Genomic DNA, 55,251 nt, shown 5'->3' on the forward strand with positions numbered 1-55,251 from the left:
GGGCGATGGCCCCGGCGCGCAGATAGTCGCCATAGGAGAAACCACCGCACAACACCACGGCGTCGACCTGCTTGAGGTCCTTGTCCTTGTGCCAGAGGGCTACCGGCTCGGCGCCCGCGACCCGGATCGCGCGCTGCGTGTCCCGGTCGTCCAGACTGCCGGGAAAAGTGACGACGCCAATACGAGCGGTCACTTCACGGCCTCCGCGACTTCCTCGACCCGGACGGTGAAGTCCTCGATCACGGTGTTCGCGAGGAAGGACTCCGCAAGATCGTGAATGCGGGCGAGGGCGGCCTCGTCGACCGGCCCGTCAACTTCCAGTTCGAAACGCTTTCCCTGGCGGACGTCCGAGATCCCCTCGAAACCCAGCCGCGGCAGTGCGCGCTGCACCGCCTGGCCCTGGGGGTCGAGGATCTCCGGCTTGAGCATGACGTCGACTACGACGCGTGCCACTGGCACTCCCGGTGTGTGGTGCTGAGCAGGTCCCTTCAGACTACCCGCACAAAATTTCTACGCGCGTCGACTTGTAGGAAACTACGTGACGGTCATCACGATCCAGCATCGACGGGTCCACACACGAAAATTTCCGGGAAAGATTCCGGGTCGTCACCCGAAACCTATTGCGTTCGGACACGCGGAAGGATTTAGTCGGTCTTCACAATGCATTGCACGGCACTGTACAAATGAATTGGCAAGTGCCGCAGGAAGGGACCGATATTCGTGGCGCAGAAGGTCGTGGTCACTCTCTTTGACGACATCGACGGCTCGGAAGCGGCGGAAACGATCGCTTTCGGACTGGACGGCAAGTCGTACGAGATCGACCTGAACGAAGGCAATGCCGACGAACTGCGGAAGGCGCTCGCGCCTTACGTGGAGGCCGGCCGCAAGCGGTCCCGCTCGGGCAAGGCGTACCGGCAGACGGAGGTCGCCCCCGACCCCTCGGCCGTACGGGCCTGGGCCCAGGCCAACAAGATGGAGGTCCCCGCGCGCGGGCGCATCCCCAAGAAGGTCTACGAGGCGTTCACGGCCGCGCAGTGACGGCGCCGTGAGCCCCGCCCGACGGCCGGCCATCCACCCCTCGCGGCAACCGACTTGCGCAGCACCCGGGCTGATCAGTTAGAGTCTGGAGCACGCCGAGGGGCGAGGCCGAAAGGCCCAGCTCACGGAAACATGCGGGTGTAGTTCAGTAGTAGAACATCCCCCTTCCAGGGGGAAGGCGCAGTGTGCGATTCCTGTCACCCGCTCTGCATCACCGTACCGACCACTCCTGTGGATCAGGTAGGCTGGTGCCCGCACCGATCGGTGACCGTGCTTGTTCAGGCGGGCAATCGGGGGCAAATGCGGACGTAGCTCAGCTGGTAGAGCGCAACCTTGCCAAGGTTGAGGTCGCGAGTTCGAACCTCGTCGTCCGCTCGGGAATGAGACCCCGGTCCTGATGGACCGGGGTCTTTTCGTGTTCATCGCGGGTTCGTCTGACATTTGTCATGCCGGGTGATGACAGCGCGCACTGCCGAGGAGCCCGCCGGGGCGGAACGCTGAAGGCATGGAAAACAACGGACGCGAACACGTGATTGAGGTCACTGACCTGCGGCGTGTGTACGGGGGCGGGTTCGAGGCGGTGAGCGGAATCAGCTTTTCCGTACGCCGCGGGGAGATCTTCGCGCTGCTGGGCACCAACGGGGCGGGCAAGACGTCGACCGTCGAACTGCTGGAGGGACTCGCGGCGCCGGCGGGCGGCCGGGTGCGGGTCCTCGGGCACGATCCGTACACCGAGCGGGCGCTCGTCCGGCCCCGCACCGGCGTCATGCTCCAGGAAGGCGGCTTCCCGTCCGAGCTGACCGTCGCGGAGACCACGCGGATGTGGGCGGGATGCGTGAGCGGAGCCCGGCCGCCGGCGGAGGTCCTCGCGCTGGTCGGACTGGAGTCGAAGGCCGACGTCCGGGTCAAGCAGTTGTCCGGCGGGCAGCGGCGCCGCCTGGATCTGGCGCTCGCCCTGCTCGGCCACCCCGAGGTGCTCTTCCTGGACGAGCCGACCACCGGACTGGACGTCGAAGGCCGCCGGGAAACGTGGGAGTTGGTGAGCGCGCTGCGCGACGGCGGCACGACGGTGCTGCTGACCACGCACTACCTGGAGGAGGCCGAGAATCTCGCCGACCGGCTGGCGATCATGCACGAGGGCGGCATCGCCACCACCGGGACCCCGGCCGAGGTGACCGCCGCCGAGCCGTCGCGGATCTCCTTCGAACTGCCCGACGGCTACTTCGTGGGCGATCTGCCGCCGCTCGGGGAACTGGGCGTGACCGGGCACGAGACCGACGGCCGGATCGTCCGGCTCCGCACCCATGAACTGCAACGCGCGGCCACCGGTCTGCTGCTGTGGGCCGAGCGGGCCCGGGTGGAACTGCGCCGCCTGGACGTGCGGTCGGCCTCCCTGGAGGAGGCGTTCCTCGGGATCGCCAAGGAGGCATCGGCGGGGCGGGCCCCGGCAAGGACGACGAAGGAGTACGCGGCATGAGTGCCACCCGTACGACGCCCCGCCCGGCGACCGGCACGAGCGCCGCCGGCACCACGCCGATGAGCCGCATGACGGCACTCGCCCGCGCCGAGCTGACCCTGCTCGGGCGGAGCAGGGGCGCGCTCGTCGCCGCCCTGTTCGTGCCGCTGGTGATGCCGGTCAGCGTACGGTCGGTGGCCCAGGAGATGGACCTCGCGGAGGCGGGGCTGAACGCCGGCACCCTGGTGCTGCCCGCCGCGGTCGGCTTCTCCCTGCTGTTCGCCGTCTACTCGGTGCTCGTCGGCGTCTTCGTCGTCCGGCGTGAGGAACTCGTCCTCAAGCGGCTGCGCACCGGTGAGCTGCGGGACGCCGAGATCCTGGCCGGCTCCGCCACACCCGCCGCCGTCACCGGGCTCGTGCAGTGCCTGCTGCTCGCGGCGGGCTGCACCGTGCTGCTGGACATGTCCGCGCCGTCCGCGCCCCATCTGGCCGTCGTGGGCCTGCTGTTGGGGCTCATACTGTGCGCCGCCCTCGCCGCGGTCACCGCCAGTTTTACCCGGACCGGCGAGAGTGCCCAGGTCACACCCATGCCGCTGCTGGTCGTCTCGATGATGGGCTCCGGCATGTTCGTGCCGCTGGAGCTGCTGCCGGACCGGCTGGCCTCTCTGTGCGAACTGCTGCCGCTGACGCCCGTCGTCACCCTGGTGCGCGGCGGCTGGACCGGCGATCTGCCGGCGTACGAGGCGCTGGGCGCCGTCGCGACGGCGGTGGCCTGGATCGTCATCGCGGTGTTTGCTGTACGGCGGTGGTTCCGCTGGGAACCGCGGCGCTGACCGGAGGGGGAGGGACGGGCTGATGCGCGGGCCGGGCGGGTGGTGGCGGCGGCAGACCACGCCGGAGAAGGTCGAGACGTACACGCGGTGGTCCTTCCAGTCCTTCGCGGTGACCGAGTTCGTCATGGTCGGGCTCTTGGCGGTGGTCCCGCTCGGGGAGTGGCTCGGGGCCGGGCTGCTGCTCATGTCGGCTCTGCACGCCGCGGTCTGCATGGTCACCGTGTCGCGGTCGCTGGACTGGACGCGCGGCAGGCGGCAGCAGCCCGTCCGGCTGCTGTGGACGCTGGCCGCAGTGACCGCCGTGTTCGGCGCCGTCGGGATCGGCATCGCCGACCACGGGCCGGGCGGCGAGAGCGTGGACAACGCCGCGAACGGGGCCGTCGGGGTCATCGGCATCATCGGGATCGGCACCATCGCCCTCGGTGTCCGTGAGCGGCGGCATGTGTTCGCCATCGTCGTCGGCTTCGCGTCGGTCTCCTGGCTCGTGGCGCTCACCAGGGGCGCCTCGCTGGGCGAATCGCTCTTCACGGCGCTGATGGCGCTGCTCGCCGGCGGAATACTCGCCTTCACGGCCGTCGTCTCCGTGTGGCTGCTCGACATCGTCTACGAACTCGACGAGGCACGCGAGACCCGGACACGGCTCGCCGTCGCCGAGGAGCGGCTCCGGTTCGGGCGTGATCTGCACGACGTCATGGGGCGGAACCTCGCCGTGATCGCGCTCAAGAGCGAACTGGCCGTGCAGCTGGCCCAGCGGGGACGGCCGGAGGCCGTGGCGCAGATGGTCGAGGTGCAGCGGCTCGCGCACGAGTCACAGCGCGAGGTGCGGGAGGTCGTCCGCGGTTACCGCGAGGCCGACCTCGGGGCGGAACTCGCCGGGGCGCAAGGGGTGCTGGCCGCGGCCGGCATCGACTGCACGGTGAGCGGGGCGACGGCGGCCGGGCTGCCGGTCGCGGTGCAGTCCGCCCTGGGGTGGGTGGTGCGGGAGGCCGCGACGAACGTCCTGCGGCACGGGGACGCGCGGCGGTGTGCGGTGCGGTTGCGGATGGTGGAGGGGAGCGTGGTGCTGTCGGTGGAGAACGACGGGGTGGAGAGCGCTGGGAAGGAGGGCGAGGGGGTGGCCACAGGGGCCGGGGGGATCGGCTCGTCCGGCTCGGGGATCGCCGGGTTGCGGGAGCGGCTGGCGGAGATCGGCGGGACGTTGGAGGCCGGGCCCGCGGGGCGGGGGCTGTTCCGGCTGACGGCGGAGATTCCGCTGCCGTCGGCAGCCGGCCCCGCTGACCCCGCTGCCCCTGCCGCCCTCTCCGGCCCGGCGTCCGTCGCCACCGCAGGTCCTGTGGGTGAGGTCATACCGTGACCGCGGTAGAGCCCGTGCGGCTGCTGCTCGCCGACGACGAGCACCTCATCCGTGGGGCGCTCGCCGCGCTGCTGTCGCTGGAGGACGACCTCATGGTCGTCGCCGAGGCGGCCACCGGGCCGGAGGCGATGGCGATGGCCCGGGCGCACGAGCCCGACGTCGCCGTACTGGATCTTCAGATGCCCGGCGCCGACGGTGTGAAGGTCGCCACATCCCTGCGCTCCGAACTGCCCGGCTGCAAGGTGCTCATCGTCACCAGCCACGGGCGGCCCGGGCATCTGAAGCGGGCGCTGGAGGCCGGGGTGCGGGGCTTCGTGCCGAAGACCGTGAGCGCGCAGCGGCTCGCGGAGCTCATTCGCACCGTGCACGCCGGCAACCGTTACGTCGACCCGGAGTTGGCCGCCGACGCGATCGCCGCCGGGGACTCGCCGCTGACCGCGCGGGAAGCCGAGGTGCTGGAACTCGCCGCCGACGGAGCGCCCGTGGCGGAGATCGCCGAGCGGGCCGCGCTGTCGCAGGGGACCGTACGGAACTATCTGTCGTCGGCGGTGTCGAAGCTCGGGGCGGAGAACCGGCATGCGGCGGTGCGGCTCGCACGGGAGCGAGGTTGGGTATAGTGGTTCTCGCGCCACGGCGCATGCGAACGTAGCTCAGTTGGTAGAGCGCAACCTTGCCAAGGTTGAGGTCGCGAGTTCGAACCTCGTCGTTCGCTCCAGATGAAGAAGCCCCCGGCTCCGGCCGGGGGCTTCTTCATGTCCTGGGTCGGATCATGTCCTGGGTCGGGCAGAGCCTAGGCCCAGGTCAAGCCCGTGAGGCGCTCGTACGCTTCCACGTACTTGGCGCGGGTGGCGTCCACGACCTGCTGCGGCAGCGCCGGCGGGGCCTGCTCGCTCTTGCGGTCCCAGCCGGACTCCGCCGAGGTCAGCCAGTCGCGGACGAACTGCTTGTCGTACGACGGCTGCGCGCGGCCCGGCTGCCACTGGTCGGCCGGCCAGAAGCGGGAGGAGTCCGCGGTGAGGACCTCGTCCGCGAGGACCAGGTCGTCGCCGTCGAAGCCGAACTCGAACTTCGTGTCCGCCAGGATGATGCCCCGCTCACGGGCGATGTCCCGGCCCCGGGCGTAGACGGCGAGGGTCGCCTGGCGCAGTCGGGCCGCGGTGTCCGCGCCGACCTGGCGGGCGACCTCCTCGTAGGAGACGTTCTCGTCGTGCTCGCCGACGGCGGCCTTGGTGGCCGGGGTGAAGATCGGCGCGGGCAGTTCGCTGCCGTCGACCAGGCCCTCGGGGAGGGCGAGGCCGCAGACCGTGCGGGTCTCGTTGTACTCGACCAGGCCCGAGCCTGTGAGGTACCCGCGGGCCACGCACTCCACGGGGACCATCCGCAGGGACTTGCAGACCAGCGTGCGGCCCGCCCAGTCGGCGGGGGCGCCGGCGGGCAGTTCGGTGCTCAGGACGTGGTTCGGGACCAGGTCGGCGAGCTGGTCGAACCACCACAGGGAGAGCTGCGTGAGGACCCGGCCCTTGTCCGGGATCTCGGTCGGCAGCACCCAGTCGTACGCGGAGATGCGGTCGCTGGCGACCATGACGAGGTCGCCCGCCTCGTTCTGGTACAGCTCGCGCACCTTGCCGGTGTGCAGGTGCACCAGGCCCGGAACCTGGATCGGCTCGGGCTTTTCTACGAATCCGGACACGGTTCCTCCCCGTGGTTCTGTCCAATGTGTCGATTCTCCCGTATGCGGGAGGTGATCACGGACAGCGGGTCAGTCGCGTTTGCAGATGCGGTCCAGGAGGTTTGCGGTGGCGCGCTGGACGCGGGGGTCGACGTGGCCCGGGCGGTCCAGGGCCGGGGTCCAGGCGAACGTTCCGGATGCGAAGACCCAGGCGCCGGACGGGGCGCGGTACAGGGACGTCTCCTGGTGGCGCTGGGCGCCTTCCTTGTCGGTGTACGGGGAGTGCGCGAGCAGCATGCGCTCCTCGTGCTCGGGCAGCGGGGTGCGCGGGAAGTAGCGGTCGGCCTCGCCCGCCACCAGGTCGGCTATCTCGTCGCCCTCGTGCGCGCCGGACGCCTCCCACAGCCAGTGCCCGGCATTGCGCACGATCAGGGGCTGCGGCTCGGGCACGTGCCCCGCGTACTGGATGCCGATGAGCTGCTGTTCCGCCCGGTCGATCTCCCGCCACAGCACCGGCTTTCCCGGGCCCCTGCGTTTGCGGCAGGTCAGCAGGCGGTCGGGGACGCCGGACGGGGAGGGGCCCAGTTCCACCTGCCAGTACATGGAGTTGGCGGAGAGGAAGACGAGCGAGGTGCCGGCGTCGCGGGCGAGCTCCACACTGCGGCGCATGGCGGCCGACCAGTACTCGTCGTGGCCCGGGAAGACCAGGCCGCGGTAGTGGGTGGGGTCGACGCGGCCCGCGTGCAGGTCGCTCGCCGTCGCGTAGGCGATGTCGTAGCCGTAGCGCTCGGCCCAGCGGATGAAGTCGTAGGCGTGGCCGACGTGGAGGGGGAGGCCCGCTCCCGCGTAGGGGCGGTCGAAGGAGACCGTGGTCGCGGCCTCCGACTCGCCGAGCAGCCGGCCCTTCTCGTCCCAGGCGTGGTAGAGGCTGGCGCCGGTGCGGCCGTCCTCCGGGTAGAGGTTGTACGCCTGCCAGGTGATGTCGGGCAGGACGAGGAGCAGGTCGGCGGGCTGGTCGTGGCGGACCGTGAACGGGACGTGGGAGCGGTAGCCGCCGGCGGTGGTGAGGACGGCGACATACGCGCCGATGTTCCAGTACGACGGGACCTGGAGCCGCCAGGAGAGCCACCAGTGGTGGCAGGAGACCGTACGGTCCGCGGTGAGCGGCGCGGGCTGGACGATGCCGGACAGCCGCGGGCTCGTCGTGATCTTGGCGGCGCCGTCACCGCCGTAGTGGCCGATGCGGTAGATGTCGACGCCGAACTCCTGGGGCGGGTCGACGGTGATGTGGAAGTCCATGGCCTCGCCGGGCGCGACCGCGCCGGTGGAGGTGAAGCCCTTGATCTGGCGGTTGACGTCGTCGGCCGCACGGGGGCCGTTGGAGCGGGTGGCCTTGCTCGGGGCGTGGGGCGCGTCCTGGTCCACGTACCAGGGGACGACCTGGCCGGTGTCGTCGAAGTACGTCACCGTGCCGCGCAGCCACGGAACGGGGCCCTGTCCGAAGGGATCCGTCACGGCGTGCGCCAGCGCTCCCGACTCCCAGCGGCGGATCTGCTCCGAAGCCATGGCTGCTTCCCCTCCCCTTCGCCCCCGTGGTGGTGCCTGCTGGTGTGATGCGTGCGGTCTGCGTGATGCGTGCGGTCTGTGCGGTGAGTGCGTGCTGAGTGCGCCTCTGTGATGCCGTCGCGCTTATGTGCTTGTCGTATGTCGTCAGCCCATGCCATGCGCTCGAACGGTCCAAGCACATCACATAACGCGCGCACTTCGTCACTGTTCGTTTCGAATTGGCCAGAAGTGGAAGCAGGTGCTCCGGCGGTCAGACGAGCCGGACCGGCTTCTCCGGGCGTATCCCCAGCTCGGCCAGCCAGGCGCGCAAGGGCGTGGGGTCGCCCTCCTCGATCAGGGTGAGGATTTTGGGCGCGAGATCGGCGGTGCGCTCGCCGTTGTGGAGGAGCGTGGGGCCGTCCAGCCAGTCCAGGCCGGGCGTCGCTCCGGCGGTGTCCATCGCGGCACAGCAGATCATCGCCGTGAGGTGGTCGGCGAGCAGTTCACGGGCCGTGCGCGGGGGCTGGAGGGGGAAGAGGGGGAGGGCTCGGTCGTCCCAGAGGGCGAGGGGGTCCGGGGTGGCCGGGATGGCTGGGGAGCCGGCGGCTGGTGAGGCCGTGGTCGAGGAGGTGGCGCTCGCGGCGGCGGTCGACTGGCGGGGCGTGGCGGCGGCCTCTTCACGGGCCAGTTCGGCGCTGAGGCGGGCGGCCAGGTTCGCGCTGCGGGGGGTGGTTCCGGAGAGGTCTTCTTCGTCTTCGTCGTCGGGGTGAGGGGATGGACCCGGGGGTCTGGTGGGGAAGGGTGCTTCACCGGCCGGGTCCGGGCCTCTGTGGGTGAGGGAGGCTTCACCGGACGGGTCGGTGCCTCCATGGGCCCGGGGGGACGCTTCACCGGACGGGCCGGTGCCTCCCTGGGCCAGGGACGCTTCGCCGGTCGAGGCCGTCAGGTGGTCCAGGACACGGGCCAGGGTCGGACTGCTGGTGGCGGGGGCGGCGGGGCCGGTGGCGGGGCGGACGCCCATCGCGTCCAGGACGCGGTGGAGCCGGGCCGCGTCGATGCGCCATCTGCGGTCCACGACCTCCTCCGGATACTCGCTCCAGTCCACCGGCGACCAGTCGGGCCCGGGGCCGGCCGGGCCGCCGTGGAAGAGGCGGGCGGCGAGGAGGGAGGCGGACTCGTCGACCGCGCCCGGCTCCTCGAGCAGATCGCAGGCGGGCCGCTCCCCGAGTCGGGAGGCAAAGCCCTCGGCCAGGCGGTCGCGCCGGGACAGCTCCGTGAGCGCCGCCACCACGCCGGCGTCCAGCCGGGACGGCCAGCGGCCCATCCGCCAGGCGGGCAGCGCGACCCGGGTCAGCAGCCGGTCCCAGCCCGCGTACGCCAGGCCCACCTGCTCCTGGGCGACGATCCGCAGCCCGTAATCCACAGCCTGTGCACGCTCCGCGGCCGCGGCCGCCACGCCCCGCTCCAGCTCGGCGGCGTGAAGACGGCAACCGCGCAGCAGCAGCCGGGCCACCCAGCCGACGCCGGCCAGCACGGCCCGCGAGATCGGGTCGCGGCGGGGCGCCGAGGTCACGGCCACCGCGGCGTCGAGGCCCCGGACGAAGCGCCGGGCCGCGGCTATGTCCGGGTGGGCGGAGGGGCCCGTACCGGCGACGACGGGGGCGAGGACCGCGCGCAGCTCGCCGACCCGCATCCACCACAGGAAGGGGGAGCCGATGACGAGGACCGGCGCGACCGGGTGCCGGCGGTGCACGTGCTTCCCCGCGCCCGCTATGTCGTCGTGCTCCTCGGCCGGAGGCGGTCCGTGGGCCGGGTGGGTGCGGTCCTCCAGCCAGCTGTCGCAGTCCGGCGTGAGCGCTATCGCGGAGGGGGCGGGGACCTCGAGGCGGTCGGCCAGGTCGCGCACCATCCGGTACAGGTCGGGAGCCGCTTCCTCGGCGATCGGGACGGTCGGGCTCATGGCCGGACGGGCCCGGGCGACGACCAGGGCGATCCCGGCGGCGGCGAGCAGCACGAGGACGGCGACCGGTGTCAGGACCCAGCGGGCGGCGTCCCAGCCGGGCCCGGCGAGACGGCCGGAGAACGCCCCCGCGAGCAGGATCACGGCGACGGCCGCGGGCAGCAGGGCGACGGCCAGCGCGCGGCTGCGGATGCGCAGCACGATCAGTGCCCGTGCCCGCGCGACCTGCGCGCCTGCCTCCACACCCATTCCGGTCACGACCGACCTCACCCCCTCCCCGTTGACCTGACGCTTTCCTTGCTCACTCCCCCACTGTGGCACCCGCCACTGACATCGCAATGCCGGTGGGCCAAGTGCCGGAACGCTTGCGCCGCACCATAGTTGGGGCTCAGCCCCCCGTCAGCCGGATAGGGCATCGGTCACTCGATGGAATGGCTTTGGGGAGAGGTGGATGACGGAAAGCGAGGGTCAGGCCCGCACCTGTCGAAAACTTCAGGCCCCGGATCCTGAGACGGATTCGGGGCCTGTGGGGTTCATCGGCGGCGGGGTGGTTTCCCCCGGCTCTGAGCGGGTCCGGCTACGCGCCTGCCGCCTTCGCGGCGATGTCCGTGCGGTGCTGGGAGCCGTCGAGGCGGATGCGGCCGACGGCCGTGTAGGCGCGGTCGCGGGCCTCGGCGAGGTCCTTGCCGGTGGCCGTGACGGACAGGACGCGGCCGCCCGCGCTGACGATGGCGTCCCCGTCGGTCCTGGTGCCGGCGTGCAGGACGTACGCGTGCGGGGCGTCCTGGGCGGCGACCTCGTCGAGGCCGGTGATCGGGTCGCCGGTGCGCGGGGTGCCGGGGTAGTTGTGCGAGGCGACGACCACGGTCACGGCCGCCTCGTCGCTCCAGCGCAGCGGCTCCAGGTGGGCGAGGTTGCCGGTGGCGGCGGCCATCAGGAGGCCGGCCAGCGGCGTCTTCAGACGGGCCAGGACGACCTGGGTCTCCGGGTCGCCGAAGCGGGCGTTGAACTCGATCACGCGGACACCGCGGGAGGTGATCGCGAGACCGGCGTAGAGCAGGCCGGAGAACGGCGTGCCGCGGCGCTGCATCTCGTCCACGGTCGGCTGCAGGACCGTCTGCAGCACCTCGTCGACCAGCTTCGGGTCGGCCCACGGCAGCGGGGAGTACGCCCCCATGCCGCCCGTGTTCGGCCCCTCGTCGCCGTCCAGGGCGCGCTTGAAGTCCTGGGCGGGCTGGAGCGGCACGACCGTCTCGCCGTCGGTGACGGCGAACAGGGAGACCTCGGGGCCGTCGAGGTACTCCTCGATGACCACGCGCTCGCAGGCGGCGGCGTGGGCCCGGGCCGCTTCCAGGTCGTCGGTGACGACGACGCCCTTGCCGGCGGCGAGGCCGTCGTCCTTGACGACGTACGGAGCGCCGAAGGCGTCGAGGGCGGTGTCGACCTCGTCCGCCGTGGTGCAGACGTATGAGCGCGCCGTGGGCACCTCGGCCGCCGCCATGACGTCCTTCGCGAAGGCCTTGGAGCCCTCGAGCTGCGCGGCCGGGCCGGACGGGCCGAAGACCGGGATGCCCGCCTCGCGCACGGCGTCGGCGACACCGGCGACCAGCGGCGCCTCCGGTCCGACGACCACGAGCTCCGCGCCGAGCCGGGTGGCCAGCGCGGTGACGGCGGCGCCGTCCAGGGCGTCGACCGGGTGCAGCTCGGCGACCTCGGCGATGCCGGCGTTGCCGGGGGCGCAATGCAGCGCGGTGACGTCGGGGTCGAGGGACAGCGAGTGACACAGGGCGTGTTCGCGGGCGCCGGTGCCGATGACGAGGACCTTCACGGGGGTCAGCCTAACGGGAAGTGCCGGGTTTTCTTTGTGCGGGCTTCCGAAGGGGGGGTGTGGGCTTGGAGGTTTCTCCGAAGCGGGGGTGTCACTGACCGGTTGCCGAGGGCTCAGCCGGGCGGCTGGGGCTTGTTCGGTCGGGCCAGGACTCGTCCGGGTGGCTGGGGCTTGTTCGGACGGCCAAGGACTCGTCCGGGTGGCTAGGGCTCGTCCGGACGGCCAGGACTCGTCCGTGCGGCTGAGGCTCGTCCCGGTGATTACGGCTCGTTCGTGAACTCGTCCACCACCGTTGCCCCCAGCTCCCGGACGATCAGGTCCTGCCCGGAGAGGGCCGACTCGTCGAGGTCGGGGTCGTCGTCCTCGGGGATGTCGTCCTCGACGGACACCGACCGCGGCCTCGGGGCGGAGGGCTGGGGAGCGGGGGCGGACGCTGCGGGGGCAGAGCTGGGTGCGGGTGTGCTCGACTGCTGGGCGGGGGTGGACGGGGCGGTCGACTGGGCCGGGGCGGGGCGCTGAGCGGTCGCCGTACCGCCGCTGCCGCCGCTGCCGCCTCCGGCGTTGTAGCCGCCACCACCGGAGCTGTGGCTGCCGCCGCCGTAGCCACTGGCGCTGCCGCCGGTACCGCCGCCGTGGCCGCCGTTGCCTCCTCCGAAGCCGGAGGGGCCGCCGCCCGGAGCGGGGGGCGCGGAGCCGCCTGAGGGGTCGACGATCGCCTCGATCTTCCACTGGACGTTGAACTGCTCGCCCAGCGCCTGCCGCAGCACGTCCTCGCTGCCGCTGCTCAGGAAGTTGTCCCGCGCACCCGCGTTGACGAAGCCGAGCTGGAGGGTCGTGCCGTCGAAGCCGGTCACCTGGGCGTTCTGGCTGAGCAGGATCCAGGTGAAGCGCCGGCGGTTCTTGACGGCCTCCAGGATGTTCGGCCAGAGCATGCGGGGGTCGAGACCACCCTGGGGGGCGGCGGCGGAGGCGGGAGCGGCAGGAGCCGGGGCCGAGGGGGCCGGTGAAGGTGCCGGTGGGGTGCTGGCGGTGGGGGTGCCCGGGGCGGGTGGGTTCGCCGCCGGGGCATTACCTGCCGCGGTGCCGGAGGCGCCCGGTGCGGCCGTGGGCCAGCCGCCGGGGCGACGGCCGCCGCTGCCGGCGGAGGCGGCGGTGGGCCAGGCGCCGGGGGCCGGGGCCGCCGGGGCAGCGGGGGTGGGTGCGGGCGTCGTGGGCGCTGGGGGTGCCTGGGCCGGCTCGGCAGGCTGGGGCGGTCGGGCGTGCCCGCTGGTGGCGGGGCCGGAGGCGGCCGGGGCCTGTTCGGCGGGGGCACCGGGGGGCCCACCAGGGGACCCCGGGGCACCGGAAGCGTCGGGGACGTGCCCGGCCGCAGCCGAGGTTTCACCACCGCCGCTGCCACTGCCGCTGCCGCCGGTGCCGCCGCTGGTCCCGCTCCCGGGTGCTCCGGAAGCCCGTACGGCCGCGCGGGCCGCGGCCGGGCCGCCACCGGGCGAAACCGGAGCAGCGGCCGCTGCCGCCGCTCCACCATGCCCCTCGGGCCCGGGCACGTAGCCCATGGCGGGCATGCCGGCGGGTGCCGCGGAGAAGTTCACGCCGCGCTCGATACGGTCCAGGCGGGCCATGACGGACCGCTCGTCACCGTAGGCGGCGGGGAGCAGTACGCGGGCGCAGATCAGCTCCAGCTGGAGACGGGGCGAGTTGGCGCCGCGCATCTCGGTCAGTCCCTCGTTGACGAGGTCGGCGGCCCGGCTCAGCTCAGCGGCGCCGAAGGTGCCTGCCTGGGCCTGCATGCGCTCGACGACATCGGCGGGGGCGTCGATGAGCCCCTTCTCCGCCGCGTCCGGAACGGCGGCGAGGATCACCAGGTCACGCAGCCGCTCCAGCAGGTCGGCGACGAAACGACGGGGGTCGTTGCCCCCCTCGATGACGCGGTCGACGACCTCGAAGGCCGCGGCTCCGTCGCCGGTGGCGAAGGACTCGACGACGGAGTCGAGGAGGGAGCCCTCGGTGTACCCGAGCAGGGCGGTGGCCATGGCATACGTCACACCGTCCGCCGCGGCACCAGCGAGCAGCTGGTCCATGACGGACATCGAGTCACGCACGGAACCGGCGCCGGCCCGCACGACGAGCGGGAGCACACCGTCGTCGACCGGGATGGCCTCCTTCTGGCACACCTCGCCGAGGTACTCCCGCAGGGTCCCGGGCGGGACGAGCCGGAAGGGATAGTGATGGGTCCGCGACCGGATCGTCCCGATGACCTTCTCGGGCTCGGTGGTCGCGAAGATGAACTTGAGATGCTCCGGCGGCTCCTCGACGACCTTCAGCAGCGCGTTGAAGCCGGCCGACGTGACCATGTGGGCCTCGTCGATGATGTAGATCTTGTAGCGGCTGCGCGCGGGTCCGAAGAAGGCCTTTTCGCGCAGGTCACGGGCGTCGTCCACGCCACCGTGCGACGCGGCGTCGATCTCGATGACGTCGATGGAACCGGGGCCGTTGCGCGCGAGGTCCTGACAGGACTGGCACTCACCGCACGGGGTGGGCGTCGGCCCCTGCTCGCAGTTCAGACACCGCGCCAGGATCCGCGCACTGGTCGTCTTGCCACAGCCGCGCGGCCCGCTGAACAGGTACGCGTGGTTGACCCGGTTGTTGCGCAGCGCCTGCTGCAACGGGTCGGTGACGTGCTGCTGCCCGATGACCTCGGCGAAGGTCTCCGGGCGATAGCGGCGGTACAGAGCGAGAGACGACACGCATACGAGGTTATAGGCGCCCACTGACAACGAGCCCCGCCCCGGGAACGCAAACGCCCCCCACGCACCCGCCAGAGCCGACCTACCCTTGCTGCCTTCCGGCCCTGGGGGAGTTCAGTCAGATAGCGCCGCGTGGGGAGCTGCGCCAAGGCTACCTGATGTCAGGGGCAGGGAACGAGTTCGCGAGCACTCCTCTCGGTCATGTAATGTTTCCGGCGGAGGATTCGCCTAGAGGCCTAGGGCGCACGCTTGGAAAGCGTGTTGGGGGCAACCCCTCACGAGTTCGAATCTCGTATCCTCCGCCAGTGCCTCACCGGGCACGATGTCGAAGGGCCCCACCGCTCGCGGTGGGGCCCTTCGACGTTGTCCGGCTCGGGCGGTCGGCCTTGGATCAAGGTGTCGTGCTCGGGATCACGCAGTTCTTCGGTTGGGGTGTGCCCGTCGGCCAGCCGAGGCCGACGAACTTCAGGGTGCCCTCGCCTTTTCGGCCCGGGTCGAGTTCGACGATGGCGGCCGGTTTGTCGTAGGCGTTGCCGCCTGTGGTGAGGCAGATCAGGCCGCTGGTGGCCTGGACTCGGTGGCGGGACTGGAGGAGGGACCACTGGCGGCCCACGTCCTCACGGGTGGGGGCGGTGGTCTCGGGCGCGCCTCGTTGGGCCTGGTGGAGGGCCTTGCCGATGGTGATGAGGCCGTCGTGGACGAGCATCGTGCGGGAGTCGTCCAGGTTCGGGGTGGAGCCCAGTGTGATGCCCTCGCGCCGGGTGGCGGTGATCTGGTTCCTGAGGGTGTCCAGGGCCGCCTTCGGTTCGGTGAGGTATTGGGGGAGGTCCTGGGTGGGCGGCTGCTTCCCATGGGTTGCCGTGTAGGTCCTCGTCCACTTCGTCAGTTCCGTCGTCCAGGCGTCCGGATGTGCGGGGGCCGCGTACTGCACCGTCACCTTCGCCCTGCCGTCGTCGCCGCGGAGCTGGGCCCAGTCCTTCTGCGTCATCGCCTGGCGCAGTGAGGCCGCGTCGGAGCCGCTGACGATGGTGTAGTGGCGGTTCTCGCAGCCCACCTGGGCGAGCTTGAGGGCGAAGATGCGCAGGTGGAGGGTGCGGCCCGCGAAGTAGATCGTGTCGGCCTCGGAGTCGCAGATGTTGTTGGCCGTCTGGGTGAACTGGTTGCCGGTCGAGCCCGCCTCGTCGATCGACGGGGACTCGAAGGACATCGCGGCGGGGCCGGCCGGGCCCTTCTCCTTGATCCTGCTGAACGCCCTGGCCAGCGACTCGTTGTAGCCGTCGGGGCGTTTGTCGTAGACCAGGACCGTCCTGAGGTTCCGGCGGCCCCTCTCGCCGTTGAAGTTGGCCAGGGCCTGGGCCGCGTCGTTGTTGGTGGGGAGGATGCGGGCCAGGCCGGGGAAGCGCAGTTCGGCCATGCCGTCGGCCCGGTCCTCGTTCGCGATTCTGTCGCCGCTGATTCTGGCCGCCAGGACCGGGATCCGGTTCTCCGTCAGGCGTTTCACCGCCGCCTCCGTCGCGGCGAGGCTCAGGTTGAAGCCGGTGACCGCGCGCAGCCGGTCCTCGGGGGAGGCGGCCATGCGCAGGAGGGTGTCCACGACCATCGCCTGACGGCCGTAGGCCTCGCCGGGGTTGGCCAGCACCAGGCGGATCCTGGGTGGTTCGCCCTCGCCCTCGTTGGCCTGCCGCTGTCCCAGGTACGCGCCCTGGAGGTCGCTGCGCATCTGCCGGCGCAGGGCCCCGCGGTCCGACTGGAGCGGCAGCATCATCGCCACCGTGACATGCGGCTGGTTCGCGATCCTCTGGTTCTCGCGTGCGATGGCGCGGGCCACGTCGGCGATCTCCGGGGTGCCGAAGTCGTAGCCGTCGCCGTTGACGCCGACGCACTCGTCCCCGATCCGCTCGACGCCGTCGGCGCAGGTGTCCGGCCTGCCGAGGAAGGAGGTGGTGAGGGCCACGCCTGCCACGATCGCCCCTACGAGAAGCACCGCGTAGAGGATCTTCCGCCATCTGGGCATGCCGTCATCTCCTTCGCCGGAGCTGTTCGGTGCAGGTGCAGCGCAGCAGGGGCTGCTCGTTCTCCGCCAGGCCGCTCCAGTCCGTCGCCGTCCTGCTGAGCCGGCCCGCGCCCTCGAAGTCCATGATCGAGAGCAGGTCCAGCAGCTTGGCCAGCGTGCGGGCCGTCTCCTTGCCGGTCGGCCTCGTCCGCTCCTCGCACAGCCACACCGCGTGCAGCAGCTGGTCGACGGTCCGGCGCAGCGGCGGGCCGTCCGCCGCCACCAGGCCCTGAGCGCGCTCCCGCCGGGCGTCCGCCCCGCCCGGATAGGGGGCTTGGGCGATCTCCAGCAGGTCCGCGCACCAGGCGCCGGGGCGGCCGGGGAGTGTGGCGGCGAGGTGGCTGACGACGTCGTCCGTGCCGCCGGACACCAGGTGGTGGTTCATCCGGTGGGCGGTGAGCGAGCGGAAGGCCCGGTCGCCCCCGTAGGCCCCGTTGCCTCCGTAGCCCCCGTTGCCCGCGTTGCCCCCGTTGCCTCCGTTGCCTCCGCCGCCCCCGTTGCCTCCGTCGCCCTGGGCGTCCGGCGCCTCCCCCGCCGCGCGTTCCGCGTAGTGGTCGCGCAGCAGATGGTGGTCGGCGTACCAGGCGGCGCCGCCGGGGCGCAGTCCGTAGAGCCGGTGCACCAGCAGCTGGCGGAGGCCGAAGTCGCCGATGAAGTGGCGTTCGCAGGCGGGCCATCCGGTGTCGGTGAGGAGCTGGGACACGTGATGGGCGGTCAGGTGGTGGACGTGGCCCGACTGGTGGTGGCGGAGCAGGACGTCCGCGCACTCCGTGTCGTGGGCCACCGACAGGTGGGAGAGGAGGTCCAGCCACTGGGCCCGGTGCTCGGTGGGGAGCCGTACGGGTAACTGGTCCAGGATCAGTTCGCGGAGCAGGACGTCCGCGACCGGGCGTTCGGGGGGGTCGTCGCCGGGGAGCCGTAGCGGGGCGTCCAGGATGTCGCGGTCGTTGGCGTCCACCGGCATGCGGAAGGCCGCGGCTGCGGCGGAGAGGCGGATCACCGTGTGCGGCCGGCCGCCGCTCAGCCGGGCCACGGCGGCGTCGATACGGCGGCGGTTCGTGCCGCCCTCCGGTTCGGCGCGCTGCTGTCTTCGCACGGTCTCCCGGCGGAGCTGGTCGCCGGTGAGCAGGGGCATCCGCAGCAGGACCACGCCGTCGGCCAGGGGTGCCCGGTCCGCGGCCTCGTCCGTGCGCCGGGACCAGAGGGGCGGGGCGCCGTCGGCCGGCCGGTACTCCGCCGGGGGCGCCACCTCCTCGGGCGGCAGACCGCCGTGCAGGAAGGCGCCGCCGTCCGGGCGGCGTGCCGTGCCCACGATCACCACACGGTCGCGCTGCCCGGCCCGGCGGTCGGTGAGTACGGCGCGCAGCAGCCGCTCGCCGAGGGGCGACTCGGCGTGGTCCAGCAGCATCGCCGGGCGGCCCACCCGGCGGAGCCAGCCGGAGGGCGAGGCGTACGCCGCCTCCAGGTCCTCGCGCAGGGCCCGGAACAGGAAGCTCTCCGCCACCTCCCGTGCCTCGCCGCCGGCGCGGAAGTCGGCGGCGAGGATGCGCAGCCCGATCCTGGGCTGGCCGGCCGCGCCGGGATAGGCGCCGTAGAGCCGCTCCAGTTCCGCCCTGCCCCGGGGGGCCAGTCGCTGGAAGAGGGCGTCCAGCAGGGCGTTGCTCACGGCCGCCGAGTACGGGTCGAGTGCCTGCCCGTACAGGGTCATCAGCAGGTTCCGGATGGCGCCGCGCAGCACGCCCCGCCAGAAGTCGCCGGTGACCAGGCCGCGCAGGCGCTGCTTCTGGGCCAGGCCCTCGTAGCGTTCGGCCTCGGTCGCGACCGCCTCGGGCGTGCCCTCCGTGACGCCGGTCGCGATCATGGCCAGGCCGGGAAAGAGCCGTGGGAAGGCGAACGAGCCGCCCGTGCCCTGCCAGGTGCCCAGCCGGCGGGCGACCTCGACCAAAGCCTCGGTCGTGGCCGAGCGGGCGCCGGGCTCCGGGTCCGCGCGGTCCGCGTACACCGGTGAGGCGCAGTCCAGGTGGATCACCGGCACCTTGGCGGCGAAGCGGTCCCGTACGGCCCGCAGCAGACGGCCCTTGCCCATGCCCGGGCCGCCGGTGAGCAGGACGACGGGCAGGTCGGGGCCGTACAGCGGATCCCGGCCGGCCCCCGACGGCGTCCGTCCGAGCAGCCCCGCGAAGAAGCCCTCCTCGCCGAGGAGTTTCTCGAACCCCAGTTCTTCACACACGGACCCCCCATGGAGTGCCTGCCCGCCCGGGGGCGGGTGACCCGTGACCGATGTGCCGGAAACCATTCAGTGGAACACGGAACCTCTGGCCGGACAACGGGGGCAGCACGGAAGGGAGTTACCGAGTTACCGGTGATCGAGCGGATGGACCGGGTCGGGGCTCACCCCTCCGGCGGGCGCTCGTCGGTGCGGTCCGACGTGGGCCAGACGTAGGGCAGGTCGTCGGGAACCCCGGGGAACAGCTCCGCGTACGTGGTCGCGTCCTTGCGGACCAGGGCCGAGCGGTGGCTGCGGTGGAAGGTGTCGTCGCCCAGCCAGGGGGGCAGTTCGCCCTCGTCGGCCAAGAGGGGCTGGTCCCGTACCGGCGCGTGGGGGCGGGTCGCCGCGAGGTCGGCGACGAGGGTGGCCGCGCAGGTGTCCTGATGGCCCCGTTCACGCCAGACGCGGCAGATCTCCAGCCCGTAGCGGACCAGCGCCTCCTCGTAGCCGGCCCACATCCGCACGGCCGGATGCCTGCGCCACGCGTAGTCCGGTACGACCAGGCCGCGCAGCACCTGCAGCGCCTCGACCCGCTGTTTGCCGAGCCGGCGGCGGTCCAGGACCAGGGCGGACTCCCGGAAGCCGGGGTAGGGCAGGAAGGTCTGCACTCCGTCCTCACACTCCGTCCTCGCACTCGGTCCTCGCACTCCGTCCTCGCACTGCGTCCTCACAGGGGAGGCAGGGTCTGTTCCGCCCAGATGGTCTTGCCCGTGGCGCTCTGGCGGGTGCCCCAGCGCTCGGTCAGCTGGGCGACGAGGAGCAGGCCGCGGCCGCCCTCGTCGTAGGAGCGGGCACGTCGCAGATGGGGAGCGGTGTTGCCGCCGTCGGAGACCTCGCAGATGAGGGTCGTGTCGTGGATCAGACGGAGCTGGATCGGCGGCTCGGCGTGGCGGATGGCGTTGGTGACGAGTTCGCTGACGACCAGCTCGGTGACGAAGACGGCGTCGGACAGCCCCCACCTCGCCAGCTGCGCCACCACGTCCTTGCGGGTCTGGGCGACCGCGGACGGGTCGGCCCGCACCGCCCAGGTGGCGACATGGTCCGCGTCGAGCGCGCGGGTGCGGGCGATGAGCAGAGCCACGTCGTCGGCCGGGCGCCGCGTCAGCAGGTCGGAGAGCACCGTGTCGCACAGGGCGTCCAGCGAGGCCGCCGGGCGGGCGAGGGCCTCCCGCAGCCGCTGGACCCCGGCGTCGATGTCGCGGTCCCGGTCCTCGATCAGGCCGTTGGTGTAGAGGGCGAGCAGGCTGCCCTCGGGGATGTCGATCTCAGTGGCCTCGTAGGGCAGGCCGCCCACGCCGAGCGGGGGCGCGGCCGGGAGGCCGACGAGCTCGACAGCGCCGCCGGGGCTCACCACGGCCGGTACGGGGTGCCCGGCCCCGGCGAGGCAGCAGCTCCGGGACACGGGGTCGTAGACGGCGTACAGGCAGGTCGCGCCGACGTCGCCGGACCCCGCAGGTTCCGCCGCACCGCGCTCACCCTCCTCCTCCCTGTTCAGCCGGGCGACGAGGTCGTCGAGGTGGGTCAGGAGCTCGTCGCACGGCAGGTCGATGTCCGCGAGGGTGCGTACGGCCGTGCGCAGCCGCCCCATGGCCGCCGAGGCGTGCAGGCCGTGGCCGACGACGTCGCCGACGACCAGCGCCACCCGCGCACCGGAGAGGGGGATGACGTCGAACCAGTCCCCGCCGACCCCGGCACGCCCGCCCGCCGGGAGATAGCGGGACGCGACCTCGACCGCGGCCTGCCGGGGCAGCCGCTGGGGCAGGAGGCTGCGCTGGAGGGTGACCGCGGTGGCACGCTCCCGGGTGTAGCGGCGGGCGTTGTCGATGCTCACGGCCGCCCTGGCCGCCAGCTCCCCGGCCAAGACCAGGTCGTCGTGGTGGAAGGTCTCGACGCTGCGGTAGCGGATGAAGAAGGCGACGCCCAGGGTGGTGCCACGTGCGGCGAGGGGCACGGTCATCACCGAGTGGATGCCGAACGCCCGGGCCCGGGCGGCGCGGGCGGGGTCGCGGGCGAGCCACGCGGCGAACTCCGGGTCGGTCACCTCGTGCAGCGTGGGCCGTCCGGTGCGCAGGCTCTCGAAGGGCGTCGAGCCCGTAGGATAGGTATCCACCTGGCCGGCCGCCACGGCCGACTCCGGTGCCCCCGGAGTCACGGACCGCAGCGCCACCCGTCGCAGCCGCAGCGGCTCGTCCGCCGGAACGGCGTGCGCGGGCGGTTCGGCCACGTCGTCCAGCGCCTCCAGCAGATCGACGCTGACGAAATCGGCCAGGGCGGGGACGGTCACGTCCGCCAGCTCCTGGGCCGTGCGCGTCACATCCAGTGTGCTGCCGATGCGCCGGCCGGCCTCGGCGATCAGCTGGAGCCGCTTGCGGGCCCAGAACTGCTCCGTCATGTCGTGCGCGGAGAGGCAGACGCCCTGGATGGTGCCGTCGTGGTCCCGCAGCGCGGACAGGAAGACCGACCAGGCGTGTGCGTGGTCCTCCCCCGGGGCGCGCAGATAGTTCTCCTGGTACTCCGGCTCGCCGGTCCGCAGCACCCGGGCCATGCTGCGTTCCGCCCGCTCGCCGGCGTCGTCGTCGATGATCTCGGACACGCGCAGCCCGAGCATCTCCTCCTCGGTGAGCGCCGTGGAGCGTTCCATGTCCGCGTTGGCCCGCCGCAGCCTCAGCCGGGTGTCGTAGATCGCCAGGGCGCAGCACGGGGACTGGGCGAAGCTCCAGCTCACGAGGGATTCGTCGAGGCCGGACCGCGGCTGTTGACCGGTCAGGGCGGAGACGAGGAGCCAGGCTCGGGGGCCGGTGCCGGGCTCCCTGTGGTGGGCGAGGATCCTGACCGTCAGCTTGCGCCCGTCGCGGTGCCGGAGCGCGACGTCGCCGTTCCAGCGGGGCAGTCCGGCGAGGGCCGGCATACCGCCCCGCACGGGGATCGGCTCGGCCAGCAGATCCGCGGCCCGGCGGCCGGTCATCTCTCCGGACGCGTACCCGAGGAGTTGCTCGGCGCCCGCGTTCCAGCCGGTCACCGTGCCGTGTTCGTCGAGGGTGATACGGGCGGTGAGGGCCTCGCCGACGAGTGCTTCGAGGGCTCCGGGTGCTTCTCCGAGCGACCGGCCGGCCCGGCCGACGCTGACGGGCTGCTCCATGATCGGTCATCTCACTCTCGGGGTGAATGAGCCGTAACCCCGGACAAGCGCAATTATCACCTGGTTACCCAGATTGCGGCCGGTATCACCGTGCCACCACCGGCTGGGAACGGAGCGAGCCTGCCGGAGCCCGGCCCGGGTAACCGGTCCCCCATGGCTCGGATCCTCGTGGGCACGTGTTCCTGGACCGACCGGGCGCTGGTCGGCAGCGGCTGGTACCCGGTGGGGCGGCGGGACGCCGAGGGACGGTTACGGCACTACGCCGAGCGGTTCCCGGTCGTCGAGGTCGACGCCTCGTACTACGCGCTGCCGGGCGAGCGGAACAGCCGGCTGTGGGCCGAGCGCACACCGGACGGGTTCGTGTTCGACGTGAAGGCGTTCTCGCTGCTGACCGGGCATCCCACCAGGGAGGCGGCGATGCCGGGCGGGCTGCCGGCCGATCACCGGGACCCGGAGGTGCTCGACGAGGTGTGGACCCGGTTCGCGGCCGGGATCGAGCCACTGCGGCGGGCCGGGCGGCTCGGGAGCGTGCTGTTCCAGTTCCCGCCGTGGTTCCGGCCCGGGGAACGGGCGGAGGCGTTCCTCCGGGAGTGCGCCGAGCGGACGCGGGGGTGGCCCCTCGCGGTCGAGTTCCGGCATCCCGCGTGGTGGGAGACGGACCGGGCCGAGGACACGTGCGCGCTGCTCGCCCGGTACGGCATGGCCGCGGTCGCCGTCGACATGACGCAGACGCTCCCCTCCTCGATCCCGCCGGTGACGGCCGTGACCTCACCGCGCTTGTCCGTCGTACGGTTCCACGGCCGCAGCACCGCCTGGGGGACCGGTAGCAAGGAGGACCGGTTCCGGTACGGGTACGCCGAGGAGGAACTCGCCGAGTGGCTGCCCCGTGTGCGCCGGCTGGCGGAGCGGGCCGAGCAGGTCCACGTCCTGTTCAACAACTGCTGCGGCGACGCCGCCGTACGCGCCGCCGAGTGCATGACGCGGCTCCTCGACGGCGAGGCCGGGGCGGGCCCCGGAGCGAACCCCGGTGCGGACCCCGGTGCGGACCCCGGTGCGGCCCGGGTGCCTAGGACGCGATCCGCACCCGCTTCGACACCGTCACCTGGTCCACGTCCGACACCCGCACGGTCGTCTTCATCGTCCAGGTCCCGGGGAGGGGCAGGTTGACGGAGTTGGTGCTCCAGTAGCCGACGTCGGTGAGTTCGGCGTCGATCGGGCCGACCTTCTTGGAGGGCAGGGTGAAGGTGATGCGGACCTCGGGGACGGTGATCGGGCCCCCGTCGGAGCCGTGGACCACGGCCTGGACGCCGTTCTCGCCGACCCGCCCGGGGTCCAGGGTGACCTGAACCTTGCCGCGACCGATCAGGGAGTCCAGGCCCGTGTCGTAGGGCACCGTGACCAGGGTCGTGGGCGGCAGCGCGCCCGCCGGGGCCTGCTGCGCGGCCTCGGCCTGCGCGCGGCCCGGCAGCGTGGTGGTGAGCAGGGTCGTGATCAGCAGCACCACCGCGGCGACGGCGACCTCGATGAGGACGGAGCGGCGCAGGCCGCGCCGCAGCACGTCACCGTCCCCCGACTCGCCCGACTCACCCGCCTCGCCCGACTCGGGGGCCGGTGCCTCCGGTCGCTCCGGCTCCCCGGCGTCGGGCGTCCCGGGCTCTGCGGTGGCTTCCGGCGGCGGGCCGCCGACCGGCTGCGCGACCCGTTCGCGTACGGCCACCACCGTCCGGGTGGTCGCCGGGGCCGCGAGGCGTGCCGTCCAGCGGCGCGAGTACCCGGCCGCCATCACCAGCACGGTCACCGCGACCAGTTTCGCCAGCAGCAGCCGGCCGTACGGCGTGCCGGACAGCGCGGAGACGGAGCCGAGGCCGCGCCAGGACTGGTACACGCCGGTCACGACCAGGACCGTCACCGAGGCGAAGGCGATCCGGGAGAAGCGGGGCACGACCTCCGTCAGGTCCTCGCCGGACGAGCGGCGCAGGGTCAGGAGCAGTGCCACGAGCCCGCCCAGCCAGACCCCGGTCGCCAGCAGGTGCAGCACGGACGACGTCATCGCCAGCGGCACCTGGATCCCGGCGGAGGCGTGCTCGGCCGCCGCCCAGGTCAGAGCCAGTCCGACGGCCAGGGTCGTGCCCGCCGCCAGCGCCACGGGATCCCGGCGGTCACGGCGATCACGGCGCCTGGACAGCCACACCAGGAAGACGGCGGTCAGCAGCAGAACGGCCAGCCTGGCGAGCAGGGCCAGGCCCGGGCGGCTCGTCAGGGTGCGGCCGAGGGCGGAGGCGTCGAAGGCCGCCGCCGGGCCCGCGCCGGCCTCGTACGGGGCGCGCAGCAGGAGCAGGACGACCGTCGAGCCCAGCAGCGTCCACCCGGCCGTCGCCAGCGGCCTGCGCAACGGGGACCTGTTCGCGGGACGGCACAGCAGCGCGAACGCCGCCGCGCCGACGAGCAGCGCGGCGGCGAGGTAGGCGAGGTAGCGGGCGGCGTCGTAGAGGCCGCCGGTCAGCGGATCCTCGTCCGGGCCGGTGTCGATCTGCGTGGTCGTGGCGGACGGTTTGCCGATGGAGAAGGAGAAGGCGCCGGAGACCGGGTGGCTGTCGGCGGACACCACCCGCCAGGCCACCGTGTAGGTGCCCTGGGGGAGCTTCCCGGGCAGACCGACCCGGGCCGTGTCGGAGCGGCCGTCCGCGTGCGTGGCCTCGCCGGTGTGCACGCGGCGCTGGTCGGGGCCGAAGACCCGGAAGGAGTCGTCGAGCAGGCCTACGGATTCGGTGAAGGTCAGGGTGACGCCACGGGGGCCCTGTTTGACGACGGATCCTTCATCAGGGGTGGTGGAGCGGAGTGCTGCGTGGGCCGAGGCGGGGGCTCCGCTGAGGAAGAGCAGGACCAGCACGGTGCCGAGCAGCACCAGGGCTTGGATTCGCCGGGGGTGTCCGACATCGCGCTCCTCGTTCCGCCGTGGGTCCACGTGGTTCTCCGGGGTCGGGCTGTACGGCTTCCGGATACGTACGGATGAGAAGGGTGTAGCGCTCATCGGATGTGTGGCCGTGTTGTGTGGCGAGTGCGGGTGCGTTGTGGCTGGTCGCGCCCACGCGGCGGAGCCGCACATCGATACGGCCCCTCGCCCCTAACTACGGGACAGCCCAGGGATTCTGTGCGCCTCTGCCGGATAGCGCGCCGTCAGCTCCGCCTCGTCCCCGTGTTCATAGCCCTCGAACGTGAAGCCGGGCGCCATCGTGCAGCCGAACAGAGTCCACTCTCCGCGAGTCCTCCCGCCCATCCACGTACCTGCCGGGACCGTGAACTGGACGTGCTGGCCGCCGAGGACGTCCGGGCCCAGCACCACCGTCCGGGTGCTCCCGTCCGGGGCGAGCAGGAGGAGCTCCAGGGGATCGCCGAGGTAGTAGTGCCAGACCTCGTCGGTCGGGAGGCGGTGGAGGGCGGAGAAGGCGTCCGTCGTCAGGAGCGCCACGATCGCCGTGCCCTCGGGTCTGCCGTCGGGGCGTTCGGGACCGGCCCAGGTCTGCCGGAACAGGCCGCCCTCGCGCGGGATCGGCTCCAGTCCGTAATGGGCGATGAGCTCGTCGGGAGTCACCCGGGGAAGAGTACTTCCCGGTCGAGGAAGGCGAGCTGCGCCTTCTTCTCCGGCAGGTACACGCCGGGGAGGTCGATCTCCGGCAGGACGACCACCGGCCCGGCCGTGAAGCCCAGCTTGAGGAAGCGGGTGACGGCCTTCTCGTTGCGGACGTCCGGGTCGACCACGACCCGCCGTCGGTCCAGACCCGGCAGGACGTAGGCGGCGATGGACGCCACCAGCCGGGACGTCCAGCCGGAGCGCGCGCCGCCCGGGCCTGCGGGGGCGAGCAGCAGGTGGACGCCGATGTCACCGGGCCGGACGTCGTAGCACTCGCTGACCCGGTCGGCCTCGGGCTCGTAGGTCTGCAGGAGGGCGACCGGCTCGCCGTCCCGGACGACGAGGAAGGCGTGGTGGGTGGTGAGGGTGTTCAGGTGGGCGTAGGTCTCGGCCACCTGCCGTTCGGTGAGGTCGTTCATGCCCCAGAAGGCGGCCCGGTCCTCCCGCACCCAGCGGTGGATCACGGCGGCGTCGGCCTCCGGGTCCAGCGGCAGGACGCGGACGGTACCGAAGCCGTCGGCCGTCTGCTCGTGGACGGCCGTGCGGGAGGCGTACGGGTCAGACATCGGCTTCCTTCTTCAGCAGGGTCCAGTCCGTGACGACCGGGACGAGGTCTCCGGCGAGCCACAGGGGGAGCTGATCGCGGTGGTGGCGCGAGCCGGGGATGCCCGAGGCGCCGAGCGGGACCACCCAGCGGCTGTCGTCGCGGCGGGCCAGGTCCCAGACGTAACGGGCCGCCGGGCCGCGGGCGGCGCGGTCGGTGAGGCCGGGGACGCCCGAGGTGCACAGCACGCAGTCGTGGTCGCCGGACAGCTCCGGTTCGTCGTACGGCGTCTCCGGGTGCAGCGGTCGCCAGGGGGCGAGGCGGTGGGTGTCGCCCCAGACGCCGGCCGGGGGCCGCCCGGCCACGTCCTCGACCGCCGCGCGGACGGCCGCTCGGCGGTCGATTCCGTACAGGTCCTCGGCCCGCAGCAGGTGTTCGAGGGCGAAGCCGACACGCGGGAGGAGGGCCAGCCAGGGCTGGAACACCTCCGGGTAGGCCGGTGGTACGGCGAGCGCGGCGAAGGCCGGGTGCGCCGCCAGGTGCCGTACGACCGCTCCGCGCACCGCCGCGTAGCGGGCCGCGTCGGCGCTGCCGGCGTCCATACGGCGGTCCCAGGAGAGGAGCCGGTCCCGGAGGGCGGCTGCCTTGGGGGTGAGGCCGTCGAGGGCGCGGAGGTGCTCCAGGAGGGGGCCTGCCGAGGCGAGATGGGTGTCCATGTGGATCGCGGGCATGTCGGCGGCGGACCAGCGCTCCTTGCGGGAGAGCAGCTCGGCGATGCGGCCGGCCCGGTGCGGCGGGGCGAACTCGACGCCGAGGGGTGCGGCCGGGCCGCGCTGGTTGGCCATGACGGCGACGCCGTCGGTGAGCCCGGCCCGGGGCGTCTCGTGCCGGCCCCGCCACTCGTGGCCGGGCTCCCAGGCGGGCACCACGCGCACGCGGTTGGACTCGGCACGCAGCGGCACCCACCCGGCCACGCGGTGCAGCACACCGCCCTCGGTGTCGGCGGCCTGGACGACGTTGACCGGCTCGGCCCACCGGTCGAAGGCCCGGTCCACGTCGGCGACCCGGCGGGCCCGCAGCAGCGGCAGCAGGGCCCCGAAGCCGAGGTCTCCGGTGACGCGGGGCGGGTAGCGCAGGCTGATCGCCACGGGCGGGCCGACGGGGTCGGCGGGATCGGCGGGATCGGCGGAGGCGGTGGGGTCGGCGGAGACGACGGGATCGGCGGAGACGACGGGGTCGGCAGAGGCGGCGGGATCGGCGGAGACGGCGGGGTCGGCAGAGGCGGCGGGACCGGCGGAGACGACGGGATCGGCAGAGGCGACGGGGTCGGCGGAGACGGCGGGATCGGCGGAGACGACGGGATCGGCGGGATCGCCGTCGATCCCGTCGGGCCCCCCGATGATCACCGGGCCCCGGTCGGTCTCGATCACCTCGACCTCGACCGGCTCCTCGCCCGCCACCTCGACCATCTCCGTGTGCCGGGCCGCCCGATGCCAGACCCCGTCCGGGCCGAGGGCCTCCACTCCGGCCCCGGTGCGCCGCAGCCGCTCCCGGTAGAGGTCCTGGTAGTCGGCCATGGCGTTGGTGATCGCCCAGGCGACGGAGCCGGTGTGCCCGAAGTGGGCGATGCCGGGGACCCCGGGGACGGCCAGGCCCACCACGTCGAACTCGGGGCAGGACAGATGGATCTGCTGGTAAACGCCCGGGTCCTCGATCCAGCGGTGGGGGTCGCCGGCGATGACCGCCTGCCCGGTGACGGTCCGCTCCCCGCTCACCAGCCAGCCGTTGGAGCCGGAGGTGCCGGGGCCGTCGGTGGCGAACAGGCCGATGGCATCGGCGTCCAGGTGGTTCAGGGCCTGCTCGCGCCAGAGCTTGGCCGGGAACCCGGCGAAGAGGATGTGGGTGGCGAGCCAGACGCCGAGAGGGGTCCAGGGGTGCCAGGACCCGGGAATCAGGCCGGTGCGGGAGAACTCGGGGGCCTCATGGCCGGTCTCCGCCAGCCCCGCGTTCACCCCGTCCGTATACGCACGGACCCACTCCGCCGTCTCGGGGTCCTGTTTCTCCAGTTCCGCGAAGCAGCGTCTGGCCGTGTCGTCGAGTCTGGCCCGTCTGGCGAACCGGTCCCAGGCCAGGGCGCTCTCGCCGAGGAAGGACGCCGAGGTGCCCTGGGCCCGGTGCCGCTCGACCTCGAGCTGCCAGGACCGGTCGCGGGCGGTGACGCGGCCCTGCGCGTGGGCGAGTTCGGCCGCGCTGCCGGCGCGCAGATGCGGAATGCCCCAGGCGTCACGGTAGATCTCGGTGGCCACGCTGCGCTCCTTCTACTCTTTAGGTTAGGCTTGCCTAAGTCGATCGTGGCGGAATAGTACGTGAAGGGTGAACAAGCGATGGGGCAGGGGCGGGGTTGGGAAGGCGCGGTCCTCAAGCTGCTGCGCGCGAAGGATTTCGTGTTCAGCGTGACCGGCGCGCAGGACGTCACCCCGGACTACCGGCGGCTCTCCTTCACCGACGGCGGCCTGCTGGCGGCGACCGGCGTCCATCCGACCATGTGGGTCCGGCTGTGGTTCGACAACGCGGGCAGGCCCCACCAGCGGGCCTACACCCTGGTCGACCCCGACCCGGAGGCCGGCACCTTCAGCCTGGAGTTCGCCCTGCACGAGGGGTGCGCCAGCGACTGGGCCAGGAAGGCCGAGCCGGGCGACACCATCGAGGCGACCGTCCAGGGCACCGGCTTCGAGCACCCGAGCCCCGCGCCCTCGCACGTCTTCGCCGTCGGCGACCCCGCCTCGCTGCCGGCCATCAACTCCCTCCTGGACGCCCTGGGTTCCGCCCCGGCCACCGTCTGGTTCGAGGGCGGCGACGACGACCTGCCCTTCCGCACCGACCCGGCCCGGCACGAGCTGCGCAAGGTGCCCCGCCAGGACTCCGGCGCCCAGCTGGTCGACCAGGTGAAGGCGGACCTGCCCGGACTCCTCCAGGGCGCCTGCGACCCGTACGTCTGGATCGCCTGCGACACGGCGACGACCAGGGCCCTGGCGGCGTACGTACGCAAGGAACTGGGCCTGCCCAAGCAGCGGGTGCACGCGCTGGGGTACTGGCGGGCGTCCTAGAGGGCCGCGGGAGGGCGGCCGGGCCCGGGCCGGGGGATGATCGGGGCATGGACGTCACCCTTCACCTCGCCCAGGACCCCGAGGCCGACGCGCTGCTCGGCCGCAGTCCGCTCGCCGCACTGGTCGGGATGCTGCTGGACCAGCAAGTCCCGATGGAGTGGGCGTTCAAGGGTCCGGCGACGATCGCCCAGCGGCTCGGCACGGACGACCTGGACGCGCACGAGATCGCCGCGCACGAACCCGAGGCCTTCGCCGCGCTCCTCTCGCAGAAGCCGGCCGTGCACCGCTACCCGGGCTCCATGGCCAAGCGGATCCAGCAGCTGTGCCAGTACCTCGTCGAGCACTACGACGGTGACGCCGAGGCCGTCTGGAAGGACGTCGGCACCGGCAAGGAGCTGCTGAAGCGGCTGGCCGGACTGCCGGGCTTCGGCAAGCAGAAGGCCCAGATCTTCCTCGCCCTGCTCGGCAAGCAGCTCGGCGTGCGGCCGGACGGATGGCGGGAGGCCGCGGGCGCTTACGGCGAGCCGCGGTCCTTCCGTTCCGTCGCCGACATCACCGGGCCCGAATCGCTGGTCAAGGTACGGGCGCACAAGCAGGAGATGAAGGCGGCGGCCAAGGCGGCGAAGGCCGCCGGCCAGTAGCGCCCACAGGCGTCAGCCACGTGGCCCGCCCCGGGTGGCGGGCCCTTCCGGCCCGGTCCAAGCATGGATCATGACGGTCCCCCGCGGTACCCGCCGGACCTCATGGCCGCGGGTGCTCGTCCTGCTGCTCGCCCTGCTCGTGCCGGGCGCCCACGCCGAGGCGCACACGGGGCCGACGGCCGCTCTCCCCGGGGAGAGCACGGTGGTCGAGTGCGACGTCCTCGACACCGCCCTGCGCCCGTCGGCCCGGGCCGCCCGGCGCACCGCCGTCCCGCTGCGCCCCGCCCCGCTCCCGGCCACCGGGCCCGAGTACACCGCACCGCGCCCCCTGCCCGTACCGCCGGGCCCGCCGCCCGACCCTCGCCCTCTGCGCTCCGAGGTCCTGCGCTGCTGACCGGACCGGACACCGGTCCCTCAGCCCCGCACGGAACAGGAACGACGAGGAACGACGAGGAACAGCCATGCTCCAAGACCCGTACGCGGTCCTGCGCGCCCTGCTGCGCGCGGAGGCCGCCCGCAGCGCCCCCAAGCCCCCTTCCCAGCCGGACACGCGGAAGCCGCAGCAGCCCTCGAAGGAACGAGGACGCGGCTGAACCACCCGCGGCCTCGGAGGCGGCGGAGGTAGCAGAGGCGGAGGCGGCGGGGGCGGCGGAGGTAGCGGAGGCGGAGGCAACGGGGGCGGGGGCGGCGGGGGCGGGGGCGGCGGCAGGGGCGGCGCAGAGAAAAGAACTACCGCCTCCGCCGCCCCGAACGCCGAGCCGTCCCGAACAGCGACCGCGTGATCTCCCGCCCGATCTGCGTCCCCACGGACCGGGCCAGGGACTTGAACACCCCGCTGCCGACCACCTGCTCCACGGCGGACGGCCGCCCCTCCTCCACGGGGGCGGTGGCCTCCCGCATCTCGTCCGGCCCCTTCGCCCCTCGGCCGCTCCGCCCGCCCGTCAGCCGCTCGTACGCCGACTCCCGGTCCACGGCCCGGGCGTACCGCTCGTACAGCGGCGATTCCCGCACCGCCCGGTCCAAGGCCTCCTGCCCGGCCGGGCCCATCAGGGACTCGGGTGCGCGCAGCCGGGTCGCGGCGACGGGCGTCGGGGCGCCCTTCTCGCTCAGCACCGTCACCACCGCCTCGCCCGTCCCCAGGCCGGTCAGCACCTCTTCGAGGTCGTAGGGCGACTTCGGGAAGGTCTTCACCGTGGCGTTCAGGGACTTCTGGTCGTCGGGAGTGAAGGCGCGCAACGCGTGCTGGACGCGGTTGCCGAGCTGGGCGAGGACATCGGCGGGCACGTCCTTCGGGGTCTGCGTCACGAAGAAGACGCCGACCCCTTTCGAGCGAATCAGGCGCACGGTCTGCGTGATCGACTCCAGGAACGCCTCGGAGGCGTCGTCGAAGAGCAGATGCGCCTCGTCGAGGAAGAAGACCAGCCGGGGCTTGTCGACGTCGCCGAGCTCGGGCAGATCGTGGAAGAGGTCGGCGAGCAGCCACATCAGGAAGGTCGAGAACAGCTGCGGCCGGTCCTGTACGGCGCTCAGCTCCAGGACGGAGACGGTGCCGCGTCCGTCCTCACCCGTCCGCAGCAACTCGGCCGTGTCGAACTCCGGCTCACCGAAGAAACCGGAGGCGCCCTGCGCCTCGAAGGCCGTCAGGGACCGCAGGATCACCCCGGCCGTGGCGGCCGGCAGACCGCCGATCGCCTTCAGCTCCCGGCGGCCCTCGTCCGAGGTCAGGAACGTCACGACGGCCCGGAGGTCCTTGAGGTCGACCAGCTCCAGGCCCTTGCTGTCGGCGTAGTGGAAGACCAGGGCGAGGGACTCCTCCTGAGTCCGGTTCAGCCGCAGCACCTTGGACAGCAGCAGCGGTCCGAAGCCGGTGACCGTGGCCCGGACGGGGATGCCGCGCCCGATGCCGCCCAGGGCGTAGTGCTCGGCCGGGAACCCCGTCGCCGTCCAGCGCTGGTGGACATCCTTGGCCCGGCCCTCGACCCGGGCGTCCGAGCGGCCCGGCGCCGCGATCCCCGACAGGTCACCCTTGATGTCCGCGAGGAAGACGGGCACACCCTGGGCGGACAGCTGCTCGGCGATGAGCTGGAGCGTCTTGGTCTTGCCGGTGCCGGTGGCGCCGGCGACCAGGCCGTGGCGGTTGAGCATCGCCAGCGGCACCCGGATCTGCGCGTCCGGCAGACACGTCCCGTCCCACAGCAGGGCGCCCAGCTGCAGGGCGGGTCCGGAGAAGGCGTAGCCGGAGGCGATCCTCAGGGCCTCCTGGGGGAGGGCGGCGGCGCGCTCCGACACTTCCGGAGCCGGGGCCGACGGCATGGTCTCGCGGTCCGGCATATTCACGCCCCGTTCCCGTTTCGTACCGCCTTGTGGGGTTTTTTTCAGCGTCGCACTACGGCGCCATGGCTGCGCCCGGAACGTCTGGCCCGGTAGGCTTTCCGTGTGATCTTCAAGCGCATCGGAAACGGCCGGCCGTACCCCGACCACGGCCGGGAAAGCACCCGGCAGTGGGCGGACGTCGCGCCGCGCCCGGTCCGCCTCGATCAGCTCGTGACGACCAAGGGGCAGCTGGACCTGGAGACCCTCCTCGCCGAGGACTCGACGTTCTACGGCGACCTCTTCGCGCACGTCGTGAAGTGGCAGGGCGATCTGTACCTGGAGGACGGCCTGCACCGCGCGGTGCGGGCGGCGCTCCAGCAGCGCCAGGTGCTGCACGCGCGCGTACTCGAGCTGGACTGAGCCCCGCCGGCAGCGGGTTGGCCCTTCCGGGTTCGTTAGATCCGTCTGGCCGATGTCGAATGATCATCTAGTAGGCATCGTCGCCCAGGCGCACTACGCTGCGCTCATGAGCATGCTGACTCCCCCCGGCATGGGCGGCAAGTACCGCATCACGGGCAACAAGCACCCCCGGATGCGCGGGCCCCGGCGGCGCGGCCGGCTTGTCGTCGTGGTCGTCGCCTCCGTCGCCGTGCTCGGCGTGGGCGGCTGGGGCACTCTGCAGCTCATCGATGTCTTCACCGGCGGCGGCGGAAAGGCTTCGGCAGCCGGCAACGGCACGGACTGCGCCCCCAGGACCAAGGCGAGTCCCTCGCCCGCCGCCAAGGCGCTGCCCGAGCCGCGCACGATCACGGTCAACGTCTTCAACGCCACCACCCGCAGCGGCCTGGCGAAGAAGACCGCCGACGAGCTGAAGAAGCGCGGCTTCAAGATCGGCGACGTGGGCAACGCGACCAAGCAGTACGACAAGAAGGTCAAGGGCACCGGTGTGCTGCTCGGGCCCGCCGCCGCGCTCGACACCTCACTGCCCGTGCTCGGCACGCAGCTGCCGGACGCCGAACGGCGTACCGAGGCGGTGCGCAAGGGTGCCGCCGTCGACCTCGTCATCGGCGACGGCTTCAAGGCGCTGGCGAAGAAGCCGGACGCCGACCGGGCCCTGACCGAGCTGGCCAGGCCCGAGCCGGCGGCGACGCCGAAGAAGGGCTGCTGAGGACCCTCAGGGGGTTTCCTACTCCGCCGCGCCGTACATCCGGTCGCCCGCGTCGCCGAGGCCCGGAACGATGTAGCCGTGCTCGTTCAGGCGCTCGTCGACCGAGGCGGTCACGACCGTCACCGGGGTGCCGGCCAGCTCGCGCTCCATGATCTCGACGCCCTCGGGGGCGGCCAGCAGCACCACGGCGGTCACGTCGTCGGCGCCGCGCTTGATCAGCTCCTGGATCGCCGCGACCAGCGTGCCGCCGGTGGCGAGCATCGGGTCCAGCACGTACACCTGACGTCCCGACAGGTCCTCCGGCATCCGCGTCGCGTACGTGGAGGCCTCGAGCGTCTCCTCGTTGCGGATCATGCCGAGGAAGCCCACCTCGGCGGTCGGCAGCAGCCGGACCATGCCGTCCAGCATGCCGAGCCCGGCCCGCAGGATCGGCACCACCAGGGGTCGCGGGTGGGAGAGCTTGACGCCCGTGGTCGTGGCCACCGGCGTCCGGATGTCCACCTGCTCGGTGCGCACGTCGCGCGTGGCCTCGTAGGCGAGCAGGGTGACCAGCTCGTCGGCGAGACGGCGGAAGGTCGCGGAGTCGGTGCGCTGGTCGCGCAGCGTGGTGAGCTTGTGGGCGACCAGTGGGTGGTCGACGACGTGGAGACGCATGTCCACAACAGTAGCCGGGCCGGGTGACACCGGTCGCACGGCAAGCCCGTGGGCGGGCTGTCACCCGTTTCTCCGGCGTCAATCGCCCGTCCGGGGGAAGGCGGGAAGGACGAACTGGGGGTGATGAGCCAGATGCCCGACCGGGATTTCCGAGAAGATCTGTCGCCGCGCGCATGGCCCGGGGCGGACCCGGCGGCCGACCGGACGGACGAGCCGGACGTGTCGTCCGCCGAGCGCCGCCGACGCCGCGCCCGCTTCCTGCGCGACCTCGCCGAGGCCCGCGAACTGCGCGACCGAGTCCAGCCCCGCCGCGCCAAGACAGCCCGCCTGCGACACGCCATGCGCATGCGCACGTTCCGCTGGTGAAACCGCCCGGCGCCGACCGAGGCGACCGCACGGGCGCGCCGACGGGACCCACGCCCGTCGATCGGTAATGTCCGCACGCATCGGTTACGCCAGCACGCTGTCCGACCATGGCCCCCGGCCGGGTCCACCAGTGACACCCGGCCGGGGTTACCGGTGCGCCCCGGGCTCATCCGTCGGCAGGGCTCCACCGGTAGGGCTCACACACGTTCCGCCGGTGGGACTCAGACGCTTCCACCGGGTGGAACCGCGCGCGTCCGACCGTGGGACCCGCGGCGTGTTCCGCCCGTAGGAAACGGGTGAGGAAACCGCCGGAGAAGATCACGAACCGCGCGGGCGTTGTCGCGGTGACCGTGGGTGGAGTGGGGGAAAGCCGCGTACGATCCGCAGGTGGCGGCAACGAGCGTGTGGTCAAAACTGCCGGACACAGGGTGCCGAAGACGTCCCCTGAACGCCTTGTTTCTGCCACGATTCCGAGTGGGTGGGGCTCGGACGAGCACTCCCCGCCCTCAACCTCCGCCGGGGGGACCCCCAACCGGCACGCCTCTGACCAGTGGGAGAGTCACGGTGTACTTCGCCGCACTGCTCGCGCGCACCGAAGACGGGTGGAAAGCGAGCGACACAGAGCTCGACGATGTGGAAACCCTGTCGGATCTGGCCGACCTGGCCCGTGAATCCTCCCCCGACGAGGACACGGTGCTCGTGCTGATCGAGCAGGAGGACGCCTGGTTCGGCGTCGTCCGCGTGGACGGCGAGGACGACCCTCGTATCTACGTCTCGGACGCCGCTGCCGCTGCCCGCAGCAGCTACGGCGAGATCCTGCTCACCGACGAGCTGCTCGGCCGCGCCCCGGACGACGGGGACGACCTGGACGCCCTCGACCTCGACGGCACGGAGGACGGTGAACCCGACGGGGACGAGGAGTCCGACGACGGTGACGCGGCCACCGGGTCGGCGGACGCCGTGCCGCACGGGCCGGTCGGAGACCCCCAGATCCTCGACGACCTCGGCGTCAGCGAGAAGGAGCTGCGCCTGATGTCGACCGAGGCCGTCACCGAGATCGCCGAGTCCCTGGGCGCCTCGGAGACGCTGGAGACCGTCCGCTGACCAGTCCTCCCGCCGGTCAAGGACCGCCGGATCCCGTACGGGACCCCTGGCGGCCCGCGATGCGACTCGCCCTGGACGAGGCCGCCGAGGCCGTCCGGGGCGGGGACGTCCCCGTCGGCGCCGTCGTACTGGCCCCGGACGGCACGACCGTGCTCGCGGCCGGGCACAACGAACGCGAGGCCGGCGGTGATCCGACCGCCCACGCGGAGATCCTCGCCATCCGCCGGGCCGCCGCCGAGCTCGGCCAATGGCGGCTCGCCGGCTGCACCCTCGTGGTGACGCTGGAGCCCTGCACGATGTGCGCGGGCGCCATCCAGCAGTCCCGCGTCGACCGTCTCGTCTACGGCGCCCGCGACGAGAAGGCCGGCGCGGCCGGCTCCCTCTGGGACCTGGTCCGCGACCGGCGGCTCAACCACCGGCCCGAAGTGATCGAGGGCGTGCTCGCCGGGGAGTGCTCACGGCTGCTCACCGAGTTCTTCCGGACCCGTTGAATACCGATTTCAAAGCACGCCGCACCTTGCTGTAAGGTCTCCCTCGGTAGCGTGTCCGAGCGGCCGAAGGAGCTCGCCTCGAAAGCGAGTGTGGCGCAAGTCACCGAGGGTTCAAATCCCTCCGCTACCGCTTGAGAAGGGCCCCGTCGCCAGACGGGGCCCTTCGTGCGATCTGCCCCTTCGTGTGTTCGCCCCTTCGTGCGATCATGTGCGCTGCATGGGACACCAGGGACAGGGGAGGCCGCGATGGCGGTGAACGCGAAGAAGGTCGCCGTCTACGTCGTCGTGGTCTTCGCGCTGTACGTGATCGTCACGGACCCGGCCAAGGCCGCCGACTACGTCCAGATAGGCTTCCAGGGCATATCGGACGCCGCGAGGGCCCTGGGCGACTTCGCCACCTGGGTCGCCAACGGAGGAAAGTGATGATCCGCCACCTGGTCCTCTTCAAGCTGCACGAGGGCGTCGAGCGCGACGACCCGCGCGTCGTGAAGGGCGTCGAGGCCTTCCGCGCACTGGAGGGCACGGTCCCCGAGATCCGCTTCTGGGAGCTCGGCTGGAACGTCAGCGACCGCCCCATCGCCCATGACTTCGCCATCAACTCGGCCTTCGACGACGCGGACGCGCTGCGCCGGTACGTGGAGCACCCCGACCACCAGGCGGGGGTCGCGCTGTGGCGCGAGTTCGCCACGTGGGTGATCGCCGACTACGAGTTCTGAGGCCCGCGGCTGCCAGCATTTCGACCGCACTTCGCGCCCCTCGTCGTTCCGACGGGGGGCTTCTCCGTGGCGCGAGGCGGTTCGAGAGGTATTTCATCCCTCAACACGTAGTTATGGGGTGCTTGCACACAGTGGACATGTCTTGTGATGCTATGACCGCTTTTGATGGAAGAGTTGACTGATGGGTTGACGGATGACGAGGTGGAGTTGACCGTGCTGGCCAGTACTGCGCCTCAGGCACCCTCCTCGGAAGCCTCCCCCGAAGCGACTCCCCAGCGGAGCCGTGGCGCGGACACCCGCGCCCTCACGCAGGTCCTCTTCGCCCAGCTCAAGGAACTCCAGCCGGGCACACCGGAGCACGACCGGGTGCGGGGGGCGCTCATCGAGGCCAACCTCCCGCTCGTGCGCTACGCGGCCGCCCGTTTCCGCTCCCGCAACGAGCCGATGGAGGACGTCGTCCAGGTCGGCACCATCGGGCTCATCAACGCCATCGACCGCTTCGACCCGGACCGGGGTGTGCAGTTCCCGACGTTCGCGATGCCGACGGTCGTCGGCGAGATCAAGCGGTACTTCCGCGACAACGTCCGTACGGTCCATGTGCCGCGCCGGCTGCACGAGCTGTGGGTGCAGGTCAACAGCGCGACCGAGGACCTGACGACCTCCTTCGGGCGTACGCCGACGACCTCGGAGATCGCCGAGCGGCTGCGCATCACCGAGGACGAGGTGCTGTCCTGCATCGAGGCCGGGCGGTCGTACCACGCGACCTCGCTGGAGGCCGCGCAGGAGGGCGACGGGCTGCCGGGGCTGCTGGACCGGCTCGGCTACGAGGATCCCGCGCTGGACGGCGTGGAGCACCGGGATCTCGTACGGCATCTGCTCGTACAGCTGCCCGAAAGAGAGCAGCGAATTCTGCTGCTGCGGTACTACAGCAATCTCACGCAGTCTCAGATCAGTGCGGAGCTCGGAGTTTCGCAGATGCATGTCTCGCGGCTACTCGCGCGTAGCTTCCAGCGGTTGCGGTCTGCGAACCGGATCGACGCATAACCGCAAACAGGAGCGAGAGGTCACCTGGGCGAGGGAATCGCTGATCAGGGCGTTCCCGGCGGTTGCGGGCCGACAGGCCGTCAGACCCCTTGTTTGCAGGGCGGATTCGCGTCTCAGATGTCGACATGTCACTACAGCGTGTTGCCGACATGTGACATTCTGCGGGAAGCGCGTTTGCCGGGGCTTCGGCGCCGGTATTCAGGTGAAGGCTGCGTTCCTCAGACGGGAGCGTTCGCCGCGACCGTCCCGCGACCCAAAGGGGGTGGCATGTCCGCAGAACAGGGCAGCTCGAAGGTGCTCACGCTCGCGGAGAGCGAGACAGCTCCCCATGCTCTCGACTCACTCGGCCCCATCGATGATGCTCCGGCACTGGTGGCCGAGCCCGTCCCGGCCCTGCCGGCCGCGGGCGCCATCGACACCCGCACCCTGTCCCGCTCCCTGTTCCTGCGGCTGGCCGCGCTCGACGAGGACAGCCCCGAGCGTGCGTATGTCCGTGACACGCTGATCGAGCTCAATCTGCCGCTGGTGCGGTACGCCGCGGCACGGTTCCGGTCGCGGAACGAGCCGATGGAGGACATCGTCCAGGTCGGCACGATCGGGCTGATCAAGGCGATCGACCGGTTCGACTGCGAACGCGGGGTGGAGTTCCCGACGTTCGCGATGCCGACGGTCGTGGGCGAGATCAAGCGGTTCTTCCGCGACACGTCGTGGTCGGTGCGGGTGCCGCGGCGGCTGCAGGAGTTGCGGCTGGCGCTGACCAAGGCGAGTGACGAGCTCTCCCAGAAGCTCGACCGCTCCCCGACGGTCACCGAACTCGCGGCCGTGCTGGGCGTGTCGGAGGAGGACGTGGTCGACGGCCTCGCCGTGGGCAACGCGTACACGGCGTCCTCGCTGGACTCGCCGGCTCCCGAGGACGACGGTGGCGAGGGCAGCCTGGCGGACCGGCTGGGGTACGAGGACACCGCGCTGGAGGGCGTGGAGTACCGGGAGTCCCTGAAGCCGCTGCTGGCCAAGCTGCCGCCTCGTGAGCGGCGGATCATCATGCTGCGGTTCTTCGCGAACATGACCCAGTCGCAGATCGGCGAGGAGGTCGGCATCTCGCAGATGCACGTCTCCCGGCTGCTGACGCGGACGCTGGCGCAGCTGCGGGAAGGGTTGATCTCGGACTGACCGCGGGTTCGGGTTCCGTGGCACGGCCGTCGCGATGCCTGCGGCGGCCTGTGGCCCTTTGGTGGGGGTGCGCGTAGCGCCTACTCGCCGGGGGTGGGTCGGGGCCGCGCCGGGGGGTGTCCGTCCTCGGAACGTCGCGATGGGGTGCCACGCCGACTGACTGTTCGTTGACGCGACAACCGCTGCGGGCGGACACCCCCCGACACGTCCCCTTGCGTCGTCCGGCGGGTGCGGGCGCGTCCTCGCTCCCGCCTCCGGCTGCCGCTTGCTGCCGCCGTCCCCGCTGCGGGCATGCGTGCCTCCCCCAGTGCCTTAAGGGCCTGGGAGGTGCCCCCCAGGGCGGCACGGGTGGGCCCGGCGGCACCCCGCTCCGCCGGGCTGCGCACCCACCCGGCCTCAGCAGAGACGCCGGGCGGCCGGAGAAACCGGCCGTGCTTGTTACGCCAGCGCCAGCCAAGCCACCGCCGCGACGATCGCTACGGCGACGACGACGCCGAGGATGAGGCCGATGCGCGGTCCGCCGCCGGCGCCCGTCGCCGCGGCCTGCCGCCCCTGCGGCGCCTCGTCGACGAACGCGCGGAACATCTGGGTGTTGCCGGCAGGGTCGTGATTGCCCTGGGGGGCCTGGTTGTTAGCCATGGCCCGAGACCCTAGCGAAAACGCCGGGGCTCCCCAAGTGGGGGTGGGCCTTCCGTTTGCCCCCGGACGACCGGTACCGCCACCCTCGCCACCAGCACATTTACTGACGCAATACTTGCCTTTGCCAAGTTTTGATGCCGCATTCACCTCCTTTATTTGCCTTCAGCAACCAACAGCTCCTATGGTTGCCCTAAGCAACGAAAGCGGGAGGTGTCATGGCCGAGAGGGCGCAGTACGAAGAGCTGGTCCGCCAGTTCAGTGCCTTCGGCGCCGTGAAGCGGGAGCTCGGCCGGATCATGCCGGCCGAGTGCCCTGGCGGGTCGGCGGCCGTGCTGACCCTGCTGGGCCGCCATGGCGACATGCGCATGAGCAAGCTCGCCGAGCTGCTCGCGGTGGACATGTCGGTCACCAGCCGCCATGTCGCGCACGTCGTGGACCGGGGCTGGATCGAACGCTCCCCCGACCCCGCGGACAAGCGCTCACGCATCCTGCGCCTCACGCCCGCGGGCGACGCACAGCTCGACGAGCTGTCCCGGCGGACCACCGAGGTGCTCGAGGAGCGCCTGAGCGACTGGTCCGACGAGGACGTCCGTCGGCTCACGCAGCTGATGGCACGGCTGCGGGAGAGCTTCGACTGCCGGCCCGCGTCCCGGGCGGCACCACCCGTTGTCGAACAGACCACCCGTACACCCGCAAGCACGTAAGAAAAGGAAGCCCATGGCAACGACCACACCAGCCGGTGTGCGGGCTCATGCCAAGCACGGGGGAGGCTCGCACAGCTCCTCCGGCGACGGCGCTCCGATGACGCACCGGCAGATCATGGAGGCCCTCACCGGCCTCCTGCTCGGCATGTTCGTCGGGATCCTGTCGTCGACGATCGTCTCCAACGCCCTGCCCAGGATCATCGGCGACCTCGGTGGCGGCCAGAGTGCCTACACCTGGGTCGTGACCGCGTCCCTGCTGACGATGACCGCGTCCACGCCCCTGTGGGGCAAGCTCGCCGACCTGTTCTCCAAGAAGCTGCTGATCCAGGTCGCCCTGGTCATCTTCGTGCTGGGTTCGGCGGCGGCGGGCATGTCGCAGAACCCCGGCATGCTCATCGCGTTCCGCGCGGTCCAGGGCATCGGCATGGGCGGTCTGTCCGCACTGGCCCAGATCATCATGGCGGCGATGATCTCGCCGCGTGAGCGCGGCCGCTACAACGGCTACCTGGGCGCCACGTTCGCCACCGCCATGGTCGGCGGTCCGCTGGTCGGCGGTGTCATCACCGACACCGACTGGCTCGGCTGGCGCTGGTGCTTCTACGTCGGCGTGCCCTTCGCCGTGATCGCCCTGATCGTGCTGCAGAAGACCCTGCACCTGCCCGTGGTGAAGCGGAAGGTCAAGGTCGACTGGGCCGGAGCCTTCTTCATCACCGCGGCCGTCTGCCTGCTGCTGGTCTGGGTGACCTTCGCCGGTGACAAGTACGACTGGCTGTCCTGGCAGACGTACGCGATGGTCGGCGGTTCGGTTGTGCTGCTGGCGGTGTTCGTGCTCGTCGAGGCGAAGGCCAGTGAGCCGATCATCCCGCTGCGGCTGTTCCGCAACCGCACCATCACGCTGGCCTCCCTGGCCTCCCTGTTCGTCGGTGTCGCGATGTTCTCGGGGACCGTGTTCTTCAGCCAGTACTTCCAGCTGGCGCGGGACAAGTCGCCGACGATGTCCGGGGTCATGACCATTCCGATGATCGCCGGCCTGTTCGTCTCCTCCACCGTCTCCGGGCAGGTCATCACCCGTACCGGGCGCTGGAAGGCGTGGCTGGTCGCCGGTGGTGTGCTGGTGACCGCGGGCCTCGGCCTGCTGAGCACCATCCGGTACGACACCGAGTACTGGCACATCGCGGCCTTCATGGCGCTGATGGGCCTCGGCATCGGCATGATGATGCAGAACCTGGTGCTCTGCACGCAGAACCAGGTGGAGCCGGGCGACCTGGGCGCCGCCAGCTCCACGGTGACCTTCTTCCGGTCCCTGGGCGGTGCCGTGGGCGTCTCGGCGCTGGGCGCGGTCCTGGGCAACAAGATCACCGACTATGTGAAGGACGGCCTCGCCGACCTCGGACCCAAGGGCGCGGCCCTCGGTCACGCCGGCACGGGCGGGGGCGGCATCCCCGACCTCGACGCGATGCCCGCTCCGCTGCGCACCGTCGTGGAGAGCGCCTACGGCCACGGTGTCGCGGACGTGTTCCTCTACTCGGCCCCGCTGGCGCTGCTCGCCCTGCTGGTGTCGCTGTTCATCAAGGAGGTCCCGTTGAAGACGAAGGGTGGGCTGGCGCAGGCCGCCGAGCCGGAGACGGCTGCGGAGGTTCCCGCCGCGGCGGCCGTCGAGACTCCCGCCTCGGAGAAGGCCGTGCCGAGCTGGGCCGTGGCGGAGAGCGAGGCCGTCGACGGCACCGGGGCCGAGGGCACGCAGCGGCTCGCCGCCGTCGCCACGGCGGTCCGTCCGGAGGAGGTCTCCGGCGGCGGCCACGGCGTCCCCGTGAAGGGGTTCGTCCGCGGCGCCGAGTCCGCGCCGGTGCCGCGGGCCGCCGTCACGCTGATCTCGCTGGCCGGGCGTCAGCTGGGCCGGTCCGTGGCACAGGCCGACGGCTCGTACGCGGTGGACGCCCCGGGCTCCGGGTCGTACGTGCTGATCGCCTCCGCCGACGGCTACCAGCCACAGGCGTCCACGGTCGTGGTGAACGGCGAGCCGGTCGCCTACGACATCCTGCTCAGCGGCACCAGCGGGCTGACCGGTCTGGTGCGGGCCGCCGAGAACGGGCTGCCGGTGAAGGACGCGATGGTCATCGTGACCGATGTGCGTGGCGATCTGCTGGCCAACGGGACCACCGGCGAGCAGGGCGAGTTCACCTTCGCCGAGCTGGTGCCGGGGGCGGTGACCGTCGCGGTGAACGCCGCAGGCTACCGGCCGCGTGCCCTGCCCGTGGAGGTGGGCGGCACCGGGGTCACCCGGGTCGAGATAGACCTGGACTCGGGCGCCCGCGTCCAGGGTGTCGTCCGCGCCCCGCACGGTCCGCTGGCCGACGCCCGGGTGACGCTGGTCGACCAGGCGGGCAACGTCGTCGGCTCGGCCACGACCGGCACGGACGGGGCGTACGCCTTCACCGACCTGGACGGCGGCGAGTACACCGTGATCGCCACGGGCTATCCGCCGGTGGCCACCGCCCTGACGGTGGCCGGGCGCGGCGACGACGCCCACGACATCGAACTCGCCCACCCCGGCGAGTAGCAACGACCCCGGCCCGTGACAGGTGGGCGCGCTCTGAGCGGAGGTGCGCCCCCTGTCGTGGGCCGGTTTCTTTCTGAGGAGTAGCTGAGATGGGACTGACCGCGAGGATCCGTACCCGGGACGGTTGGGCCGTGTCGCACGCGGTCGTCACGGTGGCGGACATGAGGGGTGCGCAGGTGCTGCGTGCCGAGGCCGACGCGGAGGGCGCCGTGCGGGACGCGACGCCGCTGGAGGCGGGGGCGTACACCGTCATCGTCACGGCTGTGGGCTACGCGCCCGCGGCCTCCAGTGTGATCGTCACGGCGAGCGGGCGGGCCGAGGTCGGCACGGTGACGCTGGCGCGGCAGGGCGGCACCGAACTGCCGCCGCCCGGCCCGTGGACCGTTGACCCGGCGCACTCCAGCGTGGCCGCCGTGGCACAGCACCTGGGCATCTCCAGCGTGCACGGCCGGTTCACGGAGTTCTCCGGCTCGATCGAGATCGCCCCGGACGATGTCACCAAGTCCCGTGTGGAGGCGGTGATCCGGGCCGCGTCCGTCGACACCGGCAACAGCATGCGCGACGGGCACCTGAAGTCGCCGGACTTCCTCGACGTCGAGCGGTTCCCCGAGATCACCTACCGGTCGACCGGGCTGACGGCGGCCGGGTCCGACCGGTGGACCGTGCATGGGGAGCTGGGCATGCACGGTGTCGTGCGGCCCGTGGATCTCGATCTGGCCTACCTCGGCACGGGTCCGGACCCATGGGGCGGTACCCGGGCCGCGTTCCGCGCCACGACCGAACTGCACCGCGAGGACTTCGCGATGAACTACAACCAGGTCCTGCAGGCCGGCATCGCCGCCATCGGTACGACGCTCAAGGTGGAGCTGGACATCCAGGCCGTGCAGGGCGAGTCACTTCCGGCGGTCTGAGGCCGGGCCCGCCGGCCGGGACACTCTGGCCACCAACTGGTCGCACAGATCGCGGAGTTTGACGTTCCGGTCCTGTGAGATCCGGCGCAGCCGCTCCAGCGCGACACGCGCCTCGATCCGCTCCCGGGCCATGAGGATGCCGATCGCCTGGTCGATGACGCTGCGGGAGAGCAGCGCGGTGCGCACATCGGCCGCGGACTGGCGCCCGCGTTCGATCCGCAGCGCCACGTCGATCGCGTCCCCGGCCCGTTCCGCGAACGCACGGGCCGCCTCCCGGCCCGCCGCCAGCGCCCCGGGACGCTCGCCGTAGAAGTTGAGCGCCGCGCCCGTCTCGCCCTCGAGGTCGATGGGCACGGCCAGCACACACCCGACGCCCACGGACAGCGCGAACCGCGTGTAGGCCGGCCAGCGGGACTCCGTCGACAGATCGGGGGCGTACTGCTCGGCGCCGGTCTCGGCGGCCTCGACGCAGGGTCCCGAACCGTTCTCGTACTGGCGCAGATCCAGGCCGCTGGGCAGGCCGTCACTGCCGGCCAGGGTGAGCAGCCGCCCGGCACGGCGCACCGTGATACTGCACGCGGTGGCGCCGGGCACCTCTCGCATCGCACGGTCGGTCAGATCGTGCAGCAGGGTGTCGAGACCACTGCTGCGCACCATCGCCTGGTCCAGCGTGTCGGACGTCTCGGAAGTCATGACCGTACGGGTATCCCGTCGCCGCCCGCGCACGCCCCCGACGTGACCGGCTCGCCTCAGGTGGTGTTGTGGGTGCTGACGATGCGGCGGGCGAGTTCGCGCAGTTTCACGTTCTCCCGCTGGGAGGCCCGCACCAGGCTCTCGAAGGCCGCGGCCGCGTCGATGCCCTGACGTTCCATGAGGATGCCGGTGGCCTGGCCGATCAGGTCCCGGGTGTGCATGGCCTCGGTGAGCTGCTCGCGCTCGGTCGCCGAGGCCAGGGCGATGCTGACGTGCGCGGTGAACAGCTGGCCGATGCGCGTCGCGTCCTCGTCGAAGACGCCCGGCTTGCGCGCGTAGGCCGTGAGCACGGTCAGCCGGCGGCGGTCGGCGCGCAGCCGCAGCGACAGCGCCGAGCGCAGCCCCAGGGCCGACAGCACGTCCCAGCCGTCGTCCGTCTCGCTGTCCCCTATCCGCGCCACCGGGGTGTTCCACAACCGCTCCCAGTGCCCGTGCGGTTCGCGGCCGGTGTGCCGGGCCTCGGCGGAGCGCACGACCTCGTCGGTCCAGGCGAGCGTGCGGAGCTGGCTGCCGCGCTCGAGCACGGAGACGCCGGCGTGCTCGGCCCCGGGCATGAGGTGCACGGCCAGCCGTACGGCCGTGCGCAGGGTGTTGTGGGGAGTGAGCGTCTCGTGCAGCTGCTGAGACGCCACCGTCAGGGCATCGGCCAGCTCGAAGCCAACCGGAAAACGGGGCAAATCAGGAAAGTCGGACGCAGCCACCACGAACCTCTTCGGCATGCACGGCCATGGCCGTGCGCAGGAGAGCTCCGCAGCACATTCCCGACTGCGAGCACAGGACGGACAGCACTCTAGCTGCTCGGTTGCGTCCAGGTGACGTCCGGCCGACGGCCACGACAGGCGCTTCCGCACCCGTACCCCGGCGTGGTGGAATGGGCCCACGGGTCAGGAAGCGGCCTTACCGGAATCCGGACGAACGTCTGCCAGGTGAGTGCTGTGACTTTCATCCCGAATCCCACCGAACCGCGGGACCTGCCCGGCCGTGTCTGCCTCACCATGCCCGCGGAGATCGACTTCTGCAACGCCGCCGAGCTGCTGCCGCTCATCATGTCCGCGGCGCGGGACCGTGGTGACCGGCTGGAACTGCTCGTCCTCGACCTCTCCTGCACGTCCTTCATGGACTCCCAGGGCGTCCGCCTCATCAACGACATCCGCCACCGGCTGCGCCCCGGGGCCCGGGTGCGCCTGGTCGCCCGGCCCGACGGCGTCACGAGCAGCGTCCTGGAGCTGACCGGGCTGCGCCGCGACGTCCCCGTGTACGACAACCTCGCGGAGGCGATGGCGTCGTAGGCTGCCGCCCATGGCACCGAACATCGCGACGAACACCCGTGTCTCCCTCGACGAGTTGCTCGACTTCGTACGCCCACGGCACCACGCGATCCTGCTGACCCGCCGGGCCGATGAGGGCCCCCAGGGCTCGCCGCTGACCTGCGGCGTCGACGACTCCGGCCGGATCGTGGTCTCCACGTACCCGGAGCGGGCCAAGACCCGCAACGCCAAGCGGGACCCGCGCGTGAGCCTGATCGTCCTGAGCGACGACTGGAACGGCCCGTGGGTGCAGATCGACGGCACCGCCGAGGTCGTCGACACCCCCGACTCCATCGAACCGCTCGTGGAGTACTACCGGAACATCGCCGGTGAGCACCCCGACTGGGACGAGTACCGCGCGGCCATGGCCAAGCAGGGCAAGTCGATCATCCGGATCACACCGGAGCGCTGGGGGCCGGTGGCCACCGGCGGGTTCCCGGCGCGGCTGGTGGAAGGAGACTGAAGGGGATCAGGCGTTCGCTTCGCGGGCGACCATCGCCTCGATGCCCGCGATCAGCAGCTCCAGCGCGTACTCGAAGTCGCGTTCCAGCATCTCGGCGACCGTGTCGCCGCCGCGTGCCGCCATGATCTCCTGTGACTCCCGGACGACGTCGGCGGCCTGCGGGGCGGCGGTCACCGTGCTCAGGGCCTGCTGGAAGTACTCGTCCACGCTCATGCCGCCGGCCGCGGCCCGGGTCGCGAGATGGCCCTCCAGCGTGCCGTAGCCGTAGACGAACTGGAAGACGGCCGAGATCGTGCTCGTCAGGCGTTTCGCGGGCAGCCCGGTCCTGCGGACGACGCGCTGGACCGTCCCCGAGAAGGCCAGGTTGTTGGGGCCGATGTTGAGGTACGTGCCGACCAGCGGTGACACCCAGGGGTGACGCACCAGCAGGCCGCGGTACTCCCGGGCGAGGGCGCGCACCTGGTCGCGCCAGTCCTCGTCGGCTTCCACGTCGGGCAGCCGCATCTCGCCCATGACCTGGTCCAGGGCGAGTTCGAGGAGGTCGTCCTTGGTGTCGACGTACCAGTAGACGGACATCGCGGTGACGTTCAGCTCACCGGCCAGCCGCCGCATCGAGAACTTGGCCAGCCCCTCGGCGTCCAGCAGCCGGGCCGTGACCTCGGTGATCCGGTCCCGGTCCAGCCCCGACGGCTGCCCGCCACCGCGCCGCCGGTGCGCCTTGCCGTCCAGCCACACACTGCTCCGGGCGGCTTTGTCGGCTGCTTTCGCCATGGCGCACCTTTCCTGACTTTCCAACGCCGATCATGCTAGGCGCCCCGTCTTTGCTTGGGGGCGCGGGCCGTGTCGATATACGGCTCCGCCGCGTGGGCGCGACCAGCCACAAAGAACCCGCACCCGCAAGACGACGGCACACCCCGAGCTCCTACGCGGACTCTGCCCGCTCGGCCCGCCGCAGCAACGCCGCCGCGACCAAACCACCCAACAGAACAGCAACCGCCCCCACCAACTGACTGCTCTCCAGGCCGGAGGCGAACGCGTCGGAGATCCGCGCCTTCTCCTCCGCCGAGTCCGCCGCCGCCAGCGCCGCGGGCAACGACGCCGCGGAGACGGCGACCAGGGACGCGAACCGCGAGTTGAGCACGGCGCCGAGGACCGCCACACCGAGGCCGTTGCCGAACTCCGCGAGCGTCCCGTTGATCCCCGCTCCCACACCCGCCTTCTCGGGCGGAATCGCACTCATGATCGCGTTGGCCATGGCCGGCATGGACAGCGCCACACCCGCACCCATGACGACCAGACCGAGCAGCATCCCGCCGTACCCGTGCCCGCCGAACAGCGCGATCGCGGCCAGCCCCGCGGACACCAGGGTCATACCGAGCGCGATGGCCGCCGGCGTACCGGCCTTGAGCACCAGCTTCGCCCCGAGCCCGGTGAAGTTGAGCGCGACGACGGTCAGCGCCAGCGGCGCCGTCCGCAGCCCGGCGTCCAGCGGCTCGTAGCCGAGGACGAACTGGAGGTGCTGCGTGAGCAGGAACAGCGACCCCGTCATGCCGAACGCCACGAGGATCGTGCCCGCGACCGCGCCCACGAACTTCTGGTTGCGGAAGAAGTGCATGTCGAGCATGGGGTTGTCGATGCGCAGCTCCCACATCACGAACAGACCGAGTACGGCCAGGCCGAGCAGCGCGGAGACCAGCACCTGGCCGGACGTCCAGCCGTGCTCGGGCCCGGTGATGATCGCGTACACGCACGCCGTCATGCCGATGGTCGACAGCACAGCGCCGACCAGGTCGGGCCGGTCGCCCGCCGTGTGCTTGGACTCGGGGACGAGCGCGGCGACCGCGACCAGGCCGAGCACGGCGACCGGGATGTTGATCAGGAAGATGGCGCCCCACCAGAAGTGGTTCAGCATCACTCCGCCGATCAGCGGCCCGGCCGCGAAACCGAGCGAACTGACCGTCGACCACAGCGCGATGGCCTTCACCCGCTCCTCGTCGTCGAATATCTGCACGACGACGGCGAGGATCGTGGTCATCAGCAGCGCGCCGCCGACGCCCATGCCCGCACGGGCCGCGATCAGCTGTCCCGGGCTCTGGGAGAGGCCGGCCGCCAGCGAGCCCACGCCGAATATCGCCAGGCCCGACATCAGCAACAGCTTGCGGCCGTAGCGGTCGGCGGCGTTGCCCGCGGTGAGCAGCAGGCCGGACTGGACCAGCGCGTAGGCGTTCATCATCCACTGGACGTCGGCGGTCGTCGCGTTCATCTCGCGGGTGAGCGAGGGGATCGCCACGTTCAGGATGGTGTTGTCGAGCAGCACGGTGAGCTGCGCGAGGCAGATGACACCGAGGATCAGCCAGCGTTGGGGGTGGCCGCCGGAAGCCGTCTGTGGTGGGGCGTGTTCCTGTGGGGACGTCGTCATGCTGTACACCGTAGAACAGCTCCCATACGGCGTACAACAGAGATAGGGCGAAGGGCGGTGGCACTCGGCCACCGCCCTGCGCCGTACCCGGCCGTCCCCAGGGGACCGTCAGCCGCTCGCCTTCTGGGTGAGGTCGTAGAAGGTGGCCGAGCCGGCCGTGACCTTCTTGAAGGTGGACTCGATCCAGGAGGTGATCTGGGAGGACGTACCGTCGCTGCTGCCGCCCATGCCGCCGCCGCTGCCCGAGCTGATGAAGTAGTGGATCTTTCCTTCCGCCACGTACTGCTTGAACTGGGCCAGGGTCGGGGACGGGTCCGTGCCGTTGAAGCCGCCGATGGCCATCACCGGGTCGCCGGTGGACAGCTGGTAACTCGCGGCGTTCTGGGCGCCTATGGCCGCCGCGACCCAGGTGTAGTCACCCGCGTTCTTCCCCAGCAGCTCCTTGGCCTCGGTGCTGACGCTGGCGCCGTTGAGCAGGCCGCCCATGCCGCCACCGCCCATGCCGCCCATGCGGCCGTCGCCGTTCTGCTGGTTCTGCCGGCCTTGCTGGTTTGGCTGGTTCTGCTGGTTCTGGCCGCCGCCCGGGAAGCCGCCGCCCGGGAAGCCGTTCCCGTTCTGCTGGTTCTGGCCGCCCTGCTGGTTGTTCTGGCCGGGCATGCCGCCCCCGCCCGGGCCGCCGCCCATGCCGCCGCCACCGCCGGGGCCTCCCCGGCCGCCCGCGACCGCCGGGCCCGCCGTGACGATCGAGCCGGAGTGCCCCTCGTTCAGTGTGGTGAGGGTGTACGCCGCCGGACCGGCCAGCGCGGCGACGAGGCCGAGCCCCGCGGCTCCCAGGGCCAGTCGACGGCCCAGCCGCCCGGCGAAGATCAGCCCGAGCGCCGAGGTCAGACCACCGACCAGGACGAGCCACTTCAGCCACGGCAGATAGTCGGAGGAGCGGTTGAGCAGGACGTATCCCCAGGCCGCTGTGGCCGTCATCGCGGCCGCCAGGGTCAGCGACGCCCACGCCTTGTCGCGCTTCTCCCAGAGCAGCGCCGCGCCCATGCCGATCAGCGGGGCGATGTAGGGGGCGAGGGCCACCGTGTAGTACTCGTGGAAGATGCCCTGCATATAGCTGAAGACCACCATGGTGATCAGCAGCGAGCCGCCCCAGACCAGGAACGCACCGCGCGTCGCCGAGGTCCTGCGGGCCTTGCGGGTGGCGACCAGGGCGGCGACCAGCAGGATCAGCGCGGCCGGGATCAGCCAGGAGATCTGGCCGCCGATGGAGGAGCTGAACATCCGGTCCCAGCCGGTCTCGCCCCAGGCGCCGCCGCCGTTGCCGCCCCCGCCGCCGCCACCGACGCTGCCGGTCTCGTCGCCGTTGAGGCGGCCCAGGCCGTTGTAGCCGAAGGTCAGTTCCAGGAAGCTGTTGTTCTGCGAGCCGCCGATGTACGGGCGGGACGACGCGGGCCACAGCTCGACGATCGCGACCCACCAGCCGCCGGAGACGACGATCGCGACGAGGGCCGCCGCGAGCTGGCCGATCCGCTTCCGCACCGTCACCGGGGCGCAGACGCCATAGACCAGCGCCAGTGCCGGGAGGACCAGGAAGGCCTGGAGGGTCTTGGCGAGGAAGGCGAAGCCGATCGCGGCACCGGCCCACAGCAGCCACTTGGTACGGCCGTCCTCCAGCGCCCGGATCACCAGGTAGCAGGCGGCGGCCATCAGCAGCGCGAGCATCGCGTCCGGGTTGTTGAAGCGGAACATCAGCGCCGCGACGGGGGTGAGCGCGAGCACCGCGCCCGCGATCAGACCGGCCCCGGGGCTGAACCGGCGGCGCACCGCCGCGTACACGACGGCGACCGTGCCGACGCCCATGAGGACCTCGGGGACCAGGATCGCCCAGGAGCTGAGGCCGAAGAGCCGCACCGACAGGGCCATCGGCCACAGCGCGGCCGGGGGCTTGTCGACGGTGATGGCATTGGCCGCGTCCAGCGAGCCGAAGAAGAACGCCTTCCAGGACTGGCTGCCGGCCTGGACAGCCGCCGAGTAGAAGGAGTTGGCGTAGCCGGAGGCGCTCAGGTTGTAGAGGTAGAGCGCGGCGGTCACCAGGAGCAGGCCGAGGAAGGCCGGGCGGGCCCAGCGGGGGTCCTCGGGGCGGCCGTGCCAGAGCCGCTGCGCGAAGGGCCGCCTGGGGTCGCCGGTGGCCGGTGCGGTGGGTTCGGGTGCCGGGGGGCGGGTCCAGGTGCCGGGACTCGTGTCTCTGCCGGCGGTCTGCTGGTCGTAGTGGATCGTCATCGGGAGTTCCTCGGGTCGGTGTCGTTCGGGTGCACCGGCTGGAGCTGGATGGTGGCGTCCCTCCCCCACTGGGCGGTGCCGTGCGGGTACCGGGGGGTGCGCTGGGGGAGCGGGCCGTAGTCGCTGTACCGCACGGTCGTGCAGGTCGGCGCGGACGGGGTGGGCGAGGCGACCACCGGCTGGTCGCCGTCGCGCCGGTCCGGGAACACCCACGCCCGGAAGAGCAGGAAGCGCAGCACGGTCGCCGCGAGGTTGGCGGCGATGAGCACCGCCAGTTCCGTGGAGTGCGCGGGCTCGGACGTCGCGGCGTTGAGCGCGGCGAGCGAGCCGCTGGTCAGGGCGAGTCCGATACCGAAGACGACCAGGCCCTGGGCCTGGTGCCGCACGGCCCCGCCCCGCCCGCGCACCCCGAAGGTGAGCCGCCGGTTGGCCGCCGTGTTGGCGACCGCCGAGACCAGCAGGGCGAGCGCGTTGGCGACCTGGGAGCCGGTGAAGAGGCGGAAGCCGCTGTAGAGGAGCAGGTAGAAAAGGGTGGACAGGGCGCCGACCACGCAGAATCCGACGAGCTGGCGGGCCAGGCCCTTGGGTACGTCCTTGATCTCGCGGTCGCGCGGGTCGTCGCCGAACGGCCGGGCGATCCGGTCCAGCGGCAGCGAGCCGGTGGCCAGGGCCCTGCCGATCCGCCACACGCCCTTGAGGTCGTCGGTCGCGGTCTTGACGATGTGCACGGTCGAGTCGGGGTCGTCGACCCAGTCGACCGGCACCTCGTGGATACGGAGCCCGGCGCGCTCGGCGAGCACCAGCATCTCGGTGTCGAAGAACCAGCCGGTGTCCTCGACGAGCGGCAGCAGCACCTGCGCCACGTCCCGGCGGATCGCCTTGAACCCGCACTGGGCGTCCGAGAAGCGGGCCTGGAGCGAGCCGCGCAGGATGAGGTTGTAGGCCCGGCTGATGAACTCCCGCTTGGGGCCGCGCACCACACGCGAGCTACGGGCGAGCCGGGAGCCGATCGCGAGGTCCGAGTGGCCGGAGATCAGCGGCGCCACCAGCGGGAGCAGGGCGTTGAGGTCGGTGGACAGATCCACGTCCATATAGGCGAGGACGGGGGCGTCGGAGGCCGACCAGACGGCCCGCAGCGCCCGGCCGCGGCCCTTCTGCTCCAGCCGGGAGAGGGTGACCTCGGGAATCTCCGCCGCCAGCCGCGCCGCCACCTGCGGGGTGGTGTCCGTGGAGGCGTTGTCCGCGATCGTGATGCGGAACGCGTACGGGAACGTCCTCACGAGGTGCTCGTGGAGTCTGCGGACGCACGGCTGGAGGTCCTTCTCCTCGTTGTAGACGGGGATCACTACGTCCAGGACAGGCGTACCGGCTGGCGCGGCCGGGAGGTGCTCCCGCGCCGGCAGGGTGCCGGGAGAAGAATCGGTTCGCATGGAACCGACTTTCGTCAGGCGCCCTGTTGTACCGATGTGGTGACGCTGTGGCGTGCCTGTGAGTGCTGCTGCCAGCTCATTTCCGGCTGCGGCCGGGCCGGGACCGCGGGCAGGCGCACCGTGAAGACGGTCCGCCCGGGCACGCTGTCGACGGTCACGGCACCGCCGTGCGCGGTCGCCACGGCCTGCACGATGGCGAGGCCCAGACCCGTCGATCCGGTGCTGCGGGAACGCGCGGAGTCGCCGCGCGCGAACCGTTCGAAGACATGCGGGAGCAACTCGGCCGGAATGCCCTGCCCGTTGTCCTCGACGTCCACGCACAGCCAGGGCCCGCGCCGCCGCACCCGCGCGGTGACGGTCGTGCCGGCCGGTGTGTGGTTGCGCGCGTTGCCGAGCAGGTTGACGAGGACCTGTTGCAGCCGGGCCGCGTCCGCCGACACGAGCGCGGGCTCGTCGGGCAGGTCCAGGCGCCAGTTGTGGTCCTGGCCGGCGGCACGGGCGTCGCTGATGGTGTCCACGACGAGCGGTACGAGGTCGGTCTGCTCGAACTGGAGCGGCCGCCCCGCGTCGAGCCGGGCGAGCAGCAGCAGATCCTCGACGAGGAGCGTCATCCGCCCCGCCTCGGACTCGATCCGCCCGAGCGCGTGCCGGGTGTCGGGCCCGACGTCCTCTCTACCGCGTCTGGTCAGCTCGGCGTACCCGCGGATGGAGGCGAGGGGAGTGCGCAGCTCGTGACTGGCGTCGGCGACGAACTGCCGGACCCGCGTCTCGCTCTGCTGCCGTGCGTGCAGCGCCCCGTGGACATGGTCGAGCATCCGGTTGAGCGCGGCACCAACCTGTCCGACCTCGGTGTGCGGGTCGGTCTCGGAGTCGGGGACGCGCTCGCTGAGGTTCACCTCGCCGGTGTGCAGGGGCAGTTCGGAGACCCGGGTGGCGGTGGCGGCGACTCGGCGCAGGGGGCGGGTGGCCACGCCGATCAGCACGGAGCCGGCGATGGCGGCGGCGACCAGTCCGGCACCGGTGACGCTCACCTCGACGAGGATGAGGGTGTTGATGGTGGTGTTGACGGACTCGGTGGGCAGGGCGACGTAGTAGCTGCCGCTGCCGTCGACTTCGGTGACGTACTGCACGCGGTACTCGCCGAGGCCGGGGATGTCGACGGTGTACATACGGTGCGTCTTCGGCACCTCGGCGAGGGCGGCCTTCTGCTCGTCGGTGAGGTCGACGGCCGTGTTCCGCTGGAAGGGGCCGTTCTCCTCGGAGTCCTCGGCGCGAACCGCCTGGGCGACTTCGCCGTCGACGCCGACCTCGGCGGCGATGGTCTTCGGCTCCGCCGGTCCCTCGACGAAGCCCGTGATCCTGTCCTTCGGGTCGGGGTCGTTTCCGCCCCCGGGTTTCATGGGTCCCGACAGCCGCTTGCCGACGTCCACGACCTGTCCGTTCAACTGCTCGTACAGATGCGACCTGAGCGCGAGCGTCGTCACGGTGCCGATCACCGCACACACCACGGCGATCAGCACCACGGACGCGACGACGAGTCGCGTCCGCAGAGTGCGCGGCTTGCCCGCTCGCGCCTGCTTGCCCGCTCTCTGCCGCGTACGCGTCCGTCGCCGACCGCTCATGACACCGCGGGCTTGATCAGGTAACCGGCACCGCGCCGCGTGTGGATCATCGGCTCGCGCCCGGCGTCGATCTTCCGCCGCAGATACGAGATGTAGAGCTCGACGACATTGGCCTGCCCGCCGAAGTCGTACGACCACACGCGGTCCAGGATCTGCGCCTTGCTGAGCACGCGCCGCGGATTGCGCATCAGGAACCGCAGCAGCTCGAACTCGGTGGCGGTCAGGTGGATGTTCTCACCGGCCCGGGTCACTTCGTGGCTGTCCTCGTCGAGGGTGAGGTCGCCGACGACCAGCGTGGAGTCGGAGCGCCGGTCGGCGGCACCGGACCGGCGTATCAGCCCGCGCAGCCGGGCGACGACCTCTTCGAGGCTGAACGGCTTGGTGACGTAGTCGTCGCCGCCGGCCGTCAGCCCGGCGATCCGGTCCTCGACGGCGTCCTTGGCGGTGAGGAAGAGCACGGGCACGTCCGGCAGCTCCCGCCGCAGCCGCCCGAGAACCGCCAGCCCGTCCATGTCGGGCAGCATCATGTCGAGCACGACGGCGTCGGGCCGGAAGTCGCGCGCGGTCTGGACGGCGCCCTGGCCGTCCCCCGCGCTCCGGATCTGCCATCCCTCATAGCGCAGGGCCATGGACAGCAGCTCGGTGATCGACAGCTCGTCGTCCACCACGAGCACGCGGACGGGGCTCCCGTCCGGCCTCAGCAGTTCGGTGCGCCCCTGGGGCGAGGTCATGGTCATGTGAACACGATGTCGGGGACCTCTGAGAGCACCCTTTCGGCAACCTGTGAATTCCCTGAGAAACACACAGGCGGTTCATAGGGAACACCTGGGAATACCGGAGTTGGGTGGGGTGAGGGCGGTGGGAGCCGCTGTGAGGGGTGTGCGGGAAGCTGTGGGTCCGCTGGGCGGATCAGGTCGGGCGGGTCAGAACAACCCGTCCTGCACTCCCGCCTCCTCCTTGAACTCCCGCACTGGAACGGTCAGTTCCGCACCCTCGGCGGTCACCAGCTCCCACCCGGTCATCAGCCGCGTGTCGAGCACGACGACCCCGCCCCCGGTGGCCAGATGCAGATCGGGCCCGGCGGCAGCCACGAGCTCCCCGCTCACGACCCCACCGGCCACGAGCTCGCTCACGACCCCGACGGCGCCGGGCAACCCCGCGAGCCCGAACACATCGACATGATCGACAACCCGCAGCGGCTCAGGCATCAACGACTCCGGCCACCCCCCGAGCGCCACCGCCCGCGCATGCAACCCGGCGACCTCACCGGCCCGATCGGCAAAAGCCTCCGGCAACGCGGACCGCACGGCCCGCTTCTCGGCG

Annotated in this window: 51 protein-coding genes, 5 tRNA genes and 1 other RNA gene (2 of these 57 only partly in view); 29 read left to right on the forward strand and 28 right to left on the reverse strand. The window is 71.9% G+C overall.

Annotated features, from left to right (window positions below):
- Both purQ and purS read right to left on the reverse strand, forming a co-directional pair.
- On the reverse strand, window positions 1-193 hold the 5' portion of the coding sequence (gene purQ, locus AC07DF_RS11780) for a phosphoribosylformylglycinamidine synthase subunit PurQ (RefSeq protein WP_107456608.1). It extends 488 nt beyond the left edge of the window; the window shows 193 of its 681 coding nt (coding positions 1-193); the start codon lies at window positions 191-193; its stop codon lies beyond the left edge, outside the window.
- Window positions 190-453: a phosphoribosylformylglycinamidine synthase subunit PurS gene (purS, locus tag AC07DF_RS11785; protein ID WP_010045045.1), complete on the reverse strand. Its 264-nt coding sequence runs from the start codon at window positions 451-453 to the stop codon at window positions 190-192. The genes purQ and purS overlap by 4 nt, the downstream gene beginning before the upstream one ends.
- A 267-nt stretch (window positions 454-720) precedes the next feature.
- Between purS and AC07DF_RS11790 the strand changes: the two genes are divergently transcribed.
- The 8 genes from AC07DF_RS11790 to AC07DF_RS11825 all read left to right on the forward strand — a co-directional run bounded on the left by AC07DF_RS11790 (window position 721) and on the right by AC07DF_RS11825 (window position 5,396).
- Window positions 721-1,038 (forward strand): histone-like nucleoid-structuring protein Lsr2, encoded by a 318-nt coding sequence (locus AC07DF_RS11790; RefSeq protein ID WP_193483505.1) that lies wholly within the window; start codon window positions 721-723, stop codon window positions 1,036-1,038.
- A gap of 134 nt (window positions 1,039-1,172) precedes the next feature.
- Window positions 1,173-1,244, forward strand: a tRNA-Gly gene (locus tag AC07DF_RS11795).
- A 96-nt stretch (window positions 1,245-1,340) separates the two neighbouring features.
- A tRNA-Gly gene (locus tag AC07DF_RS11800) sits at window positions 1,341-1,413 on the forward strand.
- A gap of 130 nt (window positions 1,414-1,543) precedes the next feature.
- Complete coding sequence (locus AC07DF_RS11805; protein WP_478969605.1) at window positions 1,544-2,515, forward strand: ABC transporter ATP-binding protein; 972 nt, start codon at window positions 1,544-1,546, stop codon at window positions 2,513-2,515.
- Window positions 2,512-3,327, forward strand: a complete 816-nt coding sequence (locus AC07DF_RS11810) for an ABC transporter permease (protein ID WP_478969607.1) — start codon at window positions 2,512-2,514, stop codon at window positions 3,325-3,327. Before AC07DF_RS11805 ends, AC07DF_RS11810 begins: the two co-directional genes overlap by 4 nt.
- A gap of 22 nt (window positions 3,328-3,349) precedes the next feature.
- On the forward strand, window positions 3,350-4,681 hold the full coding sequence (locus AC07DF_RS11815; protein WP_478969609.1) for a sensor histidine kinase: 1,332 nt from the start codon (window positions 3,350-3,352) through the stop codon (window positions 4,679-4,681).
- On the forward strand, window positions 4,678-5,298 hold the full coding sequence (locus AC07DF_RS11820; protein ID WP_478969611.1) for a response regulator: 621 nt from the start codon (window positions 4,678-4,680) through the stop codon (window positions 5,296-5,298). The genes AC07DF_RS11815 and AC07DF_RS11820 overlap by 4 nt, the downstream gene beginning before the upstream one ends.
- A gap of 22 nt (window positions 5,299-5,320) precedes the next feature.
- Window positions 5,321-5,396, forward strand: a tRNA-Gly gene (locus AC07DF_RS11825).
- A 75-nt stretch (window positions 5,397-5,471) separates the two neighbouring features.
- Here the strand turns inward: AC07DF_RS11825 and AC07DF_RS11830 are convergent.
- The 6 genes from AC07DF_RS11830 to ffs all read right to left on the reverse strand — a co-directional run bounded on the left by AC07DF_RS11830 (window position 5,472) and on the right by ffs (window position 14,575).
- Window positions 5,472-6,371: a phosphoribosylaminoimidazolesuccinocarboxamide synthase gene (locus tag AC07DF_RS11830; RefSeq protein WP_478969613.1), complete on the reverse strand. Its 900-nt coding sequence runs from the start codon at window positions 6,369-6,371 to the stop codon at window positions 5,472-5,474.
- A gap of 69 nt (window positions 6,372-6,440) precedes the next feature.
- Window positions 6,441-7,916, reverse strand: a complete 1,476-nt coding sequence (locus AC07DF_RS11835; RefSeq protein ID WP_478969615.1) for a N,N-dimethylformamidase beta subunit family domain-containing protein — start codon at window positions 7,914-7,916, stop codon at window positions 6,441-6,443.
- A gap of 250 nt (window positions 7,917-8,166) precedes the next feature.
- Entirely contained in the window at window positions 8,167-10,104 is a 1,938-nt protein-coding gene (locus AC07DF_RS11840; protein WP_478970940.1) for a hypothetical protein, read from the reverse strand.
- A 328-nt stretch (window positions 10,105-10,432) separates the two neighbouring features.
- Window positions 10,433-11,683 (reverse strand): phosphoribosylamine--glycine ligase, encoded by a 1,251-nt coding sequence (gene purD / locus AC07DF_RS11845; protein ID WP_478969617.1) that lies wholly within the window; start codon window positions 11,681-11,683, stop codon window positions 10,433-10,435.
- A gap of 260 nt (window positions 11,684-11,943) precedes the next feature.
- Window positions 11,944-14,430: a DNA polymerase III subunit gamma and tau gene (locus AC07DF_RS11850; protein ID WP_478969619.1), complete on the reverse strand. Its 2,487-nt coding sequence runs from the start codon at window positions 14,428-14,430 to the stop codon at window positions 11,944-11,946.
- 46 nt (window positions 14,431-14,476) lie between these two features.
- Window positions 14,477-14,575: signal recognition particle sRNA small type (ffs, locus tag AC07DF_RS11855), an RNA gene on the reverse strand.
- A gap of 72 nt (window positions 14,576-14,647) precedes the next feature.
- Here ffs and AC07DF_RS11860 point away from each other — a divergent pair.
- A tRNA-Ser gene (locus tag AC07DF_RS11860) sits at window positions 14,648-14,735 on the forward strand.
- Window positions 14,736-14,821: 86 nt separating this feature from the next.
- On the opposite strand, the gene AC07DF_RS11865 is transcribed toward AC07DF_RS11860, so the two are convergent.
- The 4 genes from AC07DF_RS11865 to AC07DF_RS11880 form a co-directional block, all read right to left on the reverse strand.
- Window positions 14,822-16,444, reverse strand: coding sequence for a type 1 periplasmic-binding domain-containing protein (locus AC07DF_RS11865; RefSeq protein ID WP_478969621.1), 1,623 nt, complete (start codon window positions 16,442-16,444; stop codon window positions 14,822-14,824).
- Between the two features lie 4 nt (window positions 16,445-16,448).
- Window positions 16,449-18,713: a hypothetical protein gene (locus tag AC07DF_RS11870; protein WP_478969623.1), complete on the reverse strand. Its 2,265-nt coding sequence runs from the start codon at window positions 18,711-18,713 to the stop codon at window positions 16,449-16,451.
- A 161-nt stretch (window positions 18,714-18,874) separates the two neighbouring features.
- Complete coding sequence (locus AC07DF_RS11875; protein WP_478969625.1) at window positions 18,875-19,360, reverse strand: MSMEG_6728 family protein; 486 nt, start codon at window positions 19,358-19,360, stop codon at window positions 18,875-18,877.
- A 59-nt stretch (window positions 19,361-19,419) separates the two neighbouring features.
- Window positions 19,420-21,891: a SpoIIE family protein phosphatase gene (locus tag AC07DF_RS11880; protein WP_478969627.1), complete on the reverse strand. Its 2,472-nt coding sequence runs from the start codon at window positions 21,889-21,891 to the stop codon at window positions 19,420-19,422.
- 153 nt (window positions 21,892-22,044) lie between these two features.
- On the opposite strand from AC07DF_RS11880, the gene AC07DF_RS11885 reads away from it, so the two are divergent.
- Window positions 22,045-23,058, forward strand: coding sequence for a DUF72 domain-containing protein (locus AC07DF_RS11885; protein WP_478969629.1), 1,014 nt, complete (start codon window positions 22,045-22,047; stop codon window positions 23,056-23,058).
- Here the strand turns inward: AC07DF_RS11885 and AC07DF_RS11890 are convergent.
- The 4 genes from AC07DF_RS11890 to AC07DF_RS11905 form a co-directional block, all read right to left on the reverse strand.
- Complete coding sequence (locus AC07DF_RS11890) at window positions 22,958-24,796, reverse strand: copper resistance CopC/CopD family protein (RefSeq protein WP_478970942.1); 1,839 nt, start codon at window positions 24,794-24,796, stop codon at window positions 22,958-22,960. The two genes, AC07DF_RS11885 and AC07DF_RS11890, sit on opposite strands and share 101 nt — an antisense overlap.
- Window positions 24,797-25,015: 219 nt before the next feature.
- Entirely contained in the window at window positions 25,016-25,483 is a 468-nt protein-coding gene (locus AC07DF_RS11895; protein ID WP_478969631.1) for a cupin domain-containing protein, read from the reverse strand.
- Complete coding sequence (locus AC07DF_RS11900) at window positions 25,480-26,088, reverse strand: GNAT family N-acetyltransferase (protein ID WP_478969633.1); 609 nt, start codon at window positions 26,086-26,088, stop codon at window positions 25,480-25,482. The genes AC07DF_RS11895 and AC07DF_RS11900 overlap by 4 nt, the downstream gene beginning before the upstream one ends.
- On the reverse strand, window positions 26,081-28,372 hold the full coding sequence (locus tag AC07DF_RS11905; protein ID WP_478969635.1) for a penicillin acylase family protein: 2,292 nt from the start codon (window positions 28,370-28,372) through the stop codon (window positions 26,081-26,083). Before AC07DF_RS11905 ends, AC07DF_RS11900 begins: the two co-directional genes overlap by 8 nt.
- A gap of 78 nt (window positions 28,373-28,450) precedes the next feature.
- On the opposite strand from AC07DF_RS11905, the gene AC07DF_RS11910 reads away from it, so the two are divergent.
- The 4 genes from AC07DF_RS11910 to AC07DF_RS11925 all read left to right on the forward strand — a co-directional run bounded on the left by AC07DF_RS11910 (window position 28,451) and on the right by AC07DF_RS11925 (window position 30,407).
- The gene (locus AC07DF_RS11910) at window positions 28,451-29,173 is read left to right on the forward strand and encodes a siderophore-interacting protein (RefSeq protein ID WP_478970944.1); all 723 of its coding nucleotides are present in this window, start codon (window positions 28,451-28,453) and stop codon (window positions 29,171-29,173) included.
- Window positions 29,174-29,220: 47 nt separating this feature from the next.
- Complete coding sequence (locus AC07DF_RS11915; protein ID WP_478969637.1) at window positions 29,221-29,814, forward strand: HhH-GPD-type base excision DNA repair protein; 594 nt, start codon at window positions 29,221-29,223, stop codon at window positions 29,812-29,814.
- A gap of 70 nt (window positions 29,815-29,884) precedes the next feature.
- Window positions 29,885-30,208, forward strand: coding sequence for a hypothetical protein (locus tag AC07DF_RS11920; protein WP_478969639.1), 324 nt, complete (start codon window positions 29,885-29,887; stop codon window positions 30,206-30,208).
- Window positions 30,209-30,275: 67 nt separating this feature from the next.
- Window positions 30,276-30,407: a hypothetical protein gene (locus AC07DF_RS11925; protein WP_478969641.1), complete on the forward strand. Its 132-nt coding sequence runs from the start codon at window positions 30,276-30,278 to the stop codon at window positions 30,405-30,407.
- A gap of 136 nt (window positions 30,408-30,543) precedes the next feature.
- On the opposite strand, the gene AC07DF_RS11930 is transcribed toward AC07DF_RS11925, so the two are convergent.
- On the reverse strand, window positions 30,544-32,145 hold the full coding sequence (locus tag AC07DF_RS11930) for a helicase HerA-like domain-containing protein (protein WP_478970946.1): 1,602 nt from the start codon (window positions 32,143-32,145) through the stop codon (window positions 30,544-30,546).
- A 105-nt stretch (window positions 32,146-32,250) separates the two neighbouring features.
- Between AC07DF_RS11930 and AC07DF_RS11935 the strand changes: the two genes are divergently transcribed.
- Together AC07DF_RS11935 and AC07DF_RS11940 are read left to right on the forward strand one after the other, a co-directional pair.
- Window positions 32,251-32,547, forward strand: coding sequence for a type II toxin-antitoxin system VapB family antitoxin (locus AC07DF_RS11935; RefSeq protein ID WP_003999914.1), 297 nt, complete (start codon window positions 32,251-32,253; stop codon window positions 32,545-32,547).
- A 130-nt stretch (window positions 32,548-32,677) separates the two neighbouring features.
- On the forward strand, window positions 32,678-33,295 hold the full coding sequence (locus AC07DF_RS11940; RefSeq protein ID WP_478970948.1) for a LytR C-terminal domain-containing protein: 618 nt from the start codon (window positions 32,678-32,680) through the stop codon (window positions 33,293-33,295).
- An 18-nt stretch (window positions 33,296-33,313) separates the two neighbouring features.
- Here the strand turns inward: AC07DF_RS11940 and upp are convergent, their stop codons facing one another.
- A complete protein-coding gene (gene upp, locus AC07DF_RS11945) occupies window positions 33,314-33,949 on the reverse strand; it encodes a uracil phosphoribosyltransferase (protein ID WP_189727300.1) in 636 nt (211 codons plus the stop codon).
- 132 nt (window positions 33,950-34,081) lie between these two features.
- On the opposite strand from upp, the gene AC07DF_RS11950 reads away from it, so the two are divergent.
- From AC07DF_RS11950 to AC07DF_RS11985, 8 genes are all read left to right on the forward strand, one after another.
- Window positions 34,082-34,315 carry a hypothetical protein gene (locus AC07DF_RS11950; RefSeq protein ID WP_399022467.1) on the forward strand — a complete coding sequence of 78 codons (234 nt, stop codon included), beginning with the start codon at window positions 34,082-34,084 and terminating at the stop codon, window positions 34,313-34,315.
- Between the two features lie 564 nt (window positions 34,316-34,879).
- On the forward strand, window positions 34,880-35,419 hold the full coding sequence (locus AC07DF_RS11955) for a tRNA adenosine deaminase-associated protein (RefSeq protein ID WP_478969644.1): 540 nt from the start codon (window positions 34,880-34,882) through the stop codon (window positions 35,417-35,419).
- 59 nt (window positions 35,420-35,478) lie between these two features.
- Window positions 35,479-35,910, forward strand: a complete 432-nt coding sequence (gene tadA / locus AC07DF_RS11960) for a tRNA adenosine(34) deaminase TadA (RefSeq protein WP_478969646.1) — start codon at window positions 35,479-35,481, stop codon at window positions 35,908-35,910.
- A 45-nt stretch (window positions 35,911-35,955) separates the two neighbouring features.
- Window positions 35,956-36,040, forward strand: a tRNA-Ser gene (locus AC07DF_RS11965).
- 116 nt (window positions 36,041-36,156) lie between these two features.
- Window positions 36,157-36,333, forward strand: a complete 177-nt coding sequence (locus tag AC07DF_RS11970; RefSeq protein ID WP_193482975.1) for a hypothetical protein — start codon at window positions 36,157-36,159, stop codon at window positions 36,331-36,333.
- On the forward strand, window positions 36,333-36,626 hold the full coding sequence (locus tag AC07DF_RS11975; protein WP_478969648.1) for a Dabb family protein: 294 nt from the start codon (window positions 36,333-36,335) through the stop codon (window positions 36,624-36,626). Before AC07DF_RS11970 ends, AC07DF_RS11975 begins: the two co-directional genes overlap by 1 nt.
- Before the next feature lie 165 nt (window positions 36,627-36,791).
- Window positions 36,792-37,670, forward strand: a complete 879-nt coding sequence (locus AC07DF_RS11980; RefSeq protein ID WP_478969650.1) for an RNA polymerase sigma factor SigF — start codon at window positions 36,792-36,794, stop codon at window positions 37,668-37,670.
- A 267-nt stretch (window positions 37,671-37,937) separates the two neighbouring features.
- Window positions 37,938-38,840 (forward strand): RNA polymerase sigma factor SigF, encoded by a 903-nt coding sequence (locus AC07DF_RS11985; protein ID WP_478969652.1) that lies wholly within the window; start codon window positions 37,938-37,940, stop codon window positions 38,838-38,840.
- A gap of 438 nt (window positions 38,841-39,278) precedes the next feature.
- On the opposite strand, the gene AC07DF_RS11990 is transcribed toward AC07DF_RS11985, so the two are convergent.
- Entirely contained in the window at window positions 39,279-39,479 is a 201-nt protein-coding gene (locus AC07DF_RS11990; RefSeq protein ID WP_454364940.1) for a hypothetical protein, read from the reverse strand.
- Window positions 39,480-39,694: 215 nt separating this feature from the next.
- Between AC07DF_RS11990 and AC07DF_RS11995 the strand changes: the two genes are divergently transcribed.
- The 3 genes from AC07DF_RS11995 to AC07DF_RS12005 all read left to right on the forward strand — a co-directional run bounded on the left by AC07DF_RS11995 (window position 39,695) and on the right by AC07DF_RS12005 (window position 43,654).
- A complete protein-coding gene (locus tag AC07DF_RS11995) occupies window positions 39,695-40,183 on the forward strand; it encodes a MarR family winged helix-turn-helix transcriptional regulator (protein ID WP_478969654.1) in 489 nt (162 codons plus the stop codon).
- Between the two features lie 97 nt (window positions 40,184-40,280).
- On the forward strand, window positions 40,281-42,743 hold the full coding sequence (locus tag AC07DF_RS12000; protein WP_478970951.1) for an MFS transporter: 2,463 nt from the start codon (window positions 40,281-40,283) through the stop codon (window positions 42,741-42,743).
- 89 nt (window positions 42,744-42,832) lie between these two features.
- Window positions 42,833-43,654: a YceI family protein gene (locus AC07DF_RS12005; RefSeq protein ID WP_478969656.1), complete on the forward strand. Its 822-nt coding sequence runs from the start codon at window positions 42,833-42,835 to the stop codon at window positions 43,652-43,654.
- On the opposite strand, the gene AC07DF_RS12010 is transcribed toward AC07DF_RS12005, so the two are convergent.
- Both AC07DF_RS12010 and AC07DF_RS12015 read right to left on the reverse strand, forming a co-directional pair.
- Window positions 43,637-44,347, reverse strand: a complete 711-nt coding sequence (locus AC07DF_RS12010) for an ANTAR domain-containing protein (protein ID WP_478969658.1) — start codon at window positions 44,345-44,347, stop codon at window positions 43,637-43,639. The two genes, AC07DF_RS12005 and AC07DF_RS12010, sit on opposite strands and share 18 nt — an antisense overlap.
- Before the next feature lie 56 nt (window positions 44,348-44,403).
- A complete protein-coding gene (locus AC07DF_RS12015) occupies window positions 44,404-45,126 on the reverse strand; it encodes an ANTAR domain-containing protein (protein WP_478969660.1) in 723 nt (240 codons plus the stop codon).
- Between the two features lie 216 nt (window positions 45,127-45,342).
- Between AC07DF_RS12015 and AC07DF_RS12020 the strand changes: the two genes are divergently transcribed.
- Window positions 45,343-45,696: an STAS domain-containing protein gene (locus AC07DF_RS12020; RefSeq protein WP_478970953.1), complete on the forward strand. Its 354-nt coding sequence runs from the start codon at window positions 45,343-45,345 to the stop codon at window positions 45,694-45,696.
- A 10-nt stretch (window positions 45,697-45,706) separates the two neighbouring features.
- Window positions 45,707-46,177 (forward strand): PPOX class F420-dependent oxidoreductase, encoded by a 471-nt coding sequence (locus AC07DF_RS12025; RefSeq protein WP_432962407.1) that lies wholly within the window; start codon window positions 45,707-45,709, stop codon window positions 46,175-46,177.
- A 6-nt stretch (window positions 46,178-46,183) separates the two neighbouring features.
- Here the strand turns inward: AC07DF_RS12025 and AC07DF_RS12030 are convergent, their stop codons facing one another.
- The 7 genes from AC07DF_RS12030 to AC07DF_RS12060 all read right to left on the reverse strand — a co-directional run.
- Entirely contained in the window at window positions 46,184-46,948 is a 765-nt protein-coding gene (locus AC07DF_RS12030; protein WP_478969662.1) for a TetR/AcrR family transcriptional regulator, read from the reverse strand.
- A 151-nt stretch (window positions 46,949-47,099) separates the two neighbouring features.
- A complete protein-coding gene (locus AC07DF_RS12035) occupies window positions 47,100-48,596 on the reverse strand; it encodes an MFS transporter (RefSeq protein ID WP_478969664.1) in 1,497 nt (498 codons plus the stop codon).
- A gap of 108 nt (window positions 48,597-48,704) precedes the next feature.
- Window positions 48,705-50,876 (reverse strand): ArnT family glycosyltransferase, encoded by a 2,172-nt coding sequence (locus AC07DF_RS12040; protein WP_478969666.1) that lies wholly within the window; start codon window positions 50,874-50,876, stop codon window positions 48,705-48,707.
- A complete protein-coding gene (locus tag AC07DF_RS12045; protein WP_478969668.1) occupies window positions 50,873-52,306 on the reverse strand; it encodes a bifunctional glycosyltransferase family 2/GtrA family protein in 1,434 nt (477 codons plus the stop codon). Before AC07DF_RS12045 ends, AC07DF_RS12040 begins: the two co-directional genes overlap by 4 nt.
- Window positions 52,307-52,320: 14 nt before the next feature.
- On the reverse strand, window positions 52,321-53,928 hold the full coding sequence (locus AC07DF_RS12050; RefSeq protein WP_478969670.1) for a sensor histidine kinase: 1,608 nt from the start codon (window positions 53,926-53,928) through the stop codon (window positions 52,321-52,323).
- Complete coding sequence (locus tag AC07DF_RS12055; RefSeq protein WP_478969672.1) at window positions 53,925-54,665, reverse strand: response regulator transcription factor; 741 nt, start codon at window positions 54,663-54,665, stop codon at window positions 53,925-53,927. Before AC07DF_RS12055 ends, AC07DF_RS12050 begins: the two co-directional genes overlap by 4 nt.
- A gap of 186 nt (window positions 54,666-54,851) precedes the next feature.
- Window positions 54,852-55,251, reverse strand: partial view of a DUF2797 domain-containing protein gene (locus tag AC07DF_RS12060; protein ID WP_478969674.1) — the 3' portion only. 473 nt of this gene lie beyond the right edge of the window; only the last 400 of its 873 coding nucleotides appear in the window; the start codon falls outside the window, past its right edge; the stop codon is at window positions 54,852-54,854.

It is taken from the genome of Streptomyces sp. NPDC044719 (genome assembly GCF_056433405.1).

Excerpts from the sequence above, each read along its gene's own strand:
- AC07DF_RS11950 (WP_399022467.1), top strand. The coding sequence starts at position 34,082 with ATGCCCGACCGGGATTTCCGAGAAGATCTGTCGCCGCGCGCATGGCCC.
- AC07DF_RS12030 (WP_478969662.1), bottom strand. The coding sequence starts at position 46,948 with ATGGCGAAAGCAGCCGACAAAGCCGCCCGGAGCAGTGTGTGGCTGGAC.
- AC07DF_RS12035 (WP_478969664.1), bottom strand. The coding sequence starts at position 48,596 with ATGACGACGTCCCCACAGGAACACGCCCCACCACAGACGGCTTCCGGC.
- AC07DF_RS11900 (WP_478969633.1), bottom strand. The coding sequence starts at position 26,088 with ATGTCTGACCCGTACGCCTCCCGCACGGCCGTCCACGAGCAGACGGCC.
- AC07DF_RS11835 (WP_478969615.1), bottom strand. The coding sequence starts at position 7,916 with ATGGCTTCGGAGCAGATCCGCCGCTGGGAGTCGGGAGCGCTGGCGCAC.
- AC07DF_RS11880 (WP_478969627.1), bottom strand. The coding sequence starts at position 21,891 with ATGGAGCAGCCCGTCAGCGTCGGCCGGGCCGGCCGGTCGCTCGGAGAA.
- AC07DF_RS12045 (WP_478969668.1), bottom strand. The coding sequence starts at position 52,306 with ATGCGAACCGATTCTTCTCCCGGCACCCTGCCGGCGCGGGAGCACCTC.
- AC07DF_RS11815 (WP_478969609.1), top strand. The coding sequence starts at position 3,350 with ATGCGCGGGCCGGGCGGGTGGTGGCGGCGGCAGACCACGCCGGAGAAG.
- AC07DF_RS11885 (WP_478969629.1), top strand. The coding sequence starts at position 22,045 with ATGGCTCGGATCCTCGTGGGCACGTGTTCCTGGACCGACCGGGCGCTG.
- AC07DF_RS11910 (WP_478970944.1), top strand. The coding sequence starts at position 28,451 with ATGGGGCAGGGGCGGGGTTGGGAAGGCGCGGTCCTCAAGCTGCTGCGC.
- AC07DF_RS11980 (WP_478969650.1), top strand. The coding sequence starts at position 36,792 with ATGGAAGAGTTGACTGATGGGTTGACGGATGACGAGGTGGAGTTGACC.
- AC07DF_RS11975 (WP_478969648.1), top strand. The coding sequence starts at position 36,333 with ATGATCCGCCACCTGGTCCTCTTCAAGCTGCACGAGGGCGTCGAGCGC.
- AC07DF_RS11970 (WP_193482975.1), top strand. The coding sequence starts at position 36,157 with ATGGCGGTGAACGCGAAGAAGGTCGCCGTCTACGTCGTCGTGGTCTTC.
- AC07DF_RS12055 (WP_478969672.1), bottom strand. The coding sequence starts at position 54,665 with ATGACCATGACCTCGCCCCAGGGGCGCACCGAACTGCTGAGGCCGGAC.
- AC07DF_RS12000 (WP_478970951.1), top strand. The coding sequence starts at position 40,281 with ATGACGCACCGGCAGATCATGGAGGCCCTCACCGGCCTCCTGCTCGGC.
- AC07DF_RS12040 (WP_478969666.1), bottom strand. The coding sequence starts at position 50,876 with ATGACGATCCACTACGACCAGCAGACCGCCGGCAGAGACACGAGTCCC.
- AC07DF_RS11915 (WP_478969637.1), top strand. The coding sequence starts at position 29,221 with ATGGACGTCACCCTTCACCTCGCCCAGGACCCCGAGGCCGACGCGCTG.
- AC07DF_RS12050 (WP_478969670.1), bottom strand. The coding sequence starts at position 53,928 with ATGAGCGGTCGGCGACGGACGCGTACGCGGCAGAGAGCGGGCAAGCAG.
- AC07DF_RS11930 (WP_478970946.1), bottom strand. The coding sequence starts at position 32,145 with ATGCCGGACCGCGAGACCATGCCGTCGGCCCCGGCTCCGGAAGTGTCG.
- AC07DF_RS12010 (WP_478969658.1), bottom strand. The coding sequence starts at position 44,347 with ATGACTTCCGAGACGTCCGACACGCTGGACCAGGCGATGGTGCGCAGC.
- AC07DF_RS11865 (WP_478969621.1), bottom strand. The coding sequence starts at position 16,444 with ATGCCCAGATGGCGGAAGATCCTCTACGCGGTGCTTCTCGTAGGGGCG.
- tadA (WP_478969646.1), top strand. The coding sequence starts at position 35,479 with ATGCGACTCGCCCTGGACGAGGCCGCCGAGGCCGTCCGGGGCGGGGAC.
- AC07DF_RS11990 (WP_454364940.1), bottom strand. The coding sequence starts at position 39,479 with ATGGCTAACAACCAGGCCCCCCAGGGCAATCACGACCCTGCCGGCAAC.
- AC07DF_RS11805 (WP_478969605.1), top strand. The coding sequence starts at position 1,544 with ATGGAAAACAACGGACGCGAACACGTGATTGAGGTCACTGACCTGCGG.
- AC07DF_RS11995 (WP_478969654.1), top strand. The coding sequence starts at position 39,695 with ATGGCCGAGAGGGCGCAGTACGAAGAGCTGGTCCGCCAGTTCAGTGCC.
- AC07DF_RS11925 (WP_478969641.1), top strand. The coding sequence starts at position 30,276 with ATGCTCCAAGACCCGTACGCGGTCCTGCGCGCCCTGCTGCGCGCGGAG.
- AC07DF_RS11920 (WP_478969639.1), top strand. The coding sequence starts at position 29,885 with ATGACGGTCCCCCGCGGTACCCGCCGGACCTCATGGCCGCGGGTGCTC.
- AC07DF_RS12025 (WP_432962407.1), top strand. The coding sequence starts at position 45,707 with ATGGCACCGAACATCGCGACGAACACCCGTGTCTCCCTCGACGAGTTG.
- AC07DF_RS11985 (WP_478969652.1), top strand. The coding sequence starts at position 37,938 with ATGTCCGCAGAACAGGGCAGCTCGAAGGTGCTCACGCTCGCGGAGAGC.
- AC07DF_RS12005 (WP_478969656.1), top strand. The coding sequence starts at position 42,833 with ATGGGACTGACCGCGAGGATCCGTACCCGGGACGGTTGGGCCGTGTCG.
- AC07DF_RS11810 (WP_478969607.1), top strand. The coding sequence starts at position 2,512 with ATGAGTGCCACCCGTACGACGCCCCGCCCGGCGACCGGCACGAGCGCC.
- AC07DF_RS11940 (WP_478970948.1), top strand. The coding sequence starts at position 32,678 with ATGGGCGGCAAGTACCGCATCACGGGCAACAAGCACCCCCGGATGCGC.
- upp (WP_189727300.1), bottom strand. The coding sequence starts at position 33,949 with ATGCGTCTCCACGTCGTCGACCACCCACTGGTCGCCCACAAGCTCACC.
- AC07DF_RS12015 (WP_478969660.1), bottom strand. The coding sequence starts at position 45,126 with ATGCCGAAGAGGTTCGTGGTGGCTGCGTCCGACTTTCCTGATTTGCCC.
- AC07DF_RS11840 (WP_478970940.1), bottom strand. The coding sequence starts at position 10,104 with ATGGGTGTGGAGGCAGGCGCGCAGGTCGCGCGGGCACGGGCACTGATC.